At 71.6% G+C, this 46,992-nt stretch carries 45 protein-coding genes; 16 read left to right on the top strand and 29 right to left on the bottom strand.

The annotated features are described in order from the left end of the window. Positions 1 to 344: 344 nt before the first annotated feature. The 7 genes from AB0F98_RS30695 to dnaE all read right to left on the bottom strand — a co-directional run bounded on the left by AB0F98_RS30695 (position 345) and on the right by dnaE (position 10,634). Complete coding sequence (locus tag AB0F98_RS30695) at positions 345 to 1,361, bottom strand: branched-chain amino acid ABC transporter permease (RefSeq protein ID WP_357742708.1); 1,017 nt, start codon at positions 1,359 to 1,361, stop codon at positions 345 to 347. Continuing rightward, the gene (locus tag AB0F98_RS30690) at positions 1,358 to 2,239 is read right to left on the bottom strand and encodes a branched-chain amino acid ABC transporter permease (RefSeq protein WP_357742705.1); all 882 of its coding nucleotides are present in this window, start codon (positions 2,237 to 2,239) and stop codon (positions 1,358 to 1,360) included. Before AB0F98_RS30690 ends, AB0F98_RS30695 begins: the two co-directional genes overlap by 4 nt. A 55-nt stretch (positions 2,240 to 2,294) precedes the next feature. Continuing rightward, a complete protein-coding gene (locus AB0F98_RS30685; protein WP_357742701.1) occupies positions 2,295 to 3,545 on the bottom strand; it encodes an ABC transporter substrate-binding protein in 1,251 nt (416 codons plus the stop codon). A 43-nt stretch (positions 3,546 to 3,588) separates the two neighbouring features. Continuing rightward, positions 3,589 to 4,281 carry an ABC transporter ATP-binding protein gene (locus tag AB0F98_RS30680; RefSeq protein WP_357742699.1) on the bottom strand — a complete coding sequence of 231 codons (693 nt, stop codon included), beginning with the start codon at positions 4,279 to 4,281 and terminating at the stop codon, positions 3,589 to 3,591. Further along, positions 4,268 to 5,029, bottom strand: a complete 762-nt coding sequence (locus tag AB0F98_RS30675; protein ID WP_357742696.1) for an ABC transporter ATP-binding protein — start codon at positions 5,027 to 5,029, stop codon at positions 4,268 to 4,270. The genes AB0F98_RS30680 and AB0F98_RS30675 overlap by 14 nt, the downstream gene beginning before the upstream one ends. A gap of 441 nt (positions 5,030 to 5,470) precedes the next feature. Further along, entirely contained in the window at positions 5,471 to 6,511 is a 1,041-nt protein-coding gene (locus AB0F98_RS30670) for an aminotransferase class V-fold PLP-dependent enzyme (RefSeq protein WP_357742693.1), read from the bottom strand. 589 nt (positions 6,512 to 7,100) lie between these two features. After that, on the bottom strand, positions 7,101 to 10,634 hold the full coding sequence (gene dnaE / locus AB0F98_RS30665; RefSeq protein ID WP_357742690.1) for a DNA polymerase III subunit alpha: 3,534 nt from the start codon (positions 10,632 to 10,634) through the stop codon (positions 7,101 to 7,103). A 240-nt stretch (positions 10,635 to 10,874) separates the two neighbouring features. Here dnaE and AB0F98_RS30660 point away from each other — a divergent pair, with 240 nt between their 5' ends. From AB0F98_RS30660 to AB0F98_RS30635, 6 genes are all read left to right on the top strand, one after another. Further along, positions 10,875 to 11,216 (top strand): PadR family transcriptional regulator, encoded by a 342-nt coding sequence (locus tag AB0F98_RS30660; RefSeq protein ID WP_357742687.1) that lies wholly within the window; start codon positions 10,875 to 10,877, stop codon positions 11,214 to 11,216. Next, the gene (locus tag AB0F98_RS30655; protein ID WP_357742685.1) at positions 11,213 to 12,160 is read left to right on the top strand and encodes a permease prefix domain 1-containing protein; all 948 of its coding nucleotides are present in this window, start codon (positions 11,213 to 11,215) and stop codon (positions 12,158 to 12,160) included. Before AB0F98_RS30660 ends, AB0F98_RS30655 begins: the two co-directional genes overlap by 4 nt. A gap of 191 nt (positions 12,161 to 12,351) precedes the next feature. Further along, entirely contained in the window at positions 12,352 to 13,635 is a 1,284-nt protein-coding gene (locus AB0F98_RS30650; protein ID WP_357742682.1) for a sensor histidine kinase, read from the top strand. 50 nt (positions 13,636 to 13,685) lie between these two features. Then, the gene (locus AB0F98_RS30645) at positions 13,686 to 14,405 is read left to right on the top strand and encodes a response regulator transcription factor (RefSeq protein WP_357742679.1); all 720 of its coding nucleotides are present in this window, start codon (positions 13,686 to 13,688) and stop codon (positions 14,403 to 14,405) included. Between the two features lie 81 nt (positions 14,406 to 14,486). Next, positions 14,487 to 15,380, top strand: coding sequence for an ATP-binding cassette domain-containing protein (locus AB0F98_RS30640; RefSeq protein WP_357742676.1), 894 nt, complete (start codon positions 14,487 to 14,489; stop codon positions 15,378 to 15,380). Then, the gene (locus AB0F98_RS30635; RefSeq protein WP_357742673.1) at positions 15,377 to 16,438 is read left to right on the top strand and encodes an ABC transporter permease; all 1,062 of its coding nucleotides are present in this window, start codon (positions 15,377 to 15,379) and stop codon (positions 16,436 to 16,438) included. The genes AB0F98_RS30640 and AB0F98_RS30635 overlap by 4 nt, the downstream gene beginning before the upstream one ends. A 168-nt stretch (positions 16,439 to 16,606) precedes the next feature. On the opposite strand, the gene AB0F98_RS30630 is transcribed toward AB0F98_RS30635, so the two are convergent. From AB0F98_RS30630 to pgsA, 8 genes are all read right to left on the bottom strand, one after another. Then, positions 16,607 to 16,849: a hypothetical protein gene (locus AB0F98_RS30630; RefSeq protein ID WP_357742670.1), complete on the bottom strand. Its 243-nt coding sequence runs from the start codon at positions 16,847 to 16,849 to the stop codon at positions 16,607 to 16,609. A gap of 60 nt (positions 16,850 to 16,909) precedes the next feature. Then, positions 16,910 to 17,659 carry a YebC/PmpR family DNA-binding transcriptional regulator gene (locus AB0F98_RS30625; protein ID WP_076470239.1) on the bottom strand — a complete coding sequence of 250 codons (750 nt, stop codon included), beginning with the start codon at positions 17,657 to 17,659 and terminating at the stop codon, positions 16,910 to 16,912. A 422-nt stretch (positions 17,660 to 18,081) separates the two neighbouring features. Beyond that, positions 18,082 to 18,690: a pyridoxal 5'-phosphate synthase glutaminase subunit PdxT gene (pdxT, locus tag AB0F98_RS30620; RefSeq protein ID WP_357742667.1), complete on the bottom strand. Its 609-nt coding sequence runs from the start codon at positions 18,688 to 18,690 to the stop codon at positions 18,082 to 18,084. Positions 18,691 to 18,757: 67 nt separating this feature from the next. Beyond that, a complete protein-coding gene (gene pdxS, locus AB0F98_RS30615; RefSeq protein ID WP_357742664.1) occupies positions 18,758 to 19,675 on the bottom strand; it encodes a pyridoxal 5'-phosphate synthase lyase subunit PdxS in 918 nt (305 codons plus the stop codon). Positions 19,676 to 19,999: 324 nt separating this feature from the next. Beyond that, on the bottom strand, positions 20,000 to 20,503 hold the full coding sequence (locus AB0F98_RS30610) for a hypothetical protein (RefSeq protein ID WP_357742661.1): 504 nt from the start codon (positions 20,501 to 20,503) through the stop codon (positions 20,000 to 20,002). A 204-nt stretch (positions 20,504 to 20,707) separates the two neighbouring features. Next, a complete protein-coding gene (locus tag AB0F98_RS30605; protein WP_357742719.1) occupies positions 20,708 to 21,868 on the bottom strand; it encodes a glycosyltransferase family 4 protein in 1,161 nt (386 codons plus the stop codon). 2 nt (positions 21,869 to 21,870) lie between these two features. Next, positions 21,871 to 22,782, bottom strand: coding sequence for a phosphatidylinositol mannoside acyltransferase (locus tag AB0F98_RS30600; protein ID WP_357742658.1), 912 nt, complete (start codon positions 22,780 to 22,782; stop codon positions 21,871 to 21,873). After that, positions 22,779 to 23,411, bottom strand: a complete 633-nt coding sequence (pgsA, locus tag AB0F98_RS30595) for a phosphatidylinositol phosphate synthase (protein ID WP_076470235.1) — start codon at positions 23,409 to 23,411, stop codon at positions 22,779 to 22,781. The genes AB0F98_RS30600 and pgsA overlap by 4 nt, the downstream gene beginning before the upstream one ends. 253 nt (positions 23,412 to 23,664) lie before the next feature. Between pgsA and AB0F98_RS30590 the strand changes: the two genes are divergently transcribed. Beyond that, entirely contained in the window at positions 23,665 to 25,824 is a 2,160-nt protein-coding gene (locus tag AB0F98_RS30590) for an elongation factor G-like protein EF-G2 (RefSeq protein ID WP_357742655.1), read from the top strand. A 129-nt stretch (positions 25,825 to 25,953) separates the two neighbouring features. Here AB0F98_RS30590 and AB0F98_RS30585 read toward each other — a convergent pair whose 3' ends face one another. After that, positions 25,954 to 27,012, bottom strand: coding sequence for an aldo/keto reductase (locus AB0F98_RS30585; RefSeq protein WP_357742652.1), 1,059 nt, complete (start codon positions 27,010 to 27,012; stop codon positions 25,954 to 25,956). A gap of 203 nt (positions 27,013 to 27,215) precedes the next feature. Here AB0F98_RS30585 and AB0F98_RS30580 point away from each other — a divergent pair, with 203 nt between their 5' ends. Beyond that, positions 27,216 to 27,698 (top strand): hypothetical protein, encoded by a 483-nt coding sequence (locus tag AB0F98_RS30580; protein ID WP_357742649.1) that lies wholly within the window; start codon positions 27,216 to 27,218, stop codon positions 27,696 to 27,698. A 100-nt stretch (positions 27,699 to 27,798) separates the two neighbouring features. Here the strand turns inward: AB0F98_RS30580 and AB0F98_RS30575 are convergent, their stop codons facing one another. The 3 genes from AB0F98_RS30575 to AB0F98_RS30565 form a co-directional block, all read right to left on the bottom strand. Further along, positions 27,799 to 28,311, bottom strand: a complete 513-nt coding sequence (locus AB0F98_RS30575; RefSeq protein WP_357742716.1) for an HIT domain-containing protein — start codon at positions 28,309 to 28,311, stop codon at positions 27,799 to 27,801. A gap of 227 nt (positions 28,312 to 28,538) precedes the next feature. Continuing rightward, positions 28,539 to 30,545 carry a threonine--tRNA ligase gene (gene thrS, locus AB0F98_RS30570; RefSeq protein WP_357742646.1) on the bottom strand — a complete coding sequence of 669 codons (2,007 nt, stop codon included), beginning with the start codon at positions 30,543 to 30,545 and terminating at the stop codon, positions 28,539 to 28,541. Positions 30,546 to 30,858: 313 nt separating this feature from the next. After that, complete coding sequence (locus tag AB0F98_RS30565; RefSeq protein ID WP_357742643.1) at positions 30,859 to 31,782, bottom strand: ADP-ribosylglycohydrolase family protein; 924 nt, start codon at positions 31,780 to 31,782, stop codon at positions 30,859 to 30,861. 73 nt (positions 31,783 to 31,855) lie between these two features. Between AB0F98_RS30565 and AB0F98_RS30560 the strand changes: the two genes are divergently transcribed. Next, positions 31,856 to 32,545, top strand: coding sequence for a response regulator transcription factor (locus AB0F98_RS30560; RefSeq protein ID WP_076470229.1), 690 nt, complete (start codon positions 31,856 to 31,858; stop codon positions 32,543 to 32,545). Positions 32,546 to 32,559: 14 nt separating this feature from the next. Continuing rightward, positions 32,560 to 33,981, top strand: a complete 1,422-nt coding sequence (locus AB0F98_RS30555) for a HAMP domain-containing sensor histidine kinase (RefSeq protein WP_357742713.1) — start codon at positions 32,560 to 32,562, stop codon at positions 33,979 to 33,981. Between the two features lie 814 nt (positions 33,982 to 34,795). Here AB0F98_RS30555 and AB0F98_RS30550 read toward each other — a convergent pair. Beyond that, complete coding sequence (locus AB0F98_RS30550; protein WP_357742639.1) at positions 34,796 to 35,821, bottom strand: adenosine deaminase; 1,026 nt, start codon at positions 35,819 to 35,821, stop codon at positions 34,796 to 34,798. After that, positions 35,818 to 36,612, bottom strand: a complete 795-nt coding sequence (locus AB0F98_RS30545; RefSeq protein ID WP_357742636.1) for a trans-aconitate 2-methyltransferase — start codon at positions 36,610 to 36,612, stop codon at positions 35,818 to 35,820. The genes AB0F98_RS30550 and AB0F98_RS30545 overlap by 4 nt, the downstream gene beginning before the upstream one ends. Before the next feature lie 82 nt (positions 36,613 to 36,694). Between AB0F98_RS30545 and AB0F98_RS30540 the strand changes: the two genes are divergently transcribed. Next, positions 36,695 to 37,678 (top strand): aldo/keto reductase, encoded by a 984-nt coding sequence (locus AB0F98_RS30540; protein WP_357742633.1) that lies wholly within the window; start codon positions 36,695 to 36,697, stop codon positions 37,676 to 37,678. 124 nt (positions 37,679 to 37,802) lie between these two features. Continuing rightward, positions 37,803 to 38,000: a hypothetical protein gene (locus tag AB0F98_RS30535; protein ID WP_076470225.1), complete on the top strand. Its 198-nt coding sequence runs from the start codon at positions 37,803 to 37,805 to the stop codon at positions 37,998 to 38,000. A 132-nt stretch (positions 38,001 to 38,132) separates the two neighbouring features. Here the strand turns inward: AB0F98_RS30535 and AB0F98_RS30530 are convergent, their stop codons facing one another. The 7 genes from AB0F98_RS30530 to AB0F98_RS30500 all read right to left on the bottom strand — a co-directional run bounded on the left by AB0F98_RS30530 (position 38,133) and on the right by AB0F98_RS30500 (position 42,417). After that, positions 38,133 to 38,336, bottom strand: a complete 204-nt coding sequence (locus tag AB0F98_RS30530) for a cold-shock protein (protein ID WP_011905669.1) — start codon at positions 38,334 to 38,336, stop codon at positions 38,133 to 38,135. Positions 38,337 to 38,626: 290 nt separating this feature from the next. Further along, a complete protein-coding gene (locus AB0F98_RS30525) occupies positions 38,627 to 38,899 on the bottom strand; it encodes a DUF4235 domain-containing protein (protein ID WP_357742627.1) in 273 nt (90 codons plus the stop codon). Next, positions 38,896 to 39,243 carry a DUF3618 domain-containing protein gene (locus AB0F98_RS30520; RefSeq protein WP_357742624.1) on the bottom strand — a complete coding sequence of 116 codons (348 nt, stop codon included), beginning with the start codon at positions 39,241 to 39,243 and terminating at the stop codon, positions 38,896 to 38,898. Before AB0F98_RS30520 ends, AB0F98_RS30525 begins: the two co-directional genes overlap by 4 nt. After that, complete coding sequence (locus tag AB0F98_RS30515) at positions 39,240 to 39,674, bottom strand: phage holin family protein (protein WP_357742622.1); 435 nt, start codon at positions 39,672 to 39,674, stop codon at positions 39,240 to 39,242. Before AB0F98_RS30515 ends, AB0F98_RS30520 begins: the two co-directional genes overlap by 4 nt. A 221-nt stretch (positions 39,675 to 39,895) precedes the next feature. Then, a complete protein-coding gene (locus AB0F98_RS30510; protein WP_357742710.1) occupies positions 39,896 to 41,092 on the bottom strand; it encodes a mechanosensitive ion channel domain-containing protein in 1,197 nt (398 codons plus the stop codon). A gap of 69 nt (positions 41,093 to 41,161) precedes the next feature. Beyond that, positions 41,162 to 41,983 (bottom strand): DUF1206 domain-containing protein, encoded by an 822-nt coding sequence (locus AB0F98_RS30505; RefSeq protein ID WP_357742619.1) that lies wholly within the window; start codon positions 41,981 to 41,983, stop codon positions 41,162 to 41,164. A gap of 65 nt (positions 41,984 to 42,048) precedes the next feature. Then, positions 42,049 to 42,417 carry a hypothetical protein gene (locus AB0F98_RS30500; RefSeq protein ID WP_357742617.1) on the bottom strand — a complete coding sequence of 123 codons (369 nt, stop codon included), beginning with the start codon at positions 42,415 to 42,417 and terminating at the stop codon, positions 42,049 to 42,051. 62 nt (positions 42,418 to 42,479) lie between these two features. Here AB0F98_RS30500 and AB0F98_RS30495 point away from each other — a divergent pair, with 62 nt between their 5' ends. Then, complete coding sequence (locus tag AB0F98_RS30495) at positions 42,480 to 43,706, top strand: cysteine desulfurase-like protein (RefSeq protein WP_357742614.1); 1,227 nt, start codon at positions 42,480 to 42,482, stop codon at positions 43,704 to 43,706. Beyond that, positions 43,703 to 43,993 carry a GNAT family N-acetyltransferase gene (locus AB0F98_RS30490; protein WP_357742611.1) on the top strand — a complete coding sequence of 97 codons (291 nt, stop codon included), beginning with the start codon at positions 43,703 to 43,705 and terminating at the stop codon, positions 43,991 to 43,993. Before AB0F98_RS30495 ends, AB0F98_RS30490 begins: the two co-directional genes overlap by 4 nt. Before the next feature lie 56 nt (positions 43,994 to 44,049). Here the strand turns inward: AB0F98_RS30490 and AB0F98_RS30485 are convergent, their stop codons facing one another. Beyond that, on the bottom strand, positions 44,050 to 45,546 hold the full coding sequence (locus tag AB0F98_RS30485) for a glycoside hydrolase family 3 protein (RefSeq protein ID WP_357742608.1): 1,497 nt from the start codon (positions 45,544 to 45,546) through the stop codon (positions 44,050 to 44,052). A 218-nt stretch (positions 45,547 to 45,764) separates the two neighbouring features. Between AB0F98_RS30485 and AB0F98_RS30480 the strand changes: the two genes are divergently transcribed. Beyond that, positions 45,765 to 45,890, top strand: a complete 126-nt coding sequence (locus AB0F98_RS30480) for a hypothetical protein (RefSeq protein ID WP_281251427.1) — start codon at positions 45,765 to 45,767, stop codon at positions 45,888 to 45,890. 97 nt (positions 45,891 to 45,987) lie between these two features. Then, positions 45,988 to 46,938 (top strand): TIGR03557 family F420-dependent LLM class oxidoreductase, encoded by a 951-nt coding sequence (locus tag AB0F98_RS30475; RefSeq protein ID WP_357742604.1) that lies wholly within the window; start codon positions 45,988 to 45,990, stop codon positions 46,936 to 46,938. Positions 46,939 to 46,992 lie beyond the last annotated feature (54 nt).

Here is a 46,992-nt window from a genome sequence, read left to right as displayed (position 1 = left end):
GGACATGCCGCTGACCCAGGCCGCGCAGACGGTGCAGGTGTCGGCCTACCCGGACGCCTACGCCCAGTGGGAACAGCAGGCCGCCGACCTCGTCGCCCAGTACTGGAACAGCTGACAACCACACAGCACACGAGCATGAACCGCTGGCCGGCACCCCGAGAGGGTGCCGGCCAACGGCATGTCCAGACCCGAAAAGGAACGGCGCGGCGCGTATGAGGGTGCAGAGCAAGCGATCAACACCGGACCGACCGCCGCCGGACCGCCACTCCCCGACCGCCGCCCGCCAGTAACCGACGGCCGACGACCGCGACCGGCGACCGGCGACCGGCGACCGGCGACCGGCGTCAGCGTTGCCGGCGGGCCATCCAGCGCTTGGCCAGGAGGGCCGCGCTCCCCCAGATGCCCCGCCGGAAAAGCAGTACGACGAGGACGAAGATGCCGCCGGTGACCAGGCCTATCGCCTCGAATCCGGAGAACGACAGCCAATCCTCCAGCCGTACGACGAGGGCCGCGCCGACCACCGCACCCCAGAGCGTGCCGATGCCGCCGAGCACGACGACGATGACGGCCTTGCCGGAGGTCGTCCAGTGCAGCACGTCGAGGGAGACGAAGCGGTGCCCGACGGCGAAGAGCCCGCCGCCGAGCCCGGCGATGAAGCCGGAGAGGACGAACGCGGTGAGCTTGTACCGGTGCACCGGGTACCCGAGCGCCCGGGCTCGGGCCGGGTTGTCCCGGATGCCGACGAGCACCCGGCCGAAGGGCGAGTGCACGATCCGCCAGGCGGCGGCCAGGCCGAGCAGCACGATCGGCAGGATCGCGTAGTAGAAGTAGTAGTCGTCGGTCAGGTCCACCCCGAAGAACGAACGGGGCACACCCTGGAGCCCGTTCTCGCCCTGCGTCACCGACCGCCACTCGTTGGCCACGTAGTAGACCAACTGCGCGAACGCCAGGGTCACCATGGCGAAGTAGATGCCGGTCCGCTTCACCGCCAGGTAGCCGATGGGCACCGCGAGCGCCGCGGCGGTGAGCGCCCCGGCCAGTACGGCGGCCGGAAAAGGCAGGCCGGCGTGGATGGCGACGAGTCCGGTGACGTACGCGGAGGTGCCCCAGAAGGCGGCGTGCCCGAAGGACATCAGCCCGGTGAAGCCGAGCAGCAGATCCACGGCGACGGCGAAGAGCGCCCAGCAGAGGATGTCCACGGCAACGGCCGGGTAGAGCCCGTTCGGCAACCAGAGCGCGGCGACCAGCCCGACCGCGAGCAGCGCGTACCGGACCCAGGCGGGGGCCCGGCCGACGGCGAGCAGACCGGACGGCGGCGCCGGGCGGCCAGCCTCGGCCGGCGTGTCGACGGTGCTGGTCATGCCGGTGCCTCCTCACGGCCGAAGAGCCCGGCCGGGCGCCAGAGCAGCACGACGGCCATCACGACGAAGACGATCGTCTGGGACACGATCGGAAAGTCCGACAGGTACGCCTCGCCCCACGCCTGCACGAGGCCGATGCCGAAGCCGGCGGCGACGGAGCCGAAGATCGAGCCGAGCCCGCCGATGACCACCACGGCGAAGACAACGATGATCAGGTCGGCGCCCATGAGTGGATTGACGGCTCGCATCGGCGCGGCGAGCACACCGGCGAGCCCGGCGAGCGCGATACCGAAGCCGAAGACCGGGGTGACCCAGCGTCCGACGTTGATGCCGAACGCCGGGGTGAGTTCCGGCCGTTCGGTGGCCGCGCGTACGACCATGCCCACCCGGGTCCGGGTCAGCACCCACCACACGGCGACGCAGACCAGTACCGCGAAACCGAGGATGAACACCCGGTACGTCGGGAAGTCGAAGAGCCCGAAGTCGACCGAGCCGCTCAGCGCCGACGGGGTGGCGTACGGGCTGGACTGCACGCCGTACCGCGATTTGACCAGGTCTTGGAGGATCAGCGTCAGGCCGAACGTGAGCAGGAAGTTGTAGAGCGGGTCGAGCCGGCTGAGCCGGTGGATGACCGCCCGTTCCAGCGCCATGCCGAGCAGACCGAGGCCCAACGGCATGATGACCAGCGCCGCCCAGAACGGCACGCCCGCCTCGCTCAGCAGCACGTACGCACCGAAGGCGCCGAGCATGTAGAACGCGCCGTGGGCGAAGTTCACCACCCGCAGCATGCCGAAGATGACGGCGAGCCCGAGGGCGAGCAGGGCGTAGAACGCCCCGCTCACCAACCCGTTGAACGTGTTCTGCAGGAACCCGGTCACAGCGGCACCTTCGTTCGCGACTGCGGGGCTCGCAGAACCGGCTCACTCCTCGCGCTCACAGCTTGCAGTCCGGGGAGGGTGCGGCGAACGCCTCCGCCGCCGGGATGGTCTCGAGCACCTTGACGTAGTCCCACGGCTCGGTGACCTCGGCCTGCGGCTTCACCTGCGCCAGGTACGCGTCGTGGATGACCCGGTGGTCCTCGGCACGGATCTTGCCGTTGCGCAGGAAGACGTCGTTGACCTCCTTGCCCTCCAGCCCCTTGACCACGGTGTCCGCGTCGTCGGTGCCGGCGGCCTGTACGGCCTCCAGGTACTGCATGGCGGCGGAGTAGTTGGCCGCGTGCGCGAACGAGGGCCGGGTACCCGTCTCCTTCTGGAACCGGTCGGCGAACGCCCGGTTCTCCTGGTCGAAGTTCCAGTACCAGGCGTCGGTGTACGTGGTGCCGGCCAGCGCGTCCGGCGTCAGCGAGTGGATGTCGGTGATGAACATCAGGCCGACCGCGAGGCCGACGCCCTTGTCCCGCAGCTTGAACTCGTTGTACTGCTTCACCACGTTGACCAGTTCGGCCCCGGCCTGCATGGTGCCGAGCACCTGCGGCTTCGGGTTCAAGCCGGGCGCCTTGAGCAGGTAGGTCGAGTAGTCGCCGCTGGTGTTCGGGAAGGGGGCGCCGTCCTTGCCGACCACCTGTCCACCGGCGGCGGTGATCGCGGCGGAGAAACTCTTCTCCATGTCCTGCCCGAAGGCGTAGTTCGGGTACAGGATGTACCAGTTCTTGCCGACCTGCTGGGTGGTCACCTTGCCGGTGCCGTTGGCGAGCATGTACGTGTCGTACGCGTAGTGGAACGTGTATTTGTTGCAGCTCTTGCCGGTCAGCTCGGTGGTGGCGGCGCCGATGTTGAAGTAGAGCTTCTTCTTCTCCTTCGCCACGTCGGCGACTTTCAGCGCGGCCGAGGAGGTGGGCACGTCGAGGATGATGTCGACGCCCTTGCGGTCGTACATCTCGGCGGCCTTGCTGTTCGCGACGTCCGGCTTGTTCTGGTGGTCGGCGGTCTCCACGGTGATGTCCTTGGTCACCGCCTGGTCGCCGTGCTTGGCCTTGAAGTCGGCGATGGCCATCTCCACGGCCTTCACCGAGTTCCGGCCGGACAGCTCGGAGTACGCCCCGGACTGATCGTTGAGGACACCCAACACGATCTTGTCGCCGGTCAGTTTCCGGTCACCGGCCGACTGGGGGCCGCCGCCACCGCAGCCGGCCATCAGCACCACGGCGGCCGACGCTGCGGCCACACCCACGGTCCTACGCATGCCATTCCCTCCATCCGCGCCGTGACGCGGTCAGCAGTCGAGATCAGATCCCGAGGTACGACAGCAGTTCGCGTTCCCGCGAGCGCACCTCGGAGTTGTCCATCGCTTCCACGACCCGCCCCTCGGCCAGCAGGTAGTGCCGGTCGGCGACACCGGTGGCGAAGTGCAGGTTCTGCTCGACCAGCAGCACGGTGACCCCGTGCCGCTTGGCCTCGCGCAGCAGCTCGCCGACCTGCTGCACCAGCAGTGGGGACAGTCCCTCGGTCGGTTCGTCGCAGAGCAGCAACCGGGCGCCCATGCGCAGGACCCGGGCCAGGGCGAGCATCTGCTGCTCACCGCCGGACAGGGTGGTGGCCGCCGAGTCCCGCCGCTGGTGCAGGGCGGGGAACGTCTCGTACACCCGCTCCAGCGACCACGGGTCCGGGCCGACGGTCGGCGGCAGCGTGAGGTTCTCGGCCACGCTCAGGGTGGCGTAGCTTCCGCGGTCGTCCGGCACCCAGCCGAGCCCGAGGCGCGCCCGCCGGTACGCGGGCAGCCGCCCGAGGTCACGCCCGTTCAGCTCGACCGTGCCGCGCTGCCCGGCGTGCAGCCCCATCACGCAACGCAGCAGGGTGGACTTGCCGGCGCCGTTGCGGCCCACCAGGGTGACCACCTCACCGGCGGCGACGTCGAGGCTGACGTCCCGCAGCACCTGCGCCTCGCCGTACCAGGCGGAGAGATGGTCAATGCGCAGCATCAGCGGCTCCCAGGTAGGCGGTGATGACCCGCTCGTCGGCGCGGACCTCGTCGTACCGGCCCTCGACGAGGACCTTGCCCGCCTGGAGCACTGTGACGGTGTCGGCGAGACGGCCGACCACGCTCATGTTGTGCTCGACCATCACCACCGTCCGGCCCTCCCGTACGCGGGCGACCAGTTCGACGGTGCGGTCGACGTCCTCCAGCCCCATGCCGGCGGTCGGCTCGTCGAGCAGCAGCACCTTCGGGTCGAGGGCGAGCGCGATGGCCAGTTCGAGGGCCCGTTTGCGCCCGTACGCCAGCGCCTCGGCGGGGGCGTGGGCGAGGTCTGCGAGCCCGACCATGTCGAGCAGTTCGGTGGCGCGCCCGTGGTAGCGGCCCATCAGCTTCGCCGACCGCCAGAACCGCCAGCCCAGTCCGCTCGGCGACTGCAACGCCAGCTCGACGTGTTCCGCTGCGGTGAGCTGGGGAAAGAGGCTGGTGATCTGGAACGAACGGGCGACACCGAGGCGGGCCACCCGCTCCGGAGGTAACCCGGCGACGTCGCGCCCGGACAGTTCGATGCGCCCGGCGGTGGGGCGCAGGAAGCCGGTCAGCAGGTTGAACAGGGTTGTCTTGCCGGCACCGTTCGGGCCGACGAGCGCGTGGACGGTCTCCGGCGCGACGTCGAGGTCGACGCCGTCCACCGCCCGGAAGCCCCGGAAGTCGCGGGTCAGCCCGCGAGCCGACAGGAGCGCTTGCCCGGCCATCGCCATGTCCTCCGACGTCTCCCGGCGACGGTCGGATGGGTGACAGTGGTCACATGGCCGCCGCGTTCAGGAAACGTACGGCCGGACGCAGGAGTCGAGCCATGTCGATGCTCCACACATTCCCACGCATCGAACAGTCTTCACTCGCCACATCGCGGCCTCGGGCGGCGCCCACCCGAGACCCTGCCCGAGCGACTCGGCGACATCGATACGTGCCCACATGTGTGGCGCACACGGTCTCACGGCGGCAGGGACGCCCACCTCTCGGCGCGGGCGTCGACACCCAGGCACCGATGCGGACCTCAGCCAGGACTTCTCCCGGTCGAGCAGCCGGAGGCCACGGCGTCTCTTGGCCGAGCAGCCGGAGCAGCGGGCGCGTCGGCCTCGCGGGGTTCCTCGCCGAGCCCTTGAACTGCCACGTCCGCGGGTGCGTCCGGCCGCTCAGCCCAGCAACGCGTGGAGAGTCATGTCGACGTCGTCCACCGTGGAGTAGAGGTGGAACGAGGCGCGGACCCGGCCTGCCCGCACCGCGGCGCGTACGCCTGCCCGGGTGAGCTTCTCCTGCGCGTCCGGCACCTCGACGGTCACGATGGCGCTCTCCCCGGGCGGCCGGCCGAGCCCGGTGAGCAACCGGTTGGCCAGCGCGACGTTGTGCGACCGGATCGTCGGCAGGCCGACGTCGAGCAGCAGGTCCATCGCGGGCGCGAGGCCGACCCAGCTGAACCAGGCCGGGGAGATGTCGAACCGGCGGGCGTCGTCGGCCAGCCGTAGCGGCGGCCCGTAGTAGGAGGCGTGCGGGTCGGCGCCCGCGTACCAGCCGGCGGCGTCGGGACGCAGCCGCTCCCGCAGCGCCGGGGCCAGGTAGGCCAGCGCCGCGCCGCGCGGCCCCATCAGCCACTTGTACGCCGCCGCCACCACGACGTCGGCCCGGGTGCCGTCGAACGGCAGCCACCCGGCGGCCTGGGTGGCGTCCACCGCGACCAGCGCGCCGTGCGCCCGGGCCGCCGCCACGATCTCGTCGTACGGGGTGACCGTGCCGTCGGCGGACTGCACGAGGCTGAACGCGACCAGGTCGGTGTCGTCGTCGATCGCGTCGACCAGCCCGGTGAGCGGCACCGCGCGCACCCGCACGCCACGCTCGGCCTGCACGAGCCACGGGAAGAGGTTCGAGGTGAACTCCATGTCGGGCACCACCACGGTGGCTCCGGCGGGCAGCGCCGCCGCCACCGGCGCGAGCAACTGGGAGGCGCTGGCGCCGATGGCCACGTCGCGCGCCGGCACGCCCCCGATCAACCGGGCGAAGGCCTCGCGGGACCGGTCGACGGACTCGCCCCACCCCTCCCAGGAGGTACGCCCCACCCGCCAGTCGGCGAGGGCGTCCTGCAACGCGATCCACGCCGGCTCGGGCGGCAACCCGTAGCTGGCGGTGTTCAGCCAGCCGGGCTCCGGCTGCCACAACTTCTGGGCGGTGTCGAGTTCCATGTCCCCGAAGCTAGCCGTGCGAACCGCGAACGTGGACAGCCAATGCGCCACCGGCGGCCCGCTCGAACGGCGGACGGCGACCGCGCGCGGCCGACGGCGCACGGCGCGCGGCCGACGGAGCACGGCGACAGGTGCCGCGAGCGCCAAGGCGATCGACGGCGACGTCATGTGGGATGCCGCGCTTGATACCTCCGAGGCATATTTATGACTCTGAGGTATCGGCTCGTAGGCATATCGGCCTCGCGGGGTGCGACGGTACGACCGACAGCGGGCGGTGGTCGCTGGCCGACCGCGGAGTCACCTTCGGCAGCAGCACGGCGGCGCGCGCTCAGGTGTCGGTGGATCTGGCGGCCCGGGTCGCGGCGGCGACGCCGAAGAGGATCAGGTCGAAATCGAGGTCGAAGTCGGCCTGTTGCGGGTCGTCGGGCGCTCGCCGCCGGCTACGTGCTCGCTCTCGCCGCGCTGGTGCCGCACGGCCTGACGGCCGGGCCCTGAGATCACGCTGGAACGTGGAAGTAGTGGCCTCGCCCCGACGACGAGGCCACTACTTCGTGCATCCAGCGCGATCATGCATGTGTCCGCCCCGGGGTCAGCTCACGTTCGCCGGGCCGAGGACGCTCTTCAGGTCCGCCATCAGGGCGGTCGTGGCCGCCACCCGGAACGGGCCGAGCCGCAGCATGGTGGTCTTGCTGCCGTTGAGGAGCTTGACGTGCACCTCGGCGTCGCCGGGATGCAGCACCAGCGTCTCCTTGAGCCGCTCGACCAGGGGCGGGGTGCATCGGGTCACCGGGATGGTGAGGGTGACGGGTTTGTTCGCCGCGCTGGCGCTGACGTCCGGCATCGACATGTCCATCGCCATGATGCGCGGCGTGTCGTCGCGCCGGTCCACCCGCCCCTTGACCACCACGATGGCGTCCTCGGCGATGTACTGGCCGATCACCTCGTACGTGTTCGGGAAGAAGAGCGCCTCCACCCCACCCGCGAGGTCCTCCAGGGTGGCCGAAGCCCACGCCCGCCCCTGCTTGGTGACCCGGCGCTGCACCCCGGAGAGGATCCCGGCGAGGGTGACGACCGCCCCGTCCGGCACCGCGCCGTCTTCGGCGAGTGCGGCGATCGTGGTGTCCGCCGCCGCGTTGAGGATGTGCTCCAGGCCGAACAGGGGGTGGTCGGAGACGTAGAGGCCGAGCATCTCCCGTTCGAAGGCGAGCTTGTCGCGCTTGTCCCACTCGCTCTCGCCGATCACCGGCATGACCGTGGCGCTGGCGGTGCTCTCCACGTCGCCGAAGCCCGCCCCGAACAGGTCGTACTGGCCGGTGGCCTCCTTGCGCTTGACGTCGGCGTACGCGTCGATGGCGTCCGCGTGCACCTGAAGCAGCCCCTTGCGGCTGTGCCCCAGGGAATCGAACGCGCCGGCCTTGATCAGCGATTCGATGGTCTTCTTGTTGCAGACCACCGCGTCGACCTTCGACAGGAAGTCGTAGAAGTCGGTGTACGCGCCCTTCTCGTCGCGGCACCGCATGATCGAGGCGACCACGTTCGCGCCGACGTTGCGCACCGCCGCCAGGCCGAAGCGGATGTCCTTGCCGACCGGGGTGAACGGGCCGGCGGAGGTGTTCACGTCGGGCGGCAGCACCTGGATCCGCATCCGGCGGCACTCGGACAGGTACAGCGCCATCTTGTCCTTGTCGTCGCCGACGCTGGTCAGCAGCCCCGCCATGTACTCGGCCGGATAGTGCGCCTTGAGGTACGCCGTCCAGTAGGACACCAGGCCGTACGCGGCGGAGTGCGCCTTGTTGAACGCGTAGCCTGCGAACGGGACCAGCACATCCCACACCGCCTGGATCGCCTCGTCGGAGTAGCCCCGCTCGCGGCAGCCGTCGCGGAACGGCACGAACTCCTTGTCGAGGATCTCCTTCTTCTTCTTACCCATCGCCCGGCGCAGCAGGTCCGCCTGGCCGAGGCTGTAGCCGGCCAGGATCTGCGCGGCGCGCTGCACCTGCTCCTGGTAGACGATGAGGCCGTAGGTGGGGGCGAGGATCTCCCGCAGCGGCTCCTCCAGCTCCGGGTGGATCGGGGTGATCTCCTGGAGGCCGTTCTTGCGCAACGCGTAGTTGGTGTGCGAATCGACGCCCATCGGGCCGGGCCGGTAGAGCGCCAGGACAGCCGAGATGTCCTCGAAGTTGTCCGGCTTCATGAGCCTCAGCAGCGAGCGCATCGGCCCGCCGTCCAGCTGGAACACGCCCAGGGTGTCGCCCCGGGCCAGCAACTCGTAGGCCGCCTTGTCGTCCAGCGGCAGGGACAGCAGGTCCAGCTCCTTGCCGTGGTTGAGCTGGATGTTCTTGACCGCGTCGTCGAGGATGGTCAGGTTTCGCAGGCCGAGGAAGTCCATCTTCAACAGCCCGAGCGACTCGCACGTCGGGTAGTCGAACTGGGTGATGATGACCCCGTCGGAGTCCCGGCGCATCAGCGGGATGTGATCGATGATCGGCTCGGCGGACATGATGACGCCGGCGGCATGCACACCGGTCTGCCGGATCAGCCCCTCGATGCCCTTGGCCGTGTCGATGACCTTCTTGACGTCCGGGTCGGACTCGTAGAGGCCCCGGATCTCACCGGCCTCGGCGTAGCGCGGGTGCTTCGGGTCGAAGATGCCGGTGAGCGGGATGTCCTTGCCCATCACCGCCGGGGGCATCGCCTTGGTGATCCGGTCGCCGACCGCGTACGGGTAGCCGAGCACCCGGGCCGAGTCCTTGATCGCGGCCTTCGCCTTGATGGTGCCGAAGGTGGCGATCTGCGCGACCTTGTCCTCGCCCCACTTGTCGGTGACGTACTTGATGACCTCACCGCGCCGGCGCTCGTCGAAGTCGATGTCGACATCCGGCATCGAGACGCGCTCGGGGTTGAGGAACCGCTCGAAGATCAGCCCGTGCGGGATCGGGTCCAGGTCGGTGATGCCCAGCGCGTACGCCACCAGCGAGCCGGCTGCCGAGCCTCGGCCGGGGCCGACCGCGATGCCCTGGCTCTTCGCCCACTGGATGAAGTCGGCGACCACGAGGAAGTACGACGGGAAGCCCATCTGGACGATGACGCCCAGCTCGTACTCGGCCTGCTTGACGTGCCCCTCGGGAATGCCGTTCGGGTAGCGGCGGTGCAGGCCGGCGAAGGTCTCCTTACGGAACCAGGACTCCTCGGTCTCCCCGTCCGGCACGGGGAAGCGCGGCATGAGGTTGTGGAATTCGAACATGCCCGCCGGGTCGACCTTCTCGGCCACCAGCAGCGTGTTGCGGCAGCCCTCCAGCCAGAGCTCAGAGGAGTTGACCGCGCGCATCTGGTCGGCGGACTTGATGTAGTAGCCGCCGCCCTCGAGGCGGAACCGGTTGGGGTCGGCGATGTTGCTGGCGGTCTGCACGCACAGCAGTACGTCGTGCGCCTCCGCCTGGTCCTCGCGGGTGTAGTGCGAGTCGTTGGTGATCACCGGCGGGATGTCGAGCTTCCGGCCGAGCTCGATCAGCCCGTCGCGGACCCGCTTCTCGATGTCCAGGCCGTGGTCCATCAGCTCCAGGTAGTAGTTCTCCTTGCCGAAGATGTCCTGGTACGCCCCGGCGACCTTGAGCGCCTCGTCGAACTGCCCGAGCCGCAGCCGGGTCTGCACGGCGCCGGAGGGGCAGCCGGTGGTAGCCATGATCCCTTCGGCGTACTCGGCGATCAGCTCCATGTCCATCCGGGGCCACTTGATGTAGTGGCCCTCCATGGAGGCGCGCGAGTTGAGCTTGAAGAGGTTGTGCAGCCCTGTCTTGTTCTGCGCCCACATGGTCATGTGGGTGATCGCGCCGTTACCGGAGACGTCGTCGCTCTTCTGCTCGGGGCGGCCCCACTTGACCCGCTGCTTGTGGAAGCGCGACTCCGGCGCGACGTACGCCTCGACGCCGAGGATCGGCTTCACCCCGGCGGCCATCGCCTGCTTGTAGAAGTCGTTGGCGCCGTGCATGTTGCCGTGGTCGGTCATCGCGACCGCGGGCATCTCCTGGCGGCTGACCTCGGCGAACAGGTCCTTGAGCCGGGCCGCTCCGTCGAGCATCGAGTACTCGGTGTGTACGTGCAGATGCGCGAACGAATCGCCCATGCGAGGCGCCCCCCAGCTGTGGATCTTGGCGGTCGGGAACCGACCGGGGACCACCCTACCGAGGTCAACTCCGTGGCTCCACCGTCCGCGCCGGGGCTCGTGGCACGCGTCTCGTCGCGCCGTGCGGGCCGGCACTGACAGCCGGTAGACCGCCACAGCATCGCCCGACACACACCGTTGTCAGCCACACGACGATGTAGGGGTGGACATTAGTGTGTGGCGCACAGTATCGTGTGACGCATGGGCAGTGACGAAGTGCTACGGACCCACCTCCAAGAGCTACGCCGGGGCACGGTCGTGGTGGCGAGCCTGATCGCTCTGCGCCACCCCGACTACGGCTACGCGCTGCTGCAACGGCTCACCGGGCACGGCTTCCCGGTGGACGCCAACACCCTCTACCCGCTGCTGCGCCGGCTCGAGGAGCAGGGGCTGCTGACCAGCGAGTGGAACACCGAGGAAAGCCGACCGCGCAAGTTCTACCGCACCAGCGACGAAGGCGAATCGGTGCTCCGCCGGCTCCTCGACGACCTCGCCGCCGTACAGACCTCTCTCACCGGGCTGATCGAAGGAGTAGGACGATGACCTCCCTGACCGACCGCTACCTCGCCGCCACCCTGCGGGCGGTGCCGGCCGCCCGGCGCGAGGAGATCGCGACCGAGCTGCGCGGCTCCATCGAGGACATGATCGACGGCCGGCGCGCCGACGGTCGGGACGCCGAGGCCGCCGAGCGCGAGGTGCTCACCGAACTGGGCAACCCCGCGCAGCTCGCGGCCCGCTACGCCGACCGGCGTCTGCAGCTCATCGGCCCGACCTACTACCTGGCCTGGGAGCGGCTGATGAAGCTGCTGCTCAGCTTCATCCCGGCGCTGGTCGGGGTCATCGTCGGCCTGGTGGAGGCGACCGACGGGAACTCGGGTGACGCGGTCGGCGCGGGGATCGGCGCCGCGATCCAGACCGTGGTCCAGATCGGCTTCTGGGTCACCCTGGTCTTCGCGGTGCTGGAGCGCACCAACACCTCACTCAATCTGCCGGCGTGGACCGTCGATCAGCTCCAGGAGGACTACGTCAATCGGCAGATCAAGCCGGTCGACACGGTCGCCGCCATCGGATGGCTGGTGCTGGTCATCGCGTACCTGCCGCTCCAGCACTTCCACTCGTTCGTACCCGGCAACGACGGCGAGAACCTGCCGATCCTCGACCCGGCACTGTGGAGCTTCTGGCTGCCCTTCCTGATCGCGGTGCTGGTCGCCACCATCGGCCTGGAGCTCGCCAAGTTCCGCGCCGGCCGCTGGACGTGGCCGCTGGTCGGGGTCAACGCCGCGCTGGACCTCGCGTTCGCCGTCCCGGTGATCTGGCTGGTCTCGACGGACCGCCTGCTCAACCCGGATTTCGTGAACCGGTGGGAGTGGCTCTCCCGCGAGGAGAACCTGAACAACGTCGCCACGTTCGTCATCGTCGGCACGGTCCTGATCACCGCCTGGGACGTCATCGACAGCTCGATCAAGGCGTACCGCGGACGACAGTGACGCAGCTCGGCACGTCGCGGCCCGGCCCTCACCGAGGTGCCGGGCCGCGGCGCGTCCGGCGCCCAACCGGGGGGCGCCGGGTCCCGGTGGTGGCCGCCGCGACGACCGTCCGGACCGCGCGGCCGGCGGCCGGCACCGCCCCGGAAAAACCCCCGGGCGACGAAGGCCGATGGGATGACATCCTTTGGGGGATGACCACCCCCACCCCCGACGACGACTGGCGCCGGCCCGGCCCCACCCCGGAACAGCGGCGGCTCGACCTGTACGCCGGACTCGCGATCACGGTCCTGGCGCTGTTCAGCCTCACGCTGACCCGCAGCACCGGGGCGTTCCTGCTGGGGCCGCCGCCCTCCGTGCCGGAACAGCTCCTCTGGACGGTGGCGGTGCCGCTGCCGCTGATCTGGCGACGGCGCTACCCCGCGAGCGTGCTCGTCGTCGTCGCGGTCATGTTCATCGGCGCCCAGGCGCGTTCCGCCCCGGAGGTGCAGCTCTCCGGGTGGGCGATCTTCGCCGCGATCTACTCGCTCGGCGCCTGGGGGCCGGACCGCAGGCTGTCCCGGCGGCTGCGGATCGGCGTGATCGCCACCATGTTCGCCTGGCTCGGCGTCTACTACGCGGTCACCGTCGGCAGCATCCCGCCCGACGCGTTCCCCCAGGCGGTCGGGCCGGTACCCCCGGTGCTCGCCGCCCTGGTCAGCGGGGTCCTGGTCAACGGGCTCTACTTCGGCTTCGCGTACTTCTTCGGGGAGACCGCGTGGCTGGCCGCCCGCCGGCAGCACGAGCTGGCCGAGCAGGCCGAGGAGCTGCGCCGCTCGCAGGCCGAGGCGCGCGGGCGGGCAGTGATCGGTGAGCGGGTACGCATCGCCCGCGAACTGCACGACGTGGTCGCCCACCATGTGTCGGTGATGGGCGTGCAGGCGGCGGCCGCGCGCCGGGTCTTCGACCGGGACGCGACCAAGGCCCGGACCGCGCTGACCGCGATCGAGGAGACCGCCCGTACGGCCGTCGACGAGCTGCGCCGGATGCTCGGTGTGCTGCGCGCGAGCGAGGGCACCCCGGAGCGCGTCGAGGCGCCCTCCGGTGTGGACCAGATCGCCGCGGTGGTGGAGCGGGCCCGCGACGCCGGGCTGCAGGCGACCTTCGCGGTGTACGGAGAGGCGGTGCCGCTGCCGGAGTCGGTGTCGCAGGCGATCCACCGGGTCGTCCAGGAGGCCGTCACCAACGTGCTCAAGCACGCCACCGGAGCCCGCGCGCTCGACGTGCGGCTACGGTACCTGGCCAAGGAGGTGGAGGTCGACGTGACCGACGACGGGCGGCCCACCCGCCCCGCCAATCCGGACGGGCTGGGTCTGGTCGGCATGCGCGAGCGGGTCGGCACGCACGGCGGCGTCCTGGAGGCCGGCGAACGTGCCGGCGGCGGTTGGCGGGTGCGTGCCCGCTTCCCGCTCGCGGTGACCGTGGCGGAGCCCGTATGAGCCGCGGAGCCGGCATGAGCGGTGGAACCGGTATGAGCGGTGGAGCCGGAATGAGTGGTGTTGCCGGCCTGCCCGGTGCGGAGCGGCCGATCCGGGTGCTGCTCGCCGACGACCAGCATCTGGTCCGGACCGGCTTCCGGGTCATCCTCGAGGTGGAGGACGACATCGAGGTCGTCGGCGAGGCGGCCGACGGCGAACGCGCGGTGAGCATGACCCGGGCGCTGCACCCGGACGTGGTGCTCATGGACGTGGAGATGCCCGGCGTGGACGGCTTGGAGGCGACCCGCCGGATCACCGCGTCGGGTGACGCGGACGGGCCGGCGGTGCTGATCCTCACCACCTTCGACCGGGACGACTACCTCTTCTCCGCGCTACGCGCGGGGGCGAGCGGGTTCCTGCTCAAGAACGGCACCCCGGAGTCACTGATCGAGGCGATCCGGGTGGTGGCCCGTGGCGACGGCCTGCTCGCTCCGGAGATCACCCGCCGGGTGATCGCCACCTTCACCCGGCCCGGCACCGGCGGAACGTCGGCGGCCGGCGGCGCGGCGGGAGGCCCGGCTGAGCTGGACGAGCTCACCCCCCGCGAGCGGGAGGTGCTGGAGCTGGTCGCCCGGGGCGCCAGCAACGCGGAGATCGCCGCCCACCTGCACCTCGGCGAGGCCACGGTGAAGACGCACGTGAGCCGGGTGCTCGCGAAGCTCGGCCTGCGAGACCGCGTACAGGCGGTGGTCTTCGCGTACGAGCACGGGGTGGTTCGCCCCGGCGCGTGACCGCCTCCGCCATCAGGCGGACACCGGGTATCCGTCCGCCGACGGACGGCGGTGGCCGGCCGCCGAACTAGCGTGACGGCTGTGACCAGTGTGCTTCGCCTCGACGGCGTCGACCGCAGCTTCGGCGACCGGCAGGCACTGAAGAACGTGTCCTTCGACGTGGTGGCCGGCCGGATGACCGGGTTCGTCGGCGGCAACGGCGCCGGCAAGACCACCACCATGCGGATCATCCTCGGGGTGCTCGCCGCCGACGCCGGCCGGGTGACCTGGCAGGGGGCTCCGCTGAGCCCGCAGGTACGGGGGCGCTTCGGCTACATGCCGGAGGAACGTGGCCTGTACCCGAAGATGAGCGTCCGGGAACAGGTCGTCTACCTGGGCCGCCTGCACGGCATGACCGCCGCCGCAGCCGCGCGGGCCACGGAGGCGCTGCTGGAGCGGGTGGGCCTCGCCGAGCGGGGTGGCGACCTGTTGGAGACGCTCTCGCTCGGCAACCAGCAGCGTGCGCAGATCGCCGCCGCGCTGGTGCACGATCCCGAGGTGCTGGTGCTCGACGAGCCGTTCTCCGGCCTGGACCCGCTGGCCGTGGACACCGTCGTCGGCGTGCTGCGGGAACGCGCGGCGGCCGGCGCGCCGGTGCTCTTCTCCAGTCATCAGCTCGACGTGGTCGAGCGGCTCTGCGACGACCTCGTGATCATCGCGGACGGGGTGATCCGGGCGGCAGGTGACCGCGAGCAGCTGCGCAAGACGTACACCTCGCCCCGCTTCGAACTGGTGGTGGAGACCGACGCCGGCTGGCTGCGTGACCAGCCCGGCGTGACCCTGGTCGACCTGGACGGCGCCCGCGCCGTCTTCGACCTCGCGCTCGGCGCCGACGAGCAGCCGGTGCTGCACGCGGCGTTGGCGCGCGGCCCGGTACGCGCATTCCGGCCGGTCAGCCCCTCCCTCACCGAGATCTTCCGAGAGGTCGCCCAATGAACGCCGTGCAGGCCACCCGCCTGGTCGCCGCCCGCGAGATCCGGGTCAAGCTGCGCGACAAGACCTTCCTGTTCAGCACCCTGTTCTTCTTGATCATCACCGCCGCGGCGACCGTCCTGCCGCCGCTGCTCTCCGGTGGACCGTCCACGGTGGCCGTCACCGAACAGTCGGCCGGTCCGCTGCGGGCCGCCGGGCTGGAGGTCCGGACGGTCCCCGACGACGACGCCGCCGAGCAGGCCGTTCGCGACGGTGACGTGGACGCCGCGGTCGTCTCCGGCCCGGCCGTGCTCGCCATGGACGAGGTGCCCGACGACGTGGTGGCCGCGCTCAGTACCCAACCGCAGGTACGGCTGCTGGACCCCGACGCGTTGAACCCGGTGGCGGCCTTCCTGGTGCCGTTCATCTTCGCGTTCATCTTCTTCATCACGTCGCAGATCTTCGGCGTGCAGATCGCGCAGAGCGTCATCGAGGAGAAGCAGACCCGGATCGTGGAGATCCTGGTGGCCGCGGTACCGGTTCGGGCGTTGCTGGCCGGCAAGATGGTCGCCGGCACGGTACTGGCCCTCGGGCAGATCGTGCTGGTCGCTCTCGTCGCGGTCGCCGGCATGGTCTTCGGGGACGGCGGGGGTCTGCTCCCCCTGCTGGGCCCGGCGATCGGGTGGTTCGTGCCGTTCTTCCTCGTGGGTTTCGTGCTGGTGGCGTCCATGTGGGCGGCGGCCGGGGCACTGGTCAGCCGCCAGGAGGAGATCGCCGGGGTTTCCACGCCGGTGCAGATGGCGGTGATGCTGCCGTTCTTCGCGGTGATCTTCCTGAACGACAACGCGACGGCCATGCGGATCCTGTCCTACCTACCGCTCTCCGCGCCGACGGCGATGCCGCTGCGGCTGTTCAGCGGGGACGCCGCCGCCTGGGAACCGGTGCTGGCGCTGGTCCTGCTGCTGGTCACGGCGCTCGCGTTCCTGCTCGCCGGAGCCCGGGTGTACCAGGGCGCGCTGCTGCGCACCAACGGCCGCACCTCGATCCGCACGGCCTGGCGGACCCGGGAGAGCGTGAGCTGACCCTCTTTAGGCCCTTGATCATCTGTGTCCCGCCGATGTGGTGGTGTCCTATCAGCCGGGACTCCGCCACAACGGCGAACCGGCATCAGAGTCCGGCGGTCAGCAGAGGACGGGCTCCCAGCCGGCAGGCAGCCGGCGCCGCCAAGCCGTGTCGGCGTCGCCGGTCGACTAGCCGTTGCTGTCAGGAGCGGGTGCCGACCGGCCGCTCAACCACACCGCCGCCTCGATCCGTAACAGCAGACCCCCGATCGCGAGCATTGCCCAGGCAAAGAGCGTTTCCATGTCAGCCCCGGTGGCGAAGGTCAACCCGAAGATGGTTGCCCCCACGGCGACGCAGAGCGTCCCAACGCCACCGACGTACTGACCCTGCCTTCTGTTCTTCACCGCGGCAGTGTAGAGGTCCACGATCATCTTCTGGAGACGAGGAAGGCACCGGCCCTTGGCCGATGCCTTCCTTTCCAGCCCTTCGGCTCAGCCGACCGCCGCCATGATCTCGTCGCTGACGTCGAAGTTCGCGTAGACGTTCTGCACGTCGTCGCAGTCCTCCAGCACGTCGATCAGCTTGAAGATCTTACGAGCGCCCTCCTCGTCGAGCGGGACGTTGACGCTCGGGATCAGCGAGGACTCGGCCGACTCGTACTCGATGCCGGCCTCCTGGAGGGCGGTGCGGACCGCGATCAGGTCGGTCGGCTCGGAGACCACCTCGAACGCCTCGTCGAGGTCGTTGACCTCCTCCGCGCCGGCGTCCAGGACGGCCATCATCACGTCGTCCTCGGTGGTCCCCGCCTTCGGGACGATCACGACGCCCTTGCGGGAGAACATGTACGACACCGAGCCGGCGTCGGCGAACGAGCCGCCGTTGCGGGTCAGCGCCGTGCGCACCTCGGTGGCCGCGCGGTTGCGGTTGTCGGTCAGACACTCGATCAGCAGCGCGACACCGTTCGGGCCGTAGCCCTCGTACATGATCGTCTGGTAGTCGGCGCCGCCGGCCTCCAGGCCGGAGCCGCGCTTCACGGCGCGGTCGATGTTGTCGTTGGGGACCGAGTTCTTCTTCGCCTTCTGAATGGCGTCGTAGAGGGTCGGGTTGCCGGCGGGGTCACCGCCGCCGGTCCGGGCCGCCACCTCGACGTTCTTGATCAGCTTGGCGAACATCTTGCCGCGCTTGGCGTCGATGACGGCCTTCTTGTGCTTGGTGGTCGCCCACTTTGAGTGGCCGGACATCTGCTACCTCCGTGTGTCGTTCCACGCCTGCGTCGACTGCCACGCCGATCAAATGCCGCATTCGGCGATCCGGCGGCCGGTCGGCTCCCGCGGGAGACGCCACGCGGGCGGATGGCCCTGCCGAACGGCGGCAATCCTACCGAGCCCGCGCCCCACCATGTCACACCCGGTCATCACCGGCTGGCAGCGCCGGGCCGTCGGGGGGCACTCAAAGCACAACACCCCACGGCCGGGATCCATGCCCGCCGGGGAGGACCGGCCGTGACGTCCGGGGTACGCCCGCCCCGTGGTGATCGACTCGGGCTCCTTGAAATCGCGGTGTCCGGGCGCGCGGGACACCCCGACATCAAGGAGCCCGAGTTGATCAGTGCCGAGACCGGTCACGGGCCACCCGGGGACGCCGCCGGACCGGGACGCCGCCGTCAGGCGGCGGCGCGCACCAGGTCGACGAAGTAGCGGTGCAGCCGCACGTCGCCGGTCAACTCGGGGTGGAACGAGGTGGCCAGCAGGTTGCCCTGCCGTACCGCGACGATCCGCCCGGCCGACGGACCGTCGGTGACCTGGCCGAGCACCTCCACGCCCTCACCGACCCGCTCGACCCAGGGCGCTCGGATGAACACCGCGTGGAACGGCTCGCCCGCGATGCCGGTGATCGTCACCGGCGCCTCGAACGAGTCGACCTGCCGGCCGAAGGCGTTGCGCCGGACGGTCATCGAGATGCCGTCGAACCCGCGCTGGTCGGGACGGCCGTCCAGCACCTCGGTGGCGAGCATGATCATGCCGGCGCAGGAGCCGTAGACAGGCATCCCACCGGCGATCCGCTTGTCGATCGGCTCGCGCAGCTCGAACACGTCGGCCAGCCGGCTCATCGTGGTGGACTCGCCGCCGGGGATGACCAGACCGTCGACGGCCTCCAACTCCTGCGTACGGCGTACCGGGACGGCATGTGCGCCCGCCGCGGCCAACGCCGCGACGTGTTCGCGTACGTCGCCCTGGAGGGCGAGCACACCGATGACGGGTGTCCCGCTCATCGCACCGCTCCTTCCGAAGTCCGTGTGCGGAAGACCCCCCGCACGGGCGAGGGGTCTTCTCCTGCCGTCACCAGCCGCGCTCGGCCAGGCGGTGCGGCTGCGGGATCTCGTCGACGTTGATGCCGACCATCGCCTCGCCGAGACCTCGGGAGACCTTGGCCAGCACGTCGGGGTCGTCGTGGAAGGTCGTCGCCTTGACGATCGCGGCGGCCCGCTGGGCCGGGTTGCCGGACTTGAAGATGCCCGAGCCCACGAAGACACCCTCGGCGCCCAGCTGCATCATCATCGCGGCGTCGGCCGGGGTGGCGATTCCGCCGGCGGTGAAGAGCACCACCGGCAGCTTCCCGGTCTCGGCGACCTCCTTGACCAGCTCGTACGGTGCCTGGAGCTCCTTGGCCGCCACGTAGAGCTCGTCGGCGGGCAGCGAGCTCAGCCGACGGATCTCCTGGCGGATCTTCCGCATGTGGGTGGTCGCGTTGGAGACGTCACCGGTGCCCGCCTCGCCCTTGGAACGGATCATCGCCGCGCCCTCGGTGATCCGGCGCAGCGCCTCACCCAGGTTGGTCGCGCCGCACACGAAGGGGACGGTGAAAGACCACTTGTCGATGTGGTTGGTGTAGTCGGCCGGGGTCAGCACCTCGGACTCGTCGACGTAGTCGACGCCGAGCGCCTGGAGGATCTGCGCCTCCACGAAGTGCCCGATGCGGGCCTTGGCCATGACCGGGATCGAGACGGCGTTGATGATCCCCTCGATCATGTCGGGGTCGCTCATGCGGGCGACGCCGCCCTGGGCGCGGATGTCCGCCGGCACCCGCTCGAGCGCCATCACCGCGACGGCTCCGGCGTCCTCAGCGATCTTGGCCTGTTCGGCGTCGACCACGTCCATGATCACGCCGCCCTTGAGCATCTCGGCCATGCCGCGCTTGACGCGGGCGGTGCCGACGACGGGGCTGCCGCTGGTGTTCGGGGCGGTGGTTTCAGGCACGAGTTATCGCTCCTCGGACGTGCTCGGGGGCTGACAGCGGAAAGGCTACGCCCAGCACAACGCCGCTCCGACAGCCAATCAGACCCATGGTGGCCTGCCCTGTGTCAGCCATCACCGGCACTCGGCGGCCGTCCCGGCCCGCGCGGTCCGGCGGCGTTCCCCGGCCTGGAGCGGTCGGCGGCATTCCCCGGCCTGGAGCGGTCGGCGGGATTCCCCGGCCGGGCGGCGATTCCCGGGCCGTGCGCGGTGGGCGGCGGCACGGTGGTTGATCGACTCGGACATTCGGGGTGAACGTCCGTTTGTTCGCAGGGTGGGTCCGGCGGCTCAGCCGGTGGGGACGTCCGCCGGAACGGTCAGGGTCGGGTCGTCGATGTCGAAGTACCGGGGCCACTCCCGGCCGCGTCCCATCCGCAACAGCCGCACCAAGGTACGCCCACGCACCGCCCGTGCGTCGCGGACCAGGTCGGTGTGCACCTGCCGGGCCAGCGCCAGGCGTCGGCTGGCGGCGACCACCGCCTCACAGTCCGGGTCGGTGGGGTCGAGTTGCACCATGCGCAGCTGGCGGGTCAGGTCGTTCTCGGCGGCCTCCCGCTCGTCCGGGTGCGCGTCGAGCGCGATGCGCGCGGCCGCGTACAGCTCGACGCCGTACCGCCGCTCGGCCAGCACGGCGGCGGCCGCCGCCCGGCGCAACAGGTGGGCATCGAGGGCCCGCGCCGCCAGCTGCGCCCGGGCGTGCAGCCGTTCGACCCGGCCGGCGGTCCAGACCAGGTACGTCGAGACGAGCCCGACGACCGCGATCGCGCCCACCGCCCACCACATGCCCGGCATCGTAGTGCTGCTCCGTTCCCGTCTCGCCGGGCCCGGCCGGCCACGGCGATCTGCTCCTCCGCCGACGGCCCGGCTTCGGCCGCCCCGGCGATCCGATCAGCTCCACGCCCCGGCGTCCCGGGCACCCCCCACCTCGGCAGCCTCACCCCGGCACCCGCGGCCCGGCGGCCCGCACCCGGCGCTCCCGCTCGGCGGGCCGACGGCTCAACCCAGTCCCACCCACTCCTCGTCGATGACCCGACCGTCGGTGGCCTCGATCGCCGCCGCGTACACCTCGAGCACCCGCCGGGCCACGACCGGCCAGTCGTAGTTCGCCACCACCTGGTCGCCGCAGGCGGTCAGCGCGGCCCGCGCCGCCCCGTCGTCCAGCAGGTCGACGAGCGCGTCGCGCAGCGCCACCGGGTCGCCGGTGGGGAAGAGCCGGCCGGCACGGCCGCCGTCGAGCACCCGGCGGAACGCGTCGAGGTCGCTGGCGACCACCGTGGTGCCGGCCGCCAGCGCTTCCGTGAGGATCATCCCGAACGACTCGCCGCCGGTGTTCGGCGCCACGTAGAGGTGCGCGCTGCGCAGCATGCGCGCCTTCTCCTCCTCCGACACCAGACCCAGGAAGGTCACCCGGTCCCGCAACGCCGCGGGGAACTGGCCGAACAGCTCGTCCGGCTCGCCGGGGCCGGCGACCAGCAGCCGCAGCCCCGGGCGGCTCGGGGCGAGGTCGACGAAGGCGTCACGCAACACGGAGAAACCCTTGCGCGGCTCGGTGAACCGGCCCAGGAAGCCGAGCGTCCCGCCGGTGCCCGACCCGCACTCCCCCGGCCACCCGGGCAGCGGGTCGGCGTGGGCGAACTTGGCGACCGCCACGCCGTTCGGGATCTCCACCGCGCCGCCGTCCATGTGCTCGACCTGCACCTTGCGGGCCAGCGCGCTGACCGCGATCCGGGCGGTGATCCGCTCCAGCACGATCTGGAGGACCCCCTGCGCGGCGGCCAGCGCCCGGGACCGGGTGATCGCCGTGTGGAAGGTGGCCACCACCGGACCCCGGGCCGACAGGACCGCGAGCAGCGACAGGCTCAACGTCAGCGGCTCGTGGACGTGCAGCACGTCGAAGTCGCCACGGGTGATCCAGCGCCGTACCCGGGCGGTGGACACCGGGCCGAACGCGATCCGGGCCACCGAACCGTTGTACGGCAGGGGAACCGCCCGGCCGGCCGGCACGACATACGGCGGCAGCGGCGAGTCCTCGTCGGCCGGGGCGAGCACGCTGACCTCGTGGCCGAGGGCGATCAGCGCCTCGGCGAGATCCATGACGTGGTTCTGCACCCCGCCCGGGATGTCGAACGAGTACGGGCACACGATGCCGATCCGCAACGTCATCGCCCGCTGTCCGGGCCTGCCGCGCTCCGCTGGTCGAGCCACATGCGTTGCAGCATGTGCCAGTCCTCCGGATGGCGGGCGATGCCCACGGCGAACTCGTCGGCGACGCGTTGGGTGAGCGTCCGGACCCGCTGGTCGAGCGGGCCTTCCTCCGCGCCGGGCACGGCGATCGGGCCCACGAGCGCCGCCCGCGCCCGCTCCGGCTCGTACCAGAGGGAGGCCACGTAGAGCGGCGCCCCGGTGCGCAGGGCCAGCATGGCCGGCCCGGCGGGCATGCGGGTACGGGCGCCGAAGAAGTCGACGTCAACCCCGCGCGCGGAGAGGTCCCGGTCGGCCAGCAGCGGCACCACCGCCCCGGCGCGCAGCCGGTCGACCAGCACGTCGAACGCGGGACGCTCGCCGCCGCGGTTGGGCAGAATCTCCATGCCCAGGCCCCTGCGGAAGGCCAGGAACCGCCGGTAGACACCGTCCGACTCGAGCCGCTCGGCGACGGTGGTGATCGGCCAGCCGTTGGCGGCCACCCAGGCACCCGCGGCGTCCCAGTTACCGGCGTGCGGCAGCGCGACCACCGCGCCGGTGCCGGCCGTCACGGCCGCCGCGAGTTCCTCCGCACCGTCCAGCTGGAAGGTGGCCAGGATCTGCTCGCGGCTCAGCGACGGCAGCCGGAACGCCTCCATCCAGTAGCGGGCGTACGAACGCAGGCCCCGCTTGACCAGGTCGTCGAGCTCGGCGTCGGGCAGTTCCGGCCCGACCACCCGGCGCAGGTTGGCCCGCAGTCTGGTCGTACCCGCGCCGCCCTTGCGGGTCGCGCGGTCCGCGCCGGCCCGGAACGCCGCGGCCACGACGGGTCGCGGCAACGCGCGAACGACCCGCCAGCCCGCGACGTACCCGAGCTCGGTGAGATTCACCCGTTCGCACCCGGTGCGGGAAGCTGCCGGGCCTGCCGGTACACGTGCCGCATGCGCTGCCCCACAGTGAAGATCGACACGGCGGCGAGCAGCCAGAGCGCGATCTGCAACGCCATCGGCACGCCGAGCCCGGTGAGCAGGCCGCCGACCCCGACGATCAGCAGCCGCTCGGTGCGCTCGGCGATGCCCACGTTGCTGGTCATGCCGAGTCCCTCGGCCCGGGCCTTGACGTACGAGACGATGCTGCCGGCCGCCAGACAGAGCAGCGCCGCGGCCACGCCGGCGTGGTCACCCTCGGTGGCCAGCCAGTACGCGACCGCGCCGAAGACGGCGCTGTCGGCGATCCGGTCCATGCTCGAATCGAGGAAGGCGCCGAACCTCGTCGAGCCGCCGCTCATCCGGGCCATCGTGCCGTCGAGGAGGTCGGTGAGCGCGAAGACCGTGACGATCAGCGCGCCGGCGACCAGGTCACCGCGGGCGCCGAAGCCGAGCGCGCCGACCAGCACGCCGACGGTGCCGGTCACGGTGACCGCATTGGGGGTGACGCCCGCTCGGAGCAGGCCGCGTGCGAGCGGCTCGACGACGCGGGTCATCCCCGCGCGGGCCGACACTTGGAAGATCTTCGCCATGGCGGTCCCACGATAACGGTCCACCCAGCTACGGCGATACGCCCGGTCAGCGCGGCGGCGCGGCGAAAGCTTGTGCGCGCCCCGGAACGGGTGTCTGATCGGGTCAGGAAGGTGACCCAGCTCACCTGCCCACCCGTCCGAGTTCTCGCTGTGCAGCAGTCCACCGGAGGATATCGCCGCGCACCCGCCCCGGGCCGCTGTCCCGTTACGCGCGGCGGTTCGCCACCACCACCGGCTGAGGGAGGTGCGCCCCATGGCGCAGAAGAGTCAGGAGAAGGGTGTCACCGGCGTCGTGCCGGTGGTGACCGAGCCCGGCAGGGTTCGCAACGTCGTGCTCGTCGGGCATTCCGGCGTCGGCAAGACGACCCTGGTCGAGGCGCTGCTCAGGGCGAGCGGCACGATCGGTCGGGCCGGCGCGGTCACCGACGGCACGACCGTCTGCGACCACGACCCCTCCGCCGTACGCCAGCAGCGGTCGGTGAGCCTGGCCTGTGCGCCGCTGCTGCACGACGGCATCAAGGTCAACCTCCTGGACACCCCCGGCTACGCCGACTTCGTGGGCGAGCTGCGCGCCGGGCTGCGGGCCGCCGACGCCGCGCTCTTCGTCGTCTCCGCGGTCGACGGGATGGACGCGGCCACCGCCGCGCTCTGGGAGGAGTGCGCCGCGGTGGACATGCCCCGGGCGGTCGCCGTCTCCCGGCTGGACCACCCGCGTGCCGACTTCGACGAGGCGGTGGCGCTCTGCCAGCGCGTCTTCGGCGACAACGTGCTCCCGCTCTACCTGCCGATGCTCGGCGACGACGGGGTGTCGACCGTCGGCCTGCTCAGCCTGATCACCCGCCGGGTCTTCGACTACACCAGCGGGCTGCCCGCCGAGATCCGGCAGCCGGACCCGGAGCACCTGCCCGCCATCGTCGAGCCGCGCGACGAGCTCATCGAGGGGATCATCGCGGAGAGCGAGGACGAGTCGCTCATGGACCGGTACCTCGAGGGCGAGGAGATCGGCACCGACGTGCTCATCGACGACCTGGAGAAGGCCGTCGCCCGGGGGCACTTCTACCCCGTGATACCGGTGTGCGCCGAGACCGGCGTCGGGCTGGACACCCTGCTGGAGGTGCTCACCGCCGCCTTCCCGTCGCCGCTGGAACACGAGCTGCCCGTGGTGACCGGCGTGGACGGCTCGGCACACCCGCCGCTCACCTGCGACCCGGAGGGACCGCTGGTCGCCGAGGTCGTCAAGACCACCATCGACCGGCACGTGGGGCGGGTTTCCCTGGTGCGGGTCTTCTCGGGCACTCTGCGTCCGGAGCAGACCGTGCACGTCTCCGGGCACGGCCTCGCCGAGCGCGGGCACCCCGACCACGACTCCGACGAGCGGGTGGGGCACATCTACACCCCGCTCGGTTCCGCCCTGCGCGAGGTGGGCGCCTGCGTCGCCGGGGACATCTGCGCGATCACCAAGTCGGGCAGCGCGGAGACCGGCGACACGATCTCCACCAAGGAGACCCCGCTGCTCATCGCGCCCTGGGAGATGCCTGAGCCGCTGCTGCCGGTGGCCATCGTGGCGAAGAGCCGGTCGGACGAGGACGCCCTGGCCCGCAACCTGTCCCGCCTGATCGCGGGCGACCCGACGCTGCGGCTGGAACGCAACGCGGAGACCCACCAGCTCGTGCTCTGGTGCATGGGCGAGGCGCACGCCGACGTGGTGCTCGATCGGTTGCGCGCCGGCGGCGTCGAGCTGGACACCGAACCGGTACGGGTGGCGCTGCGGGAGACGTTCACCAGCACGGCCAGGGGCCACGGCTGGCACGTCAAGCAGTCCGGCGGCCACGGCCAGTACGCCGTCTGCGACATCGAGGTCGAACCGCTGCCGCGCGGCGCCGGCTTCGAGTTCGTGGACCGGGTGGTCGGCGGCGCGGTGCCGCACAACTACATCCCGTCGGTGGAGAAGGGCGTCCGGGCCCAGATGGAACGGGGCCTGGTCGCCGGTTACCCGGTGGTGGACGTGCGGGTCACCCTCTTCGACGGCAAGGCGCACAGCGTCGACTCCTCGGACGCCGCGTTCCAGACCGCCGGGGCGCTGGCCCTGCGGGACGCGGTGGAGAAGGGGCAGCCGGCCCTGCTGGAACCGGTGGACGAGGTGACCATCCGGGTACCCGACTCCGCCGTCGGCGCGGTGATGGGTGATCTCTCCGGCCGGCGCGGCCGGGTGCTCGGCACCGAGTCGGATCCGGACAGTGAGGGACGGACCGTGGTCCGCGCCGAGGTCCCCGCCACCGAACTGCTCCGCTACGCCGTGGAGCTGCGCTCGATGACCGCCGGCACCGGCACCTTCCGGCGCAGCTTCGTCCGCTACGACCCCATGCCCCCGCACCTGGCCGACCAGATCCGCAAGGAACACCCCACCCCGTAACCCACGCCCCCCGTCGTGTGGGGCCTCGGTCACGGAAAGAGTGGCTATCTCCGCTGGGATGGCCACTCTTTCCGTGAACGAGTGGCTGGGGCGAAGCCCCGGCGGGGTTCCGGGTGGGACGGTGCGGGGTCAGGGGTGGGTGGCGGGGGTGGTGGGGCTGGGCCAGCCCGGGTGATCGGCGTGCCGGAGCGCCGCGCTGCGCAGGGCGGCGAGCTGTCGTTCCACCTCGGCGAACTGGTCCGGCGCGAGCGGACCGTGGTGCAGGGCCGCGGCGTTCTCCTCCACCTGGGCGACGGTACGGCAGCCGGGGATCGGAACCGTCCGCCCGCTGCGTGCCCAGATCCAGCCGAGGGCGCCCTGCGCCAGGGTGCGCCCGTCGGCGGTCAGCGCGTCCCGTACCGCCGCCACCCGGCGCAGCCACTCCGGCGCCGGCCGGCCACCGCGGAACCACTCCAGCCAGCCCGGAGCGAGTCCGCGTACGTCGTCGCGGGGCAGCCGGGAGGTGGCCGTGTACTTGCCGGTGAGCAGCCCCATCCCGAGCGGCCCACGGTTGATGCTGACCAGGTCGTACTTGTCGCAGACGACCAGCAGCTCAGGGGCGTCCCGGAGCACCGAGAGGGAGTGCTGCACGGCCGTCGCGCCGGGAGCCGAGTGGCCGAACGTCTCGGCGCGGTCGGCGCGGTCGGTGCTCCAGCCGTACGCCCGGATCAGCCCCTCGGCGACCATCTCCTCCAGCGTGCCGATCAGGGCCTCGGCGCGCGGCACCGGCAGGTCGGCCAGGTGCAGCTGGTACAGGTCGATCCGGTCCGTGCCCAGCCGGCGCAGCGAGTCGGTGACCGCCCGGCGCAGGTACCCGGGCGAGGCGTCCTCCCCCGTCGCCTGCCGGGTGGCCTCGTCGAAGGTGTAGCCCCACTTGGTGGCGATCACCGCCTCGTCGCGGCGACCGGCCAGCGCGCGACCGAGGATCCGCTCGCCGTGCCCCGCCCCGTACGTGTCGGCGGTGTCGAACAGGGTGACGCCCAGGTCGAGCGCTCGGCGGACCGCCCGGATCGACTCGTCGTCGTCGACGGCACCCCAGCCGAGCGGTTGGGAGCCTTCCGCCCACGGGCCGGCGATCGCCCAGCAGCCCATCCCCAGGGCGCTGACCTCGATGCCACTGCGCCCCAACGTCCGCGTCGTGACTGCCACCGGCAGATCGTGCCACCTCGAGCGCGGTCGAACACAACAAGGGGCGATATTCGTGTCGCGGCGCCAGCCCGGAGTGTTCGGCGGAGTCCGTCATGCCTGGACGCACGGGGAACCGGTAGCGGCAGAGGCCCGGAGGGCGACGACGCGTGCGGCCGGAAGAACGGTGCTGCCCCACCCGCCGGCCATGCGGCATGATCGGTCGCATGCGACGGCTCGGGGTGGACATCGGCGGCGTGATCATCGAACCGGCCGACGACGACGCGGACACCTCGTTCTTCGGCGACCACTACCTGCGTACGCCACAGGTCGTGGGGGCCGTCGACGCCCTGGCCGCGCTGGCCGACGGCTTCGACGAGGTGCACCTGGTGAGCAAGTGCGGCGAGGACACCGAACGGCGGACCCTCCAGTGGCTGGCGCACCACGACTTCCACACCCGCACCGGGATCCCGGTGCAGCGGGTGCACTTCTGCCGTACCCGGCCGGCGAAGGCCCCCATCGCCCGGCGGCTCGGGCTGACCCACTTCGTCGACGACAGGCTGGAGGTGCTCGGCTACCTCGACTCGGTGCCGCACCGCTTCCTGTTCCGGCCCCGGGCCGCCGAGGTGGCCGCGCACGTCGCCCACCTGCCCCACGTACAGCGGGTGGCGGGCTGGCCGGAACTCGTCACGGCACTGCGGGGCAACTGACCAGCGCTGCGGGGCAGCTCACCGGGGCTACGGGGCAACGGCACTGCGGGACAGGTGACCGGCACTGCCGGGCGGGCCCGGCCGGGCGGAGAGCGGTGCCTCAGGACGGCCAGGCGCGGGCGAACAGCTCGCGGGTGTCGCCGAGCAGCTGCGGGAGGACCTTCGTACGCCCGATCACCGGCATGAAGTTCGCGTCGCCGCCCCAGCGTGGCACCACGTGTTGGTGCAGGTGTGCGGCGATGCCGGCACCTGCCACTCCGCCCTGGTTCATGCCCAGGTTGAACCCGTGCGCGTTGCTGACCTTGCGGACCACCCGCATCGCGGTCTGGGTGAACGCGGCCAGCTCCGCGGTCTCCGCCTCGTCCAGCTCCGTGTAGTCGGCGACGTGCCGGTACGGGCAGACCAGCAGGTGGCCCGGGTTGTACGGGTAGAGGTTCAGCACCGCGTACACGCGTTCGCCCCGCGCCACGACGAGGCTCTCCTCCGGCGGCGCGTGCGGCGCACGGCAGAACGGGCAGCCGCTCGGCTTCTCGTAGCCCTCGTCGGGGCGGTCGTCGCCCGAGATGTAGGTCATCCGGTGCGGCGTCCAGAGCCGCTCCAGGCCGTCGGCCATTCCGTCGCTGTCCGTGTGCCGTTCCGCCCCAGTCACAGGGGCGATCCTACGGACTCTCCGGGCGCCGGTGCCGGCTGCGTCCCGCGTACCCGCCGTCGACAGCGAGGCACGCGGAAGATCGCGCTCGAACACGGAAGTAGTGGCCTCCTGACGCGGCGGAGGCCACTACTTCCCGGATCGTGCAAGATTATGACCGGCGCGAGCGGCCCGTGGCCCGCGCCGGGTCGTCACATCTGGGCGGAGGGACCGATGTTGGTACGGGAGGAGACCACGTCCAGCACGTGCGCCACCGCCTCCGAGATCGGCACGCCGTTGCGCTGGGAACCGTCCCGGTAGCGGAACGACACGGTGCCGGCGGCCACGTCGTCGTCGCCGGCGATCACCATGAACGGGATCTTCTGCTGCTGCGCGGTGCGGATCTTCTTCTGCATCCGGTCGTCACCCGCGTCGACCTGGGCGCGGATCCCCTCGGCGCGCAGCGCCGCCACGAAGCCGTGCAGGTAGTCGGTGTGGTCCTCGCGGATCGGGATGCCGACCACCTGCACCGGCGCCAGCCAGGCCGGGAACGCGCCCGCGTAGTGCTCGGTGAGCACCCCGAAGAACCGCTCGATCGAGCCGAAGAGCGCTCGGTGGATCATCACCGGCCGCTGCCGGGTGCCGTCGGCGGCCTGGTACTCCAACCCGAACCGCTCCGGCTGGTTGAAGTCGACCTGGATGGTCGACATCTGCCAGGTCCGGCCGATCGCGTCCTTCGCCTGCACGGAGATCTTCGGGCCGTAGAAGGCCGCGCCGCCCGGGTCGGGCACCAGCTCGAGACCGGACTGCTCGGCCGCGGTGCGCAGCGCCTCGGTGGCCTCGGCCCAGTCCTCGTCGCTGCCGATGAACTTCGGCGAGTCGTCCCGGGTCGACAGCTCCAGGTAGAAGTCGTCGAGGCCGTAGTCGCGCAGCAGGTCCAGCACGAAGGTGAGCAGCGTGCTGAGTTCCCCGGGCATCTGCTCCCGGGTGCAGTAGATGTGCGAGTCGTCCTGGGTGAGCCCACGGACCCGGGTCAGGCCGTGCACCACGCCGGACTTCTCGTACCGGTAGACCGTGCCGAACTCGAACAGCCGCAGCGGCAGCTCCCGGTAGGACCGCCCGCGCGCCCTGAAGATCAGGTTGTGCATCGGGCAGTTCATGGCCTTGAGGTAGTAGTCCGCGCCCTCCAGCTGCATGGGCGGGAACATGGTGTCCGCGTAGTACGGCAGGTGACCGGAGGTCTCGAAGAGGTTGGCCTTGGTGATGTGCGGGGTGTTGACGAACTCGTACCCCGCCGCCTCGTGCCGGCGACGCGAGTAGTTCTCCATCTCCCGGCGGATGATGCCGCCCTTGGGGTGGAAGACGGCCAGACCCGAGCCGATCTCGTCCGGGAAGCTGAACAGGTCGAGGTCCGCGCCGAGCTTGCGGTGGTCGCGCCGGGCGGCCTCCTCCAGCAGCTTCAGGTACGCCTTCAGCTGGTCCCGGGTCGGCCACGCGGTGCCGTAGACCCGCTGCAGCTGCGGGTTCTTCTCCGACCCGCGCCAGTACGCGGCGGCCGAGCGCATCAGCTTGAACGCCCCGATGAGCCGGGTGTTCGGCAGGTGCGGACCGCGGCACAGGTCCGACCAGCAGACCTTCTCCTCGTTCGCCGCGAGGTTGTCGTAGATCGTCAGCTCGCCACCGCCGACCTCCATCACCTCGGAGGAGTCCAGCCCCTCACCCTTGATGTCGATCAGCTCGAGCTTGAACGGCTCGTTCACCAGCTCGGCCCGCGCCTCGTCCAGGCTGGCGAACCGGCGCCGCCGGAACCGCTGGCCGGACTTGATGATCTCCTGCATCCGCTTCTCGAGCTTCGACAGGTCGTCCGGCTGGAACGGCTTCTCCACCGCGAAGTCGTAGTAGAAGCCGTTCTCGATCGGCGGGCCGATGCCGAGCTTCGCCTCGGGGAAGACATCCTGCACGGCCTGCGCGAGCACGTGCGCGGTCGAGTGGCGCAGCACGTTCAACCCGTCCGGCGAGTCGATGCTGACCGGCTCGACCGCGATGTCGGTCGCCGGCCGCCAGTCCAGGTCGTGCAGGCGGCCCTCGGGATCGCGGACCACCACGATCGCCTTCGGGCCGGTCATGGGCAACTCGGCCGCGGCCACCGCGTCGGCCGCCGTCGTCCCGGCGGCGACGACGACGGGGTCGGCCACGGCGGGGGTACGGGGTGCGGACACGGTGACTCCTCGCAGCAGACGGCACAGAACGGGCCGGTACGGCCCCCGCCGATGCTATCGGTCCGCCATTGCACCCCAACCGCCGACGCCTCAGCCGAGGAAACGGCCCAGTTGTGGACACCCGCGCCCGCGTTGAACCTTCCCCGCCGAGAGCCGAACTGCGGGAGTGGCCGGGTTGGACGGGGGCGCCGACCGAGGTGGGGGCGGGCAAGCGGCTGGCGACGCCGGTGGGAGCGCCGAGGCGCTGCTGGCCGCGGTCTGCTCGCGGGGCTCGGCGTCGAGGCGGCACCCGACTCCATCGATGCTGAGTGGTTCAGGAACTGAGCCAGTCGGGAAGAGGTTCGCGGGCGGCCAGCCAGTCGGTGGGTACGCCGCCCGGGGTGCCCACCCCGGCGAACGCGGCCACGATTCCGCCCACGATCGCCGCGGTGGTGTCCACGTCCCCGCCGGCCGCCACGCACGCGCGGATCGCGGCCGGGTAGTCCTCCAGGTGCGTGGCGGCCACCCAGAGCGTGAAGGCCACGGTGTCCTGCGCGGTGACCCGGGCCCCGTTGCCGAGCACCCCGACGACCCGCGGCAGCGGATGGCCGAGCAGGTCGCCCGCGCGGCGTAGCCGACGGTGCACCTCGGTGGCCGGGTCCAGCGCGGTGGCAACCCCGGCGAGGAGACGATGCGCGGCGGGCCGGTCCCCGTCCAACCGGCCCCGCGCGGCCAGCGCGGCGGCGACGGCCACCGCGACCGCTCCGGCGATCCCCTCAGGGTGCGCGTGTGTCACCTCGGCCGACGCTCGGGCCTGGGCCGCCGCCTGGGCGGTCGAGTCCGCGAAGTACGCGCCCACCGGTGCGACCCGCATGGCTGCCCCGTTACCGCAGGAGCCCTGCCCGTCGAACGCCGACGCGGCGGCGACCGGCCACGGCGTGCCGGTGCGGATCAACCGCAGGATCGTCACCGCGCCGGGCCCGTACCCCCGGGACGGCTCGGCGCGCTCGGCGAAGGCGAGCGCCAGCCGGTCCCGGTCGATGCGGCCCGATTCGACCAGTTCCGCCAGCACCGAGCAGGCCATCTCGGTGTCGTCGGTCCACTCCCAGGGTGCCGGCGGGAGACCCCCCGCGAGCAGATCCGCCGGCTGCCGGCCGGGGACGAAGAACTGCGAACCGAGCGCGTCGCCGACGGAGAGGCCGGTGAGGCTGTCCCGGGCGAGCGCCAGTCGGGCGTCGGCGAAGAGCGTGAAGGACATCGTTGTACCAGCTTGCCCGGTTCCCAGGTGCGCCGCAACGCGATCAACTTGCCACGCCAAGTACCGTCTTTGCGTGGCCACCGTCCTCCTGGTCGAAGACGATCACGTCGTACGCGGCGCGATGCTGCGGTCCCTCGCCGATCGGGGGCACGCCGTGCACGCGGTCGGCACGGCGCTGGACGCGCTGCGTCGGGTCGCCGCGGAGACTCCCGACCTGGTGGTCCTCGACCTCGGCCTGCCCGACCTGGACGGCTCGGACGCGCTGCGGATGCTGCGCGGCATCACCGACGTGCCGATCATCATCGCCACCGCCCGCGACGACGAGCAGTCCGTGGTACGGCTGCTCCGCGCGGGCGCCGACGACTACATGGTCAAACCGTTCACCGGCGCTCACCTCGACGCCCGGATCACCACGGTGCTGCGCCGGGCCGGGCGGGCCAGCCGTACCGTTCAGCCGGCCGTGCACGAGGTCGGCGGGCTGCGGATGGACGTCGGCGAGCGCAGCGCCCACCTCGACGGGGAACCGCTGGCACTGACCCGCAAGGAATTCGATTTGCTGGCGTATCTCGCCGCACGTCCCGGACGGGTAGTGTCCCGGCGGGAACTCTTGGAGGAGGTATGGCGGCAGCCGTCGGTCGGCGAGGATCAGACCATCGACGTTCACCTGTACTGGCTGCGCCGCAAAATGGGCGAGTCCGCAGCGAAGCCGCGCTACCTGCGCACCGTGCGGGGGGTCGGCTTCCGGCTGGTGGCGCCGGACTGAGAGTCACGCTGACCCTGCTCACGGCCGGCGTCTGCGCCCTGGTGGCGCTCGCGTTCCTGGTGCCGCTCGCGGTCAGCCTCGGTGACCGGGTCCGTGCGGAGGCGATCGCCGACGCCGCCCGGCGCAGCGCGCTGGTCACGGGGGCGTTGGCGGTCAGCACCGACCCCGCGGTGATCGAGCGGGCGGTGGCCGCCAGCGGCGGTGACGCGGCCACGCGTCCCGTGGTGCACGGTCTCGGTGACGACAGCGACGCCGGCCGGGCCACGCCCGCCGACCTCGATCGGGCCCGCGCCCAGCGACGGTCGCTCGTCGTGGACGTGCCCGGCGGCGCCGCCCGGCTCGACCCGGTGGTGCTGGGTGACCGGATCGCGGTCGTCGAGGTCTTCGTCCCCGACACGGCGATGAGCCGGGGATCCGGCACCAGGTTGTTCCTGCTCGGCGCGGTCGCCGTCGCCCTGGTCGGCTCGGCGGTCGTGGTGGTCGACCGGGTCGCCACCCGTACGGTCTACGCCACCCGGGGCCTCATCGACGGGGCGCTCGCGATCGGCGAGGGCGACCTGGCGGCGCGGGTGGAGCCGGCCGGCCCGCGGGAGTTGGCCGAGGCGGGGCACGCGTTCAACCAGATGGCCGAGCACCTCGACGCGGCCCGTACCGACGAGCGGGAACTCGTCGCCGACCTGTCGCACCGGCTGCGTACGCCACTGACGGTGCTCCGGCTCGACGCGGAGGCGCTGGAGTCGGACGACACGAGTGTCGGCACGTTCAGCCAGGCCGAGCTGGACCACCGGCGGGGTATCCGGCGGATCCGTCAGGCGATCGTCACGCTCGAGGGCGAGATCGACGTACTGATCAAGACCACACGCAAGGCGGTCACCCACGACGCCGGGCCGGCGATGTGCGACGTCAGCGAGGTGGTTCGGGATCGGATGGTGTTCTGGTCGGCGCTCGCCGGCGATCAGAACCGTCCGCACCGGGTGAGCGGGGCGCAGCTGCGGATCCCGGCGCCGGTGCCGCGCGCTGAGCTGGCCGCCGCGCTGGACGCGGTGATCGGGAACGTATTCCGCTACACCCCGCAGGGCACCGCGTTCGAGGTGGCCGTCTCCCGGCGGGACGGGTACGTGGCGATCCGCATCGACGACGCCGGCCCGGGCATCCCCGACCCCGACCGGGCGTTGCGACGCGGTACCAGTGATCGGGGTTCCACCGGCCTGGGGCTGGACATCGCCAAGCGGGTGGCGATGCAGGCCAACGGCTCGGTGAGCATCGACCGGGCGCGGCTGGGTGGGGCGAGCGTGGTGATGCTGCTCGCCGACCCGGAGGCGACGCCCCGGCAGGTCAACCGGTTCGGGCTCGTCGGTCGGATGGCACGGGAGGCTCGCGACCAGAAGAGTTCTGGCCGCCGCCGCTGGCCCCGGCAGCGCCCGCCGGATCGCTGAGCACCGATCGGCCGGCTCGCCGGCTCGCCGACTGGCGGCTGGCGGCTGGCGGCTGGCGGCTGGCGGCTGGCGGCTACAGAATGTGCTCACACTCTCCGTAATGGCGGCTGCACCCGCACCCCCACCGCTTCGGACGCTTTGCTCTGCACCCACCGACGCACCACCGACTTGACCTGCACTTTCGTCGGGCCCAGTCAGGCGGCCGCCATGCACAGTGGTCGCGGTCAGTAACTGGCGCTTATCGGGGTGCAGAGCAAAGGGGGCGAGGGAGATGTCCCGGGGGCACCCAAATCGCACGCTGCGTGAGCGGAGCTCCGACGTGTACGCAGCGTCGAAACTCGCGCCCCGATCGCATGCTGCGTGGGCGGAGCTCCGACGTGTACCGCAGCGTCGGAACTCCGAGCCCCGATCGCATGCTGCGTGGGCGGAGCTTCGACGCACCGCGCGTCGAAACGCCGCGCTTGGATCGCACGCTCGCTGAGCGGAGCTTCGACGCACCGCAGTACGTGGCCCGCCCAAGCGGCGCACGGCGAGGGCGTGGGGAACGGTCGCCGGTTTCGGGGCCGGCTGTGCGGCGGCGCAAGTCTTCCTTAGATCCGACTTAACGGCGGCGTCTGTCCGGCCGCCGCCTGACAGGATCTCCTACGAACCCATCAGTTCCACCGGGGGGCGCATTCGCGCACCCACTCCTCCGGTGGGGCCATGCGCGCGGCGGGGGAATCGGTCCCCCCACACCTACTCCCGCCGCGCGCCCTTCCCGCCGCCGACCCGGATCAGCACCCGCGAGGCCCGCTCGGTCGCCCGCGAGGCCCGCTCAGCGCCCGCCGGTCGCCAGGTACGCGTCGATCTCGCCGATGATGCGCTGCTTGCCGGCCGGGTCCAGGAACGAGGCGGTCACCGCGTCCCGGGCCAGCCCGGCGACCCCCTCCACGCCGACGCCCAGCAGTCCGGCCGCCACGGCGTACTCGTCGTTGAGGGTGGTGCCGAACATCGGCGGGTCGTCCGAGTTGATGGTGACCAGCAGCCCCGCCTCGACCAGCCGCGGCAGCGGGTGCTCGGCGAGGTCGGCCACCGCACGGGTGCGCAGGTTCGAGGTGGGGCAGACCTCCATGGCGATCCGGTGCTCGGCCAGGTAGGCCATGAGTTCCGGGTCCTGGGCGGCGGCGATGCCGTGCCCGATCCGCTCCGCGCCGAGGTCACGCAGTGCGTCCCAGATGGTCTGCGGGCCGGTGGTCTCCCCGGCGTGCGGCACGGAGCGCAGCCCCGCCGCACGGGCCTGGTCGAAGTAGGGCTTGAACTGTGGCCGGGGTACGCCGATCTCCGGACCACCCAGGCCGAAGCTGATCAGCCCGTCCGGGCGTTCCTCGAGGGCGATGCGCAGCGTCTCCTCGGCCGACTCCAGGCCGGCCTCGCCGGGGATGTCGAAGCACCAGCGCAGCTCGATGCCGAAGTCGGCCTCGGCCCGCTTGCGGGCATCCTCGATCGCCTCGCAGAACGCGGGAGCGGGGATGCCCCGCCGGACGTGCGAGTACGGCGTGATGGTCAGCTCGGCGTACCGGACCTGCTGGCGGGCCAGTTCCCGGGCCACCTCGTGGGTGAGGATCCAGACGTCCTCCTGGTCACGGATCAGGTCGACGACGCTGAGGTAGACCTCGATGAAGTGGGCGAAGTCGCGGAACTCGAAGTAGTCGACCAGCTTCGCCGGGTCGGCCGGCACCGGGCTGCGCCCCTCGTGGCGGGCGGCCAGCTCGGCGACGATCCGAGGGGATGCGGAGCCCACGTGGTGCACGTGCAGCTCCACCTTGGGCATTCCGGCGATGAAGGCGGACAGGTCGGTCACAGGTTCTCCTCGGCACGGGCGCCGGTGTGGGCGACGACGAAGACGCGGCGGAACGGGAAGTACACCTGCCTCTGCCGGATCGGGTACGCCTCGGCGAGGCGTACCTCCAGCTCGGCGCGGAAGTCTTCCCACCGACCCGGCGAGAGGGCCGCGCGGACCGGGCGCAGCGCGGTGCCTTCCATCCAGGAGAGCACGGGATGCGCGGCGTCGACGTCGGCCGGGAGCAGGTGCACGTAGGTAGTTTCCCAGGCGTCCACCGCGCAGCCCGCGCCGGTCAGCAGCGCCGCGTAATCGGCGGGGTCGTCGACCGGCGCCTCCCGCAGCAGCGGGAGCAACGCCTCCCGCCAGGCCGGACGCCCGGCGACCTCGCGCAGCGCCCGGTGTGACGGGGCGTCGAAGTTCCCCGGCACCTGCGTCGCCAGCCATGCTCCGGCCGGCAGCTGCCGCGCCCAACGCCGGAGCAGGTCCTGGTGCCCGGGCACCCACTGGAGCACCGCGTTGCTGATCACCACGTCGATCTCGGGCGTGGGTCGCCAGTCGCGTACGTCACCGACGCCGAACTCGACGGGCGCGCCCAGCTCGTCCGCCCGCTCGATCATCTCCGGCGACGAGTCCAGGCCGATCACCCGGCTTGCCGGCCAGCGCTCCGCCAGGGTGGCGGTGAGCTGGCCGGGGCCGCAGCCGAGGTCGACCACCGTGCGTGGCCGGCGGGCCGCGATCCGGGCGACCAGATCGTAGAAGGGTCGGGACCGCTCGTCGCCGTAACGCAGATACGTGGCCGGATCCCACATGACGCCTCCCAAACCGTACGTTCGTCTTGTTACCGTACGGGCCGGTGCCCGGCCCGGCAAGCCGCTCACTAGGCTCGTCGGCATGGAGCAGCGCACCTTCCCCCGACTCGGTCGGACCGTCGGCGTCGTCGGCCTCGGCGCCTGGCAACTCGGCGCCGACTGGGGCACGGTCACCGAGGACGACGCGATGGCGGTCCTGAGCGCCGCGGTCGACGCCGGCGTCACCTTCCTCGACACCGCGGACGTCTACGGCGACGGCCGCAGCGAGCAGCTCATCGGCCGCTTCCTGCGCGCACACCCCGACGCCGGACTGACCGTGGCCACCAAGATGGGCCGCCGGGTCGAGCAGCGGCCGGAGGCGTACACCCTGGCGCACTTCCGCGAGTGGACCGACCGCTCCCGGGCCAACCTCGGTATGGACACTCTGGACCTCGTCCAGCTGCACTGCCCGCCCACCGCGGTCTTCGCCGACGACGCGGTCTTCGACGCACTGGACACGTTGGTCGCCGAAGGCGCCATCGGCGCGTACGGGGTGAGCGTGGAGACCTGCGACCAGGCGCTCACCGCGATCGCCCGGCCCGGCGTGGCGAGCGTCCAGATCATCCTCAACGCGCTGCGGCACAAGCCCCTCGAACGGGTGCTGCCCGCCGCGGCGGCCGCCGGGGTCGGCATCATCGCCCGCGTGCCGCTGGCCAGCGGACTGCTCTCCGGCCGGTACGACGAGCACACCACCTTCGGCCCGGACGACCACCGCACCTACAACCGGCACGGCGAGTCGTTCGACGTCGGCGAGACGTTCTCCGGTGTCGACTTCGAACTGGGGCTGGCGGCCGTACGCCGGCTCGCCCCGCTGGTCGGCCCGGAGAGCAGCATGGCCCAGTTCGCGCTGCGCTGGGTGGTGGACCAGCCCGGAGTCACCGTGGTCATTCCCGGGGCGCGGAACACCGAGCAGGCCCTCCGCAACGTCGAGGCGGCCGCGCTGCCACCGCTGTCCACCAAGCAACTGGACGGGGTCCGGGACGTCTACGACGAGCTGATCCGCCCGCAGATCCACAATCGGTGGTGACCCGCGCGCGTCGGGTCCTCGCTCCTGCCGTCGCTTGCGGGGATGCTGGACCCGACCGCCGGCGGACCACGCCGGGGGCCCACCGCCGACCGGTGGGCCCACGGCGCCGGGAAGGGGGTACCCGATGAGGGGCTGGTTCCTGCTCACCCTCGGCCTGTTGGCGCTGGTGATCGGCGCCGTCTGGACCGTCCAGGGACTGGGCTACGTCGAGGGCAGTGTGATGACGGGCGAACGGATCTGGGTGGTCGCCGGACCGGTGGTGTCGCTGGCCGGCCTCGTGGGGATCTGGTTCGGCCTGCGCGCCCGCCGCCGGCGCCCCTGACCCCGGGACGAGCCGACCGGCTGGGGCGACGATGGAAACGGAAGACCCCACGTCCCGGGCGGGACGCGGGGTCTCACTGTTGATCCGTGAACGGATCGGACTGTTGACCGCTCAGTTGCCGGTCAACGCTGCTCAGAGGGGGCGGACCTGCTCAGCCTGCGGGCCCTTCTGGCCCTGAGCGATCTCGAACTCCACCCGCTGGTTCTCCTCCAGAGTGCGGTAGCCGCTGGTCTGGATGGCCGAGAAGTGGACGAACACGTCAGCACCCCCGCCGTCGACGGTGATGAAGCCGAAGCCCTTGTCAGCGTTGAACCACTTCACGGTTCCCTGCGCCATGTGTATCTCCTTCTAAAACTGGCGGCCGAGCACGCCGTGCGGCCGATTGGCCGTTTTCGAGCAGCGGCGCCTGAGGCGGCCCCCGGTGAAGGAGACTTCTCTCAACCCACGCCATCTCTCAACAGCGGGGACAGCAAACCACGTACGCAAAAACTCTGCACAGCCTACCCGACGAAATTCTCCGACATGTGACCTGACGGTCGTCAGAGATCCGCTGGGTGGGCCCTTACCGCCATGCGAAAGGCCCCCTTCCCGTCGATGCGGAAGGGGGCCAGACACGAAGATGTGGATCATTCGGGCCAGCGTCCGGTGAGACGGCGTACGCCCACCGCTCCGCCACGGTCCACAGCCGCCCGGACGATCGCGAAGATGGCGCCCTGCAGTGCGGCGGCCGCGAGGATCTCGACCCAGCCGCGGTCCTCGTCGGTGGCGCTGGGCGCCTCGCCGTCGCCCGCGGTGAGCTTCCAGACCTGACGGAAGATCGCACCGGCGACGGTGCCGGCGGCGATCCCGAGCAGCACCCCGACCGGCTTGTAGGCGACGTTGCCGATGCCCTTGCTCACCTGCGCCTCCCCTGAATGACCAGCACTGCGACGACGACGGCCACCGCGCCGACCGCGACCGCCGCCCACGGCGTGGGGTCGCGCCGCATCATCTCGCGCTGCTGGGCCATGTCGGCGCGGGCCAGCCCGGAAATCTCCGCCGCCTGCCCGCGCAGCCGGGCCACGGTCGACGCGGCCTGCTCCCGCATCCGCTGCCGGGCCTGGCCGGCGGACTCCTTCAGGCGAGCCTTGACATCGGCCTTGGCGGCGAGTGCCTCCATCGTCTCGCCCAGTTCGACCCGGGTTCGCCGGATCTCCTCCCGCAGCGCCTCGGTATCCATCCGTCCGTGACCATTGCTCGTCATGAGCGTCCCCTGTCCTTCACCGCCGCGGCGAGGACGTCCACGTCCGCTCTCACGCTGCGGACGGTCGCCGCCGGAAGCGGCGGGACGGCGCGGCTGACCTGCTGCTTGCCCACGAGGGCCAGGATGCCGGCGAGCAGGAACAGACCCACCGCGACGGTCAACGCGGCGGCCCAGCCAGGCAACACCAGGTCCAGCAGCAGCCCGACGGTGACGACCAGCGCACCGAGGCCGTAGAACGCCATCGCTCCACCACTACCGAGGAGGCCGAGACCGATGCCGGCGTGCTTACCCTTCTGGGTCAACTCCGCCCGGGCCAGCGCCAGTTCGTCCTTCACGAGGCGCGAGAGCTGCTCGGTGGCCCGCTGCACCAACTCGGCGGTGGAGGGCTCGCTCCCGTTGCGGGACGTGCGGGCGTTCGCCAGGTCAGCCATGCTGTCCTCCTTTCGTCATCACCGCGCTGTATGCCCGGGGTCGCCGTTCGTCAATCCTGTGCGTGTCCGCCCAGACCACGAAGAGACGTCCGGCAGCAGGTCCCCGGTAGCAGCCGGGTCAAACCTCCCGGACCGGGTCGGTCCTCGCGCCGCGGCCCTCCTCGACACGGAAAACGCCCACGCCCACCGGAAGGAAACGTGGCCGGCGGGCACCCGACGGGTCAGCGACGCGATTCCACCGGCTCGTCGGGGCCGACGAACGCCTCGCTGCGCGCGTCGCCGTCGTCGCTGCCGCCGAAGAGCCGCGCGTCGTCGGGAACCTCCCCGTCGGTCGGCCGCCGGGCGGGGCGACGCGGCTGCACCCACTGCCAGGGCAGTTCGCTGCGGGCGTCGCCGAGCTCGGTACGGACCCGGGGCATCGCCGTCGGGCGCTGGTCGCGCACCCAGGCGACCAGGTGCTCGCGGACCAGGCAGCGCAGATCCCACAGACTGCCGGCGTCCGCGGCACTGACCAGCGCGCGGATCCGGACGGCGCCGCCCGTCGCGTCGGTCACCTGGAGCACGCAGACCCGTCCGTCCCACAGCTCGGTGCTCTCCACCAGGCGGCGAAGCTCCTCCCGCATCGCCTGCACCGGTACCGCCCAGTCCACATCGAACTCGGCGGTCCCGAGCACCGCCGCCTCCGTACGGGTCCAGTTTTGGAACGGCGTGCTGGTGAAGTACGACGTCGGCAGGATCAGCCGCCGGTCGTCCCAGATCTGCACGACCACGTAGCTGAGGGTCAGCTCCTCGATGCGCCCCCACTCCCCCTCGACGACCACCACGTCGTCGAGCCGCACGGCGTCGCTGAAGGCGAGCTGGAGCCCGGCGAAGACGTTGCCGAGCAGGCTCTGCGCGGCCAGTGCCGCGACCACACCGACCACACCGGCGCTGGTCAGCACCCCGGCTCCCACCCCACGCACACTGGGGAAGGTCATCAGCATCACGCCGAGGGTCAGGATCACGATCACCGCGATGGTCAGCCGGCGCAGCATCACCACCTGCGTGCGTACGCGCCGGGCGTGCCGGTTGTCCGGCACGTCGACCCGGAACCGCGCCAGCGCGGTGTCCTCCACCACCACCAGCAGCGCGGCGACCAGCCAGGCGACGCTGGCGATGACCCCGAGCACCAGGAGGTGCAGCAGGATCCGCCGCCAGGGGGTGCCGACCGCGTAGGTGGTGGTGAACCGGACCGCGAACTGGATCGCCACGACGGTGGCGGCCGCCTGGAACGGGCGGTGCGCGTGGTCGGTGAGTTCGGTCATCAGCCTCGACCGGCGGCCGAGTCGACGGGTCGACCGGTGCACCACCGCGGCCACGAAGAGAGCGATCGCCGCCGCGGCGAACACGGCGACGATCATCTCCAGGTAGTTCTGCACAGGGTTCTCCTCTGATCCGGTCACGTTCGGTATTCGGACGGGCGAGCCGTCCGGCACGGTGTGGCCAGGTCAGACGCGGCGGTAGCGGGACTGGAGGAAGCAGAACAGGCCGAACGCCGCGATACCGAGCGCGACCAGGGTCAACAGCAGGGAGCCGTACGACTGCTCGCGCAACGTGTGCAGCGCGGCGTCCAGCCCGCGGGCCTTCTCCGGGTCGTAGTTGACCGCGGCGACGATCACCAGCAGGCCGGAGATGGCGTACGCGACCCCCTTGGCGGTGTAGCCGGCGACGCCGAGCCGGCGGGCGAACGTGCGGGTGCGGGGGCTCATCTCACCCGTCCTGAGGTGCTTCTCGAAGTGCTTGACCAGCCCGTAGACGACCAGCCCGACGCCGATCGCGGCGAGCACCAGCCCGGCGAGGCCGACCAGCCACCGGCCACCGGTGGACTCCATGACCCGGCCGGTGAGCGCCTCCTGCTGGTCGGCGCTGTTCGACGCGGCGTCGGAGAAGACCTTGAACGCGGTCCAGGCGAAGTAGAGGTAGACCAGGGTGCGCCCGAGCGAGGCGAGCCGTTCCCACGTACGCTGCCGGCCACGTTCGGCACGGTGGCCGGTGGCCGCCTCCAGCGCCTGCCAGATCGCCATGGCGAGCAGACCGACACCGGTAACGACGACCAGTACCTTGCCGAGCGGCTGGGCGGCGAGGGTACGCAGCGCGCCGGACTGGTCGCCGTCGGCGGCGGACCTGCCGAACGCGATCTGCAACGCCAACCAGGCGAAGAGCAGGTGCACGATCCCGTAGCCGACGAAACCGGCCCGGGTGAGCAGTTCCAGCCACCGGCTGTTCGCCGTGCGGGAAGCGGTGGCTTCGGCGGTACGGGTGAGTGACATGGGAGCCACAATCTCCGCCAGGAATGATCCCCAAACGTCGCGCGCCACCGCCGCCCGCGGCGGGGTCAGCCGCCGGAACCCTGCGAAACGCGGATCTTGACCTCCTGGTCGGTGACGCTGTCCAGCGTGACCGCCAGACCGCCCACCTCGGCGGCCTGCTGGCCGGTGATGAGCGTGACCTGTTCACCGGCGACCTCGACGGTCACCTGGTCGCCCTCGGCGCCGACGAGCTTGGCCTCCACGCCCAGGATGCTCGCGCTCGCCTCGACGCCGCGCTGGAAGGTGATCGTGCAGGAACCGGCGATGCTGCAGTCGGTGTCGGCACCCTCGGAGCTGCAACCGGCCAGCAGGGCGACGCCGAGCGCCAGGCCGGCCAGGGCGCCAGCGGCGCGGCGGACGGGGGTCAGCGAGGTGTTACCAGGTCGGTGAATCACCTCGCCGAGAGTACGAGACGCCCGCCAGGCTGCCCGGCACGGACGCGCGTTAGGGTCGCGACATGCCGTTCGACGTCACCAAGGTCCGTGCCGCCTATCCCGCCCTGGCCGAGGGCTTCGTTCACTTCGACGGTGCCGGGGGCAGCCAGACCGCCACGCCGGTGATCGACGCGGTCGCCGGGGCCATGCGCAGTGCCGTCAGCAACCGCAGCAGCGCCTTCCGCCCCGGGCAGCGCGCGCTGGAACTGGTGGCTGGTGCGCGGGCCGCGGTGGCCGACCTGGTCGGTGGCGACCCGGCGGGAGTGGTGCTCGGGCCGAGCGCGACGGCACTGCTGTTCACCCTGGCCCGTACGCTCGGCGCCGGCTGGCGCCCCGGCGACGAGGTGGTGCTCTGCCGACTCGACCACGACGCGAACGTGCGCCCCTGGGTGCAGGCCGCCGAGGCGGCCGGGGCGACCGTGCGGTGGGCGGAGTTCGACCGGAGGACCGGAGACCTGCCCGTCGACCAGTACGCCGACCTGATCAACGAGCGGACCCGGCTGGTCGCGGTGACCGCCGGCAGCAACGCGATCGGCACCGCCCCGGACGTGGCGGCGATCGCCAAGATCGCGCACGCGGCCGGCGCCCTGGTCTGCGTGGACGGGGTGCACGCGGTTCCGCACGCACCGACCGACCTGGCCGAACTCGGCGCGGACGTGCTGGTCACCAGCGCCTACAAGTGGTCGGGGCCGCACCTCGCGGCGATGGTGGGTGATCCGCAGTTCTGGGGCACGCTGCGCCCGGCGAAGCTGATCCCCTCCTCGGACGCGGTGCCGGAGCGTTTCGAGTACGGCACCCCCAGCTTCCCGCTGCTCGCCGGGGTCGCCGCGGCGGTCGATCACCTGGCTGGGCTGGACCCGGCGGCCACCGGCGACCGGCGGGCCCGCCTGCGGGCGGGACTGACCGCCGCCCGGGCTCATGAGGAGGCGCTGCTGGACCGGCTGCTCACCGGGCTCGCCGGGCTGGACGGGATCACCGTCCTGGGTGCCCCGGCGCGGCGCTGGCCGACGGTCTCCTTCCGGATCGCCGGGATGTCGCCGGGGCAGGCCCAGGCGGCGTTGGGCGAAGCCGGGTTCTGTCTCTCGGCCGGCGACTACTACGCCTACGAGTACTTCACCGCGATGGGGCTGCGCGACAGCGGCGGCGCGGTGCGGGCCAGCATCTACCACTACAACACCGTCGACGAGGTCGACCGTCTGCTCGGCGAACTCGACCGGTTGGCCGCCGCCGGGAGGACAATGGCCGGGTGAGCAGCCTGGTCAAGGACAACCCCGCCAAGCGCCGGTTCGAGATCCTGGTCGACGGCGCGCTGGCGGGGTTCGCCGCGTACGACCAGCCCCAGGGCGAGGTGCTGGTCTTCACACGCACGATGGTGGACCCGCAGTACCGGGACATGGGCGTCGGGTCGGAGCTGGTCCGCCGGGCGCTGGACCACGTTCGCGCGCGTGGCGGCCGGGCGGTCCCCCGGTGCTCGTTCGTAGCCGCCTTCATCGACCGTCATCCCGAGTACGCCACCCTGGTGATCGACGAGCCGTGACCGCCGGGCGGCGGGGCTGCCCGGCCCCGACGCCTGTCGCCGGGGCCGGACGGGCCTCAGCCCGCCCCGGTCAGCAGCTCGGCGGCGGCCTGCCCGGCGGCCCGGGTCGCCCCGTGGGTGGCCACGTGCACCGTGCCGGTGACCAGCGTGGGCACCCCGAGCTCGACCACCACCGCGTCCGGGCGGGCGGCCAGTGACCGCCGCACCGCGTCGCGCATCCAGTCGTGCCGGTGCAGGTCGCGGACGACCAGCACCACCGGCCGTCCGTCGGCTCCGGCGGTCGGGTCGACCGGCACGTCCGGCTGGGCGTAGCGGCGGGTGGTGGTGCCGGGAAGCACTTCGCTGAGCGGCGCGCCGATGCCCCACGGGGTCTCCGCCCCGATCGCGATGTTGCGCGGCGGCTCGAACTCGACCACGTACGCCGCACGGGTCAGCGGCAGGACGTCGGCGCCGGTGGGGGTCGTGATCCGCAGCGCACGCCGCGCGGCGGCGAGCCCGATGGGCGAGGTGTCGACCGGCAGGCCGCGTCGGGCGGGGCGCGCGGCCCGGGCGGCGACGGTCCACTCGGTGAGCTGGCCGACCCGCTTGGCCGCCTCGGCGAGCCGCTCCTCGGGCAGCTCACCGGAGACCACGGCGGCCACGATCGCGTCCCGCAGTTCCCGGACGTCCTCCTCACCGGCCCGCTCTCCACCGACGCAGATCGCGTCCGCGCCCGCCACCAGGGCGCGGACGGCGGCGCCGGCGTAGCCGTACCGGTCGGCGACGGCCCGCATCTCCACGGCATCGGTGACCACCACGCCGGAGAAGCCCAGCTCGTCGCGGAGCAGCCCGCCGAGGATGCGCGAGCTCAGGGTGGCGGGCAGCTGCGGGTCCAGCGCCGGCACGAGCAGATGGCCGGTCATCACCGCCTGCACCCCGGCGGCCACCGCGGTCCGGAACGGGGCCAGTTCGACGGCCTCCAGCTGCGCCCGCCCGCCGCTGATCAACGGCAGGTCGTGGTGCGAGTCGACCTGGGTGTCGCCGTGGCCGGGGAAGTGCTTGGCGCAGGCCGCGACGCCGCCGGCCTGCAACCCGCGGACCCAGGCGGCGGTGTGCCGGGCCACGAGCTCCGGGTCCGCGCCGAAGGACCGTACCCCGATCACCGGGTTGGCCGGGTTGGAGTTCACGTCGGCGTCCGGGGCGTAGTCGAGGGTGACGCCGAGGCTCGCGAGATCGGCACCGAGGTCGCGGGCCACCTCCTCGGTCAGCTCCGGGTCGTCCACCGCGCCGAGCGCGAAGTTGCCGGGGCGCGAGCTGCCCCGGCCCGACTCGATCCGGGTGACGTCCCCGGCCTCCTCGTCGATCGCCACGATGACGTCGGGACGCTCCGCGCGCAGTGCCGCGGTGAGCGCGGCGACCTGCTCGTGGTCGACCACGTTGCGGGCGAAGAGCACCACCGATCCGAGTCCTTCGCCGAGCCAGCGGCGGACCCAGGGCGGCGGGGTGGTGCCGACGAAGCCGGGCTGCAGGACGGCGGCCGCGAGCGCGGCCAGGTGGCCCGCCGGACGGCTCATGCCCGTGCCTCCCACCGGTCGGCATCGGCACGAGACTCATCCGCACCGCACCTGATGAATTTCTCGCTGCGCTCACTCATGCGGCCCCCGTACCCCCACTTTCTTCGCGATTCCGGCCCGCCTCGGGCGGGCGGTGCTGCCATGGTCACATCGCGCCAACAAATAGTCAATAAACCTTACAGTTGCCGAGGGCGGGGCCGGTGGGCAGAGTGCGGGGCATGGAACCCACGCTGCTGGCCGATGCGACCAGCCCGGCCGACGTGCCCGGCGTACGACTGCTGGGAGTGGTGGTGGGCGGCCTACTGCTGCTCGCCGCGATCCGGGCGATGTTCCGCCGCCGCTGACGGCCATTTCGACCCGCCACCCGCGGCGGCGGTGTGCCCGCCCCGGTGCCTGGGTACCGCTGTCCTCGTCGACCCGGTGACGTCACGAGGGAGAAGCATGAAGATCGGATACTTTCTCGCCGCCGAGGAGTACACCCCGGCCGAGCTGCTCGACCAGGCACGCGGCGCCGAGCGGGCCGGCTTCCAGGCACTCTGGATCTCCGATCACTACCACCCCTGGGTGGACGCGCAGGGGCAGAGCGCCTTCGTCTGGTCGATGATCGGCGCGCTCAGCCAGGTCTGCCGCCTGCCGGTGACCACCGCGGTCACCTGCCCGACCGTACGGATCCATCCGGCGGTGATCGCGCAGGCGGCGGCGACCAGCGCCGTGCTGCACAACGGACGGTTCGTGCTCGGCGTCGGCACTGGAGAGGCGCTCAACGAGCACATCCTCGGCGACGCCTGGCCGCAGGCCGACGTGCGGCTGGAGATGCTCGAGGAGGCGATCGAGGTGATCCGCGAGCTGTGGCGGGGCGGCTTCGTCAACCACCACGGCAAGCACTACACCGTCGAGCACGCCCGGATCTACACCCGGCCCGACACGCCCCCGCCGATCTACGTCTCCGGCTTCGGCCCCAAGGCGGTGGACCTGGCCGCCCGGGTCGGCGACGGCTACATCTGCACCACGCCCGACCCCGACTTCGTGCGCCGGTTCCGCGAAGGTGGGGGCGGCGACAAGCCGTGCCAGGGCGGCTTCAAGGCGGCGTACGCCGACAGCGAGGACGAGGGCGCGCAGGTCGCGTACGAGCGGTGGCCGAACTCGGGCGTGCCCGGTGAACTGTCCCAGGTGCTTCCCTCGCCACGTCACTTCGAGCAGGCCTCGCAGCTGGTCGAGCCGGAGATGATGAAGGAGTCGTTCGTCTGCGGCAACAACGCCGAGGCGCACCTGGAGATGATCGACCAGTACGCCAAGGCCGGCTTCGACGAGGTGTACGTGGCCAACACCGGCCCCCACACCCAGGGCCTGTTCGACCTCTACCAGCGGGAGATCCTGCCCCGATTCCGTTGAGCCCCCGTCTGAACGACTCGGGAATCTTGATGTCGGTGTGTCCGCACGCCTCGG

It is taken from the genome of Micromonospora sp. NPDC023737 (genome assembly GCF_040639715.1).
GTDB lineage: Bacteria > Actinomycetota > Actinomycetes > Mycobacteriales > Micromonosporaceae > Micromonospora.
Note: the sequence above shows the minus strand (reverse complement) of the source record. Positions and strands in the feature narration are given on the sequence as shown.

Bases quoted from the DNA above. Each gene is read 5' to 3' on its own strand.
- AB0F98_RS30695 (WP_357742708.1), bottom strand. From the start codon at position 1,361: ATGACCAGCACCGTCGACACGCCGGCCGAGGCTGGCCGCCCGGCGCCG.
- AB0F98_RS30685 (WP_357742701.1), bottom strand. From the start codon at position 3,545: ATGCGTAGGACCGTGGGTGTGGCCGCAGCGTCGGCCGCCGTGGTGCTG.
- AB0F98_RS30680 (WP_357742699.1), bottom strand. From the start codon at position 4,281: ATGCTGCGCATTGACCATCTCTCCGCCTGGTACGGCGAGGCGCAGGTG.
- AB0F98_RS30675 (WP_357742696.1), bottom strand. From the start codon at position 5,029: ATGGCCGGGCAAGCGCTCCTGTCGGCTCGCGGGCTGACCCGCGACTTC.
- AB0F98_RS30670 (WP_357742693.1), bottom strand. From the start codon at position 6,511: ATGGAACTCGACACCGCCCAGAAGTTGTGGCAGCCGGAGCCCGGCTGG.
- dnaE (WP_357742690.1), bottom strand. From the start codon at position 10,634: ATGGGCGATTCGTTCGCGCATCTGCACGTACACACCGAGTACTCGATG.
- AB0F98_RS30660 (WP_357742687.1), top strand. From the start codon at position 10,875: ATGGGCAGTGACGAAGTGCTACGGACCCACCTCCAAGAGCTACGCCGG.
- AB0F98_RS30655 (WP_357742685.1), top strand. From the start codon at position 11,213: ATGACCTCCCTGACCGACCGCTACCTCGCCGCCACCCTGCGGGCGGTG.
- AB0F98_RS30650 (WP_357742682.1), top strand. From the start codon at position 12,352: ATGACCACCCCCACCCCCGACGACGACTGGCGCCGGCCCGGCCCCACC.
- AB0F98_RS30645 (WP_357742679.1), top strand. From the start codon at position 13,686: ATGAGTGGTGTTGCCGGCCTGCCCGGTGCGGAGCGGCCGATCCGGGTG.
- AB0F98_RS30635 (WP_357742673.1), top strand. From the start codon at position 15,377: ATGAACGCCGTGCAGGCCACCCGCCTGGTCGCCGCCCGCGAGATCCGG.
- AB0F98_RS30630 (WP_357742670.1), bottom strand. From the start codon at position 16,849: ATGATCGTGGACCTCTACACTGCCGCGGTGAAGAACAGAAGGCAGGGT.
- AB0F98_RS30625 (WP_076470239.1), bottom strand. From the start codon at position 17,659: ATGTCCGGCCACTCAAAGTGGGCGACCACCAAGCACAAGAAGGCCGTC.
- pdxT (WP_357742667.1), bottom strand. From the start codon at position 18,690: ATGAGCGGGACACCCGTCATCGGTGTGCTCGCCCTCCAGGGCGACGTA.
- AB0F98_RS30610 (WP_357742661.1), bottom strand. From the start codon at position 20,503: ATGCCGGGCATGTGGTGGGCGGTGGGCGCGATCGCGGTCGTCGGGCTC.
- pgsA (WP_076470235.1), bottom strand. From the start codon at position 23,411: ATGGCGAAGATCTTCCAAGTGTCGGCCCGCGCGGGGATGACCCGCGTC.
- AB0F98_RS30590 (WP_357742655.1), top strand. From the start codon at position 23,665: ATGGCGCAGAAGAGTCAGGAGAAGGGTGTCACCGGCGTCGTGCCGGTG.
- AB0F98_RS30580 (WP_357742649.1), top strand. From the start codon at position 27,216: ATGCGACGGCTCGGGGTGGACATCGGCGGCGTGATCATCGAACCGGCC.
- AB0F98_RS30575 (WP_357742716.1), bottom strand. From the start codon at position 28,311: ATGGCCGACGGCCTGGAGCGGCTCTGGACGCCGCACCGGATGACCTAC.
- AB0F98_RS30565 (WP_357742643.1), bottom strand. From the start codon at position 31,782: ATGTCCTTCACGCTCTTCGCCGACGCCCGACTGGCGCTCGCCCGGGAC.
- AB0F98_RS30545 (WP_357742636.1), bottom strand. From the start codon at position 36,612: ATGTGGGATCCGGCCACGTATCTGCGTTACGGCGACGAGCGGTCCCGA.
- AB0F98_RS30540 (WP_357742633.1), top strand. From the start codon at position 36,695: ATGGAGCAGCGCACCTTCCCCCGACTCGGTCGGACCGTCGGCGTCGTC.
- AB0F98_RS30535 (WP_076470225.1), top strand. From the start codon at position 37,803: ATGAGGGGCTGGTTCCTGCTCACCCTCGGCCTGTTGGCGCTGGTGATC.
- AB0F98_RS30530 (WP_011905669.1), bottom strand. From the start codon at position 38,336: ATGGCGCAGGGAACCGTGAAGTGGTTCAACGCTGACAAGGGCTTCGGC.
- AB0F98_RS30520 (WP_357742624.1), bottom strand. From the start codon at position 39,243: ATGACGAGCAATGGTCACGGACGGATGGATACCGAGGCGCTGCGGGAG.
- AB0F98_RS30515 (WP_357742622.1), bottom strand. From the start codon at position 39,674: ATGGCTGACCTGGCGAACGCCCGCACGTCCCGCAACGGGAGCGAGCCC.
- AB0F98_RS30505 (WP_357742619.1), bottom strand. From the start codon at position 41,983: ATGTCACTCACCCGTACCGCCGAAGCCACCGCTTCCCGCACGGCGAAC.
- AB0F98_RS30495 (WP_357742614.1), top strand. From the start codon at position 42,480: ATGCCGTTCGACGTCACCAAGGTCCGTGCCGCCTATCCCGCCCTGGCC.
- AB0F98_RS30485 (WP_357742608.1), bottom strand. From the start codon at position 45,546: ATGAGCCGTCCGGCGGGCCACCTGGCCGCGCTCGCGGCCGCCGTCCTG.
- AB0F98_RS30480 (WP_281251427.1), top strand. From the start codon at position 45,765: ATGGAACCCACGCTGCTGGCCGATGCGACCAGCCCGGCCGACGTGCCC.
- AB0F98_RS30475 (WP_357742604.1), top strand. From the start codon at position 45,988: ATGAAGATCGGATACTTTCTCGCCGCCGAGGAGTACACCCCGGCCGAG.